Annotated in this window: 55 protein-coding genes, 1 tRNA gene and 1 riboswitch (1 of these 57 only partly in view); of the genes, 40 read left to right on the top strand and 16 right to left on the bottom strand. The window is 70.8% G+C overall.

Annotated features, from left to right (window positions below; translation table 11 throughout):
• The 12 genes from ABZX10_RS20865 to ABZX10_RS20810 form a co-directional block, all read left to right on the top strand.
• On the top strand, positions 1-442 hold the 3' end of the coding sequence (locus ABZX10_RS20865) for a CTP synthase (RefSeq protein ID WP_355544508.1). 1304 nt of this gene lie to the left of the window's left edge; the window shows 442 of its 1746 coding nt (coding positions 1305-1746); its start codon lies off the left edge, out of view; the stop codon is at positions 440-442.
• A complete protein-coding gene (locus ABZX10_RS20860; protein ID WP_355544551.1) occupies positions 435-1106 on the top strand; it encodes an NUDIX hydrolase in 672 nt (223 codons plus the stop codon). Before ABZX10_RS20865 ends, ABZX10_RS20860 begins: the two co-directional genes overlap by 8 nt.
• A gap of 2 nt (positions 1107-1108) precedes the next feature.
• The gene (xerD, locus tag ABZX10_RS20855) at positions 1109-2062 is read left to right on the top strand and encodes a site-specific tyrosine recombinase XerD (protein ID WP_355544505.1); all 954 of its coding nucleotides are present in this window, start codon (positions 1109-1111) and stop codon (positions 2060-2062) included.
• A gap of 484 nt (positions 2063-2546) precedes the next feature.
• The gene (locus ABZX10_RS20850; RefSeq protein WP_355544548.1) at positions 2547-3428 is read left to right on the top strand and encodes a ParA family protein; all 882 of its coding nucleotides are present in this window, start codon (positions 2547-2549) and stop codon (positions 3426-3428) included.
• Positions 3425-4366: a segregation/condensation protein A gene (locus ABZX10_RS20845; protein WP_355544502.1), complete on the top strand. Its 942-nt coding sequence runs from the start codon at positions 3425-3427 to the stop codon at positions 4364-4366. The genes ABZX10_RS20850 and ABZX10_RS20845 overlap by 4 nt, the downstream gene beginning before the upstream one ends.
• Positions 4363-5016: an SMC-Scp complex subunit ScpB gene (gene scpB, locus ABZX10_RS20840; RefSeq protein ID WP_355544499.1), complete on the top strand. Its 654-nt coding sequence runs from the start codon at positions 4363-4365 to the stop codon at positions 5014-5016. The genes ABZX10_RS20845 and scpB overlap by 4 nt, the downstream gene beginning before the upstream one ends.
• A 390-nt stretch (positions 5017-5406) precedes the next feature.
• A complete protein-coding gene (locus tag ABZX10_RS20835) occupies positions 5407-5586 on the top strand; it encodes a hypothetical protein (RefSeq protein WP_355544496.1) in 180 nt (59 codons plus the stop codon).
• Positions 5587-6079: 493 nt separating this feature from the next.
• The gene (locus ABZX10_RS20830; protein ID WP_355544493.1) at positions 6080-6658 is read left to right on the top strand and encodes a hypothetical protein; all 579 of its coding nucleotides are present in this window, start codon (positions 6080-6082) and stop codon (positions 6656-6658) included.
• A gap of 42 nt (positions 6659-6700) precedes the next feature.
• Positions 6701-7645 carry a pseudouridine synthase gene (locus ABZX10_RS20825; protein ID WP_355544490.1) on the top strand — a complete coding sequence of 315 codons (945 nt, stop codon included), beginning with the start codon at positions 6701-6703 and terminating at the stop codon, positions 7643-7645.
• Between the two features lie 14 nt (positions 7646-7659).
• Complete coding sequence (cmk, locus tag ABZX10_RS20820; protein WP_355544545.1) at positions 7660-8340, top strand: (d)CMP kinase; 681 nt, start codon at positions 7660-7662, stop codon at positions 8338-8340.
• Complete coding sequence (gene der, locus ABZX10_RS20815) at positions 8337-9779, top strand: ribosome biogenesis GTPase Der (protein ID WP_355544487.1); 1443 nt, start codon at positions 8337-8339, stop codon at positions 9777-9779. Before cmk ends, der begins: the two co-directional genes overlap by 4 nt.
• A gap of 1 nt (position 9780) precedes the next feature.
• Positions 9781-11121: an MFS transporter gene (locus ABZX10_RS20810; protein ID WP_355544485.1), complete on the top strand. Its 1341-nt coding sequence runs from the start codon at positions 9781-9783 to the stop codon at positions 11119-11121.
• A 326-nt stretch (positions 11122-11447) separates the two neighbouring features.
• Here the strand turns inward: ABZX10_RS20810 and ABZX10_RS20805 are convergent, their stop codons facing one another.
• From ABZX10_RS20805 to ABZX10_RS20795, 3 genes are read right to left on the bottom strand one after another with little or no spacing between them, the layout of a single operon-like run.
• Positions 11448-12572, bottom strand: a complete 1125-nt coding sequence (locus tag ABZX10_RS20805; RefSeq protein ID WP_355544482.1) for an MlaD family protein — start codon at positions 12570-12572, stop codon at positions 11448-11450.
• Positions 12573-12583: 11 nt separating this feature from the next.
• Positions 12584-13816 carry a glycosyltransferase 87 family protein gene (locus ABZX10_RS20800; protein ID WP_355544478.1) on the bottom strand — a complete coding sequence of 411 codons (1233 nt, stop codon included), beginning with the start codon at positions 13814-13816 and terminating at the stop codon, positions 12584-12586.
• 54 nt (positions 13817-13870) lie between these two features.
• Complete coding sequence (locus ABZX10_RS20795; protein WP_355544475.1) at positions 13871-14659, bottom strand: siderophore-interacting protein; 789 nt, start codon at positions 14657-14659, stop codon at positions 13871-13873.
• Between the two features lie 105 nt (positions 14660-14764).
• Between ABZX10_RS20795 and ABZX10_RS20790 the strand changes: the two genes are divergently transcribed.
• The 4 genes from ABZX10_RS20790 to ABZX10_RS20775 all read left to right on the top strand — a co-directional run bounded on the left by ABZX10_RS20790 (position 14765) and on the right by ABZX10_RS20775 (position 18287).
• Positions 14765-16135, top strand: a complete 1371-nt coding sequence (locus ABZX10_RS20790) for a DUF2252 domain-containing protein (RefSeq protein ID WP_355544472.1) — start codon at positions 14765-14767, stop codon at positions 16133-16135.
• Positions 16136-16203: 68 nt separating this feature from the next.
• Positions 16204-16770 (top strand): hypothetical protein, encoded by a 567-nt coding sequence (locus ABZX10_RS20785; protein WP_355544469.1) that lies wholly within the window; start codon positions 16204-16206, stop codon positions 16768-16770.
• Positions 16715-17518 (top strand): DUF1684 domain-containing protein, encoded by an 804-nt coding sequence (locus ABZX10_RS20780; RefSeq protein ID WP_355544466.1) that lies wholly within the window; start codon positions 16715-16717, stop codon positions 17516-17518. Before ABZX10_RS20785 ends, ABZX10_RS20780 begins: the two co-directional genes overlap by 56 nt.
• Before the next feature lie 34 nt (positions 17519-17552).
• Positions 17553-18287 (top strand): tyrosine-protein phosphatase, encoded by a 735-nt coding sequence (locus tag ABZX10_RS20775; RefSeq protein WP_355544463.1) that lies wholly within the window; start codon positions 17553-17555, stop codon positions 18285-18287.
• On the opposite strand, the gene ABZX10_RS20770 is transcribed toward ABZX10_RS20775, so the two are convergent.
• Positions 18284-18742, bottom strand: a complete 459-nt coding sequence (locus tag ABZX10_RS20770; RefSeq protein WP_355544460.1) for a hypothetical protein — start codon at positions 18740-18742, stop codon at positions 18284-18286. The two genes, ABZX10_RS20775 and ABZX10_RS20770, sit on opposite strands and share 4 nt — an antisense overlap.
• Positions 18743-18763: 21 nt before the next feature.
• Positions 18764-19837 (bottom strand): PQQ-dependent sugar dehydrogenase, encoded by a 1074-nt coding sequence (locus tag ABZX10_RS20765; protein WP_355544457.1) that lies wholly within the window; start codon positions 19835-19837, stop codon positions 18764-18766.
• Positions 19838-19954: 117 nt separating this feature from the next.
• Here ABZX10_RS20765 and ABZX10_RS20760 point away from each other — a divergent pair.
• The 8 genes from ABZX10_RS20760 to ABZX10_RS20725 all read left to right on the top strand — a co-directional run bounded on the left by ABZX10_RS20760 (position 19955) and on the right by ABZX10_RS20725 (position 25309).
• Positions 19955-20028, top strand: a tRNA-Pro gene (locus ABZX10_RS20760).
• A 200-nt stretch (positions 20029-20228) separates the two neighbouring features.
• On the top strand, positions 20229-20621 hold the full coding sequence (locus ABZX10_RS20755; protein ID WP_355544454.1) for a group I intron-associated PD-(D/E)XK endonuclease: 393 nt from the start codon (positions 20229-20231) through the stop codon (positions 20619-20621).
• Between the two features lie 187 nt (positions 20622-20808).
• Positions 20809-21063, top strand: a complete 255-nt coding sequence (locus ABZX10_RS20750) for a hypothetical protein (protein WP_355544451.1) — start codon at positions 20809-20811, stop codon at positions 21061-21063.
• 37 nt (positions 21064-21100) lie between these two features.
• The gene (locus ABZX10_RS20745; protein WP_355544448.1) at positions 21101-21697 is read left to right on the top strand and encodes a sugar O-acetyltransferase; all 597 of its coding nucleotides are present in this window, start codon (positions 21101-21103) and stop codon (positions 21695-21697) included.
• A 65-nt stretch (positions 21698-21762) separates the two neighbouring features.
• Positions 21763-23217: an amino acid permease gene (locus ABZX10_RS20740; RefSeq protein ID WP_355544445.1), complete on the top strand. Its 1455-nt coding sequence runs from the start codon at positions 21763-21765 to the stop codon at positions 23215-23217.
• Complete coding sequence (locus ABZX10_RS20735; protein ID WP_355544442.1) at positions 23214-24116, top strand: universal stress protein; 903 nt, start codon at positions 23214-23216, stop codon at positions 24114-24116. Before ABZX10_RS20740 ends, ABZX10_RS20735 begins: the two co-directional genes overlap by 4 nt.
• Before the next feature lie 61 nt (positions 24117-24177).
• Positions 24178-24618, top strand: coding sequence for a nitroreductase/quinone reductase family protein (locus ABZX10_RS20730; protein WP_355544439.1), 441 nt, complete (start codon positions 24178-24180; stop codon positions 24616-24618).
• A gap of 73 nt (positions 24619-24691) precedes the next feature.
• Positions 24692-25309: a hypothetical protein gene (locus ABZX10_RS20725; RefSeq protein WP_355544436.1), complete on the top strand. Its 618-nt coding sequence runs from the start codon at positions 24692-24694 to the stop codon at positions 25307-25309.
• Here ABZX10_RS20725 and ABZX10_RS20720 read toward each other — a convergent pair whose 3' ends face one another.
• Positions 25310-25879 (bottom strand): maleylpyruvate isomerase N-terminal domain-containing protein, encoded by a 570-nt coding sequence (locus ABZX10_RS20720; protein ID WP_355544433.1) that lies wholly within the window; start codon positions 25877-25879, stop codon positions 25310-25312.
• 52 nt (positions 25880-25931) lie between these two features.
• Here ABZX10_RS20720 and ABZX10_RS20715 point away from each other — a divergent pair, with 52 nt between their 5' ends.
• Positions 25932-26765, top strand: coding sequence for an alpha/beta hydrolase (locus tag ABZX10_RS20715; RefSeq protein ID WP_355544430.1), 834 nt, complete (start codon positions 25932-25934; stop codon positions 26763-26765).
• Here ABZX10_RS20715 and ABZX10_RS20710 read toward each other — a convergent pair.
• Together ABZX10_RS20710 and ABZX10_RS20705 are read right to left on the bottom strand one after the other, a co-directional pair.
• Positions 26728-29661 carry an FAD-binding and (Fe-S)-binding domain-containing protein gene (locus tag ABZX10_RS20710; protein ID WP_355544427.1) on the bottom strand — a complete coding sequence of 978 codons (2934 nt, stop codon included), beginning with the start codon at positions 29659-29661 and terminating at the stop codon, positions 26728-26730. The genes ABZX10_RS20715 and ABZX10_RS20710 overlap by 38 nt on opposite strands.
• A gap of 16 nt (positions 29662-29677) precedes the next feature.
• A complete protein-coding gene (locus ABZX10_RS20705) occupies positions 29678-30139 on the bottom strand; it encodes an OsmC family protein (RefSeq protein WP_355544423.1) in 462 nt (153 codons plus the stop codon).
• Positions 30140-30214: 75 nt separating this feature from the next.
• Between ABZX10_RS20705 and ABZX10_RS20700 the strand changes: the two genes are divergently transcribed.
• The 11 genes from ABZX10_RS20700 to ABZX10_RS20650 all read left to right on the top strand — a co-directional run bounded on the left by ABZX10_RS20700 (position 30215) and on the right by ABZX10_RS20650 (position 42931).
• Positions 30215-31657, top strand: a complete 1443-nt coding sequence (locus tag ABZX10_RS20700; RefSeq protein ID WP_355544420.1) for a M28 family peptidase — start codon at positions 30215-30217, stop codon at positions 31655-31657.
• Positions 31658-31751: 94 nt separating this feature from the next.
• Positions 31752-34058: an accessory Sec system translocase SecA2 gene (gene secA2, locus ABZX10_RS20695; RefSeq protein WP_355544417.1), complete on the top strand. Its 2307-nt coding sequence runs from the start codon at positions 31752-31754 to the stop codon at positions 34056-34058.
• 7 nt (positions 34059-34065) lie between these two features.
• Positions 34066-34695, top strand: a complete 630-nt coding sequence (locus tag ABZX10_RS20690; protein WP_355544414.1) for a CDP-alcohol phosphatidyltransferase family protein — start codon at positions 34066-34068, stop codon at positions 34693-34695.
• 86 nt (positions 34696-34781) lie between these two features.
• A complete protein-coding gene (gene gcvH / locus ABZX10_RS20685) occupies positions 34782-35186 on the top strand; it encodes a glycine cleavage system protein GcvH (RefSeq protein WP_355544411.1) in 405 nt (134 codons plus the stop codon).
• Positions 35187-35354: 168 nt separating this feature from the next.
• Complete coding sequence (locus ABZX10_RS20680; RefSeq protein ID WP_355544408.1) at positions 35355-35795, top strand: FHA domain-containing protein; 441 nt, start codon at positions 35355-35357, stop codon at positions 35793-35795.
• Positions 35796-35836: 41 nt separating this feature from the next.
• Positions 35837-36532 (top strand): MerR family transcriptional regulator, encoded by a 696-nt coding sequence (locus tag ABZX10_RS20675; protein ID WP_068569816.1) that lies wholly within the window; start codon positions 35837-35839, stop codon positions 36530-36532.
• Positions 36533-36559: 27 nt separating this feature from the next.
• Positions 36560-37078 carry a bifunctional nuclease family protein gene (locus tag ABZX10_RS20670; RefSeq protein WP_068569815.1) on the top strand — a complete coding sequence of 173 codons (519 nt, stop codon included), beginning with the start codon at positions 36560-36562 and terminating at the stop codon, positions 37076-37078.
• A 243-nt stretch (positions 37079-37321) separates the two neighbouring features.
• Positions 37322-37885 (top strand): MerR family transcriptional regulator, encoded by a 564-nt coding sequence (locus ABZX10_RS20665; RefSeq protein WP_244881024.1) that lies wholly within the window; start codon positions 37322-37324, stop codon positions 37883-37885.
• A 54-nt stretch (positions 37886-37939) separates the two neighbouring features.
• Positions 37940-39136 (top strand): macrolide family glycosyltransferase, encoded by a 1197-nt coding sequence (locus tag ABZX10_RS20660; RefSeq protein WP_355544404.1) that lies wholly within the window; start codon positions 37940-37942, stop codon positions 39134-39136.
• Between the two features lie 48 nt (positions 39137-39184).
• Positions 39185-39294, top strand: a riboswitch (glycine riboswitch).
• A gap of 57 nt (positions 39295-39351) precedes the next feature.
• Positions 39352-42171 carry an aminomethyl-transferring glycine dehydrogenase gene (gene gcvP, locus ABZX10_RS20655; RefSeq protein WP_355544401.1) on the top strand — a complete coding sequence of 940 codons (2820 nt, stop codon included), beginning with the start codon at positions 39352-39354 and terminating at the stop codon, positions 42169-42171.
• Between the two features lie 163 nt (positions 42172-42334).
• On the top strand, positions 42335-42931 hold the full coding sequence (locus ABZX10_RS20650) for a hypothetical protein (RefSeq protein WP_355544398.1): 597 nt from the start codon (positions 42335-42337) through the stop codon (positions 42929-42931).
• A 187-nt stretch (positions 42932-43118) separates the two neighbouring features.
• Here the strand turns inward: ABZX10_RS20650 and ABZX10_RS20645 are convergent, their stop codons facing one another.
• From ABZX10_RS20645 to ABZX10_RS20635, 3 genes are all read right to left on the bottom strand, one after another.
• Positions 43119-43499, bottom strand: a complete 381-nt coding sequence (locus ABZX10_RS20645; RefSeq protein ID WP_355544395.1) for a DUF2510 domain-containing protein — start codon at positions 43497-43499, stop codon at positions 43119-43121.
• A 192-nt stretch (positions 43500-43691) separates the two neighbouring features.
• On the bottom strand, positions 43692-43904 hold the full coding sequence (locus ABZX10_RS20640; protein ID WP_355544392.1) for an antitoxin: 213 nt from the start codon (positions 43902-43904) through the stop codon (positions 43692-43694).
• A 186-nt stretch (positions 43905-44090) separates the two neighbouring features.
• Positions 44091-45194 (bottom strand): substrate-binding domain-containing protein, encoded by a 1104-nt coding sequence (locus tag ABZX10_RS20635; protein WP_355544389.1) that lies wholly within the window; start codon positions 45192-45194, stop codon positions 44091-44093.
• Positions 45195-45391: 197 nt separating this feature from the next.
• Between ABZX10_RS20635 and ABZX10_RS20630 the strand changes: the two genes are divergently transcribed.
• From ABZX10_RS20630 to ABZX10_RS20615, 4 genes are read left to right on the top strand one after another with little or no spacing between them, the layout of a single operon-like run.
• On the top strand, positions 45392-46396 hold the full coding sequence (locus ABZX10_RS20630; RefSeq protein WP_355544386.1) for an ABC transporter substrate-binding protein: 1005 nt from the start codon (positions 45392-45394) through the stop codon (positions 46394-46396).
• Positions 46393-47292 carry an ABC transporter permease gene (locus ABZX10_RS20625; protein ID WP_355544383.1) on the top strand — a complete coding sequence of 300 codons (900 nt, stop codon included), beginning with the start codon at positions 46393-46395 and terminating at the stop codon, positions 47290-47292. Before ABZX10_RS20630 ends, ABZX10_RS20625 begins: the two co-directional genes overlap by 4 nt.
• Positions 47289-48026 carry an ABC transporter ATP-binding protein gene (locus ABZX10_RS20620; RefSeq protein ID WP_355544380.1) on the top strand — a complete coding sequence of 246 codons (738 nt, stop codon included), beginning with the start codon at positions 47289-47291 and terminating at the stop codon, positions 48024-48026. The genes ABZX10_RS20625 and ABZX10_RS20620 overlap by 4 nt, the downstream gene beginning before the upstream one ends.
• The gene (locus ABZX10_RS20615) at positions 48023-49135 is read left to right on the top strand and encodes an LLM class flavin-dependent oxidoreductase (protein ID WP_355544377.1); all 1113 of its coding nucleotides are present in this window, start codon (positions 48023-48025) and stop codon (positions 49133-49135) included. The genes ABZX10_RS20620 and ABZX10_RS20615 overlap by 4 nt, the downstream gene beginning before the upstream one ends.
• Here ABZX10_RS20615 and ABZX10_RS20610 read toward each other — a convergent pair.
• From ABZX10_RS20610 to ABZX10_RS20590, 5 genes are read right to left on the bottom strand one after another with little or no spacing between them, the layout of a single operon-like run.
• A complete protein-coding gene (locus ABZX10_RS20610) occupies positions 49103-49894 on the bottom strand; it encodes a fused MFS/spermidine synthase (protein WP_355544374.1) in 792 nt (263 codons plus the stop codon). The genes ABZX10_RS20615 and ABZX10_RS20610 overlap by 33 nt on opposite strands.
• A 32-nt stretch (positions 49895-49926) precedes the next feature.
• On the bottom strand, positions 49927-52086 hold the full coding sequence (locus tag ABZX10_RS20605; protein ID WP_355544371.1) for a malate synthase G: 2160 nt from the start codon (positions 52084-52086) through the stop codon (positions 49927-49929).
• A 41-nt stretch (positions 52087-52127) separates the two neighbouring features.
• Complete coding sequence (locus tag ABZX10_RS20600; protein ID WP_355544368.1) at positions 52128-53867, bottom strand: ATP-binding cassette domain-containing protein; 1740 nt, start codon at positions 53865-53867, stop codon at positions 52128-52130.
• A 7-nt stretch (positions 53868-53874) separates the two neighbouring features.
• Positions 53875-55059, bottom strand: a complete 1185-nt coding sequence (locus tag ABZX10_RS20595; protein WP_355544365.1) for a type III polyketide synthase — start codon at positions 55057-55059, stop codon at positions 53875-53877.
• Positions 55060-55103: 44 nt separating this feature from the next.
• A complete protein-coding gene (locus tag ABZX10_RS20590; RefSeq protein ID WP_355544540.1) occupies positions 55104-56534 on the bottom strand; it encodes a fatty acid desaturase in 1431 nt (476 codons plus the stop codon).
• Positions 56535-56649: the final 115 nt, after the last annotated feature.

Genomic DNA, 56649 nt, shown 5'->3' with positions numbered 1-56649 from the left:
GGAGCAGGCCGTCGCCGGCGAGGCGGACCTCGGCGGCACCATGCGGCTCGGTGCCTACCCGGCCTCGCTCGAGCGCGGCTCGATCGTGGCTCAGGCATACGGTTCGACCGAGGTCTCGGAGCGGCACCGGCACCGCTTCGAGGTCAACAACGCCTACCGGGACAAGGTCGCCGAGTCGGGCCTGACGTTCTCGGGCGTCTCGCCCGACGGGCACCTCGTCGAGTTCGTCGAATACCCCAAGGACGTGCACCCGTTCCTCGTGGGCACGCAGGCGCATCCGGAGCTGAAGTCGCGTCCGACCAGGCCGCACCCGCTGTTCGCGGCCTTCGTCGGTGCGGCGCTGAAGTACCGGTCCGAGCTCGAACTGCCGGTCGGCGTCCGCGCCGCCGCGGAAGAGGTACCGTCGAAGGATGACAGTTCCGACGGCCGAGCAGATGACTGAGCAGCTCGAATCGCTCGGTACCGGGCAGGCGCACGACTTCCGGGCGCTCAGCAGCGACACCGTCTACGAGGGGCCGATCTTCGCGGTCCGTCGGGACGAGGTGACGATGCCGGGCGGGGGCACGGCCATGCGTGACGTCGTCGAGCACGACGGTGCCGTGGCGGTCGTCGCGATGAACGACGACGGCGCGATCGCCATGGTGAACCAGTACCGCCACCCGATGGGGCGGCGGCTGCTGGAGATCCCCGCAGGCCTGCTCGATCACACGGGCGAGGAGGAGCCGGTGTGCGCCGCGCAGCGCGAGCTCGCGGAGGAGACGGGACTCGGCGCGCGCGACTGGCACGTCCTCGTCGACCTGGCCCCGTCGCCCGGCTTCACCGACGAGATGGTGCGCGTCTACTTGGCCACGGACCTGCGGTACTGCGAGATGGCCGAGCAGGAGGACGAGGAGCTCGACATGACGGTCGAGTGGATCGCCATGCCCGACGCCGTTCGGATGGTGCTCTCCGGCGAGATCGTCAACTCCACGTCGGTGAGTGCGATCCTGGCCGCCACCATGGTCACCGACGACGACACGCCGCTGCGCTGCTCCGACGCTCCCTGGCCCGGGCGTCCGACGGCCCTCGCCGCCCGCAAGGGCCGGCCCGTGGAGGGCGGGGCGTAGGGGTGGCGGACGCGCGGCTCGCCGGTCCACTCGATGACCAGCTGCGCGCGTACGTCGACCATCTCACGGTCGAACGCGGTGCCGCCGCGAACACGCTCAGCAGCTACCGCCGGGATCTCGCGCGGTACCGCGAGTACCTGAGCGGCTTGTCCGTGGGGGATCTCGGGGAGGTGACCGAGGCACAGGTCAGCGGGTTCCTCGTGGCGCTGCGCACCGGTTCCGAGGACCATCCGCCGCTGGCCGCGAGCTCGGCCGCCCGGTCGCTCATCGCCGTGCGAGGGCTGCACCGATTCGCGGCGGCGGAGGGATTCTGTCCTGCTGACGTGGCGCGGGAAGTCCGGCCGCCCGCGCCCGCGAAGCGGCTGCCCAAGGCGCTCCCGGTGGAGCAGGTGATCGCGCTACTCGAAGCCGCGGGCGGAGACGCCGAGTCCGATACGCCGTCGCGGTTACGGGATCGGGCGATGCTGGAGCTGCTGTACTCGTGCGGGGCGCGGATCTCCGAGGTCACGGCTCTGGACGTCGACGACATCGACGCGGAGTCCCGGTCCGTGGTGCTGCTCGGCAAGGGCGGAAAGCAGCGGGTGGTGCCGATCGGCCGGCCTGCCCTCGCGGCGCTGGACGCGTACCTGGTCCGGGGGCGGCCGTCGCTGGTGAAGCGGTCGAATCCGGCGCTCTTCCTCAACGTGCGGGGCGGGCGCCTGTCGCGGCAGTCGGCGTGGCAGGTGTTGGCCGCGGCCGCTGAGCGGGCGGGCATCGACACAACGACCACGCACGTCTCCCCGCACACGCTGCGCCACTCGTTCGCGACGCATCTGCTCGAAGGCGGCGCCGATGTGCGCGTGGTGCAGGAGCTTTTGGGCCACGCCTCGGTGACGACGACACAGGTGTACACGCTGGTGACGGTGCAGGCGCTGCGCGAGGTGTACGCGTCCGCACATCCGCGGGCGCTCGGCTGAACGCCGGTGCGGCTCGGGGCGGGTGCGGGCCGGCGGGTGCGAGGCGGGATCGGTCGCGGAGTGATGCGCCCGACGCATACCCTCTGACCTGCATCGATGCGTTGGGGGTTATGCGTTGATGGCATACCCGACGGTGGCGTTCAACGTTCGCGCACTGTTCGAGCAGCTGAGCGGGCGGGCAGAACGGGTGCGAGAACCCATCCGCACCCGTTGCGCGCGGCCGCACCCGGCACGCCGGGTGCGACTGGGCATTCCGGGTGCGGGAAGCCATCCGCACCCGTTGTGCGCGGCTTCGCAGCCCGGCTGCGGCGCACCGTCGAACCCGGGGAACGGGACGTTCGACCCGGCCGGACGGACGCAGCTGTGACAGTGACCCGCGTGCCGATGCGGCATCTGTTTCGGGCAGCGCACTAGGGTGGTGGGGAAGCAAGAAGGAGGTGGGCCAGTGGCGTCAGCGCCGGACGCGGAGAACCCGGGCCTGGACCTGGGTGAGCTGGAGCATCACCACGCACTGAAGCTCACGGCCGAGGAGGGGCTGGACGCCACCGGTCGGCCCAGCGTCGAATTTCCGGAGCCCACGCCCAAGGCCACGCACGGCCCCGCGCGCGTCATCGCGGTGTGCAACCAGAAGGGTGGCGTCGGCAAGACCACGACCACGATCAACCTCGGCGCCTCGCTGGCCTCCTACGGGCGACGGGTACTGCTCGTCGACCTCGACCCGCAGGGGGCGTTGTCCGCGGGGCTCGGCGTCGCGCACCACGAGCTCGAGCTCACGGTGCACAACCTGCTCATGGAGTCGCGCGTCTCCGCCGACGACGTGCTGCTGCGCACCCGGGTCGACGGGCTCGATCTGCTCCCGTCGAACATCGACCTGTCGGCGGCGGAGATCCAGCTGGTCAACGAGGTAGGACGCGAGCAGACCCTGGGGCGCGCGCTGTACCCCGTGCTGGACCGCTACGACTACATCCTCATCGACTGCCAGCCCTCGCTGGGCCTCCTCACGGTGAACGCCCTGGCCTGCGCGAACCAGGTGCTCATCCCGATGGAGTGCGAGTACTTCGCGCTGCGCGGCCTCGCGCTGCTCACCGACACGGTGGACAAGGTCAAGGATCGTCTCAATCCGCGGCTCGACCTCGCGGGGATCGTGGTGACGATGTTCGACGCCCGGACCCTGCACTCGCGCGATGTGATGGCCCGCGTCGTCGAGGTGTTCGGCGACGCCGTCTACCACTCGGTGATCTCGCGCACGGTCCGCTTCCCGGAGACCTCCGTCGCGGGGGAGCCGATCACGTCCTGGGCGCCGAAGTCGTCCGGCGCCAACGCCTACCGCGCCCTCGCGCGCGAGGTGATCGCGCAGGAGAAGTGAGCCCCACCGACACGCACCCGCTCGACGCGGAGCCGATCGAGGCCGCCGTGGAACCGGTCGCGCCCGACGACCCCGGACCCGGTCCCGACGGCGCGCCCCCCGTAGGCGGGCAGGTCGGGGAGCCGGAGGCACCGTCGGGCTTCACGGTGAAGCTCGCGAACTTCGAGGGACCGTTCGACCTGCTGCTGCAGCTGATCGGCGGGCATCGCCTGGACGTCACCGAGGTGGCGCTGCACGTGGTCACGGACGAGTTCATCGCGTACACCAAGCAGCTCGGTGCGCAGGCGGATCTGGACCAGACCACGGAGTTCCTCGTCGTCGCGGCGACGCTGCTCGACCTGAAGGCCGCGCGATTACTGCCTGCGGGCGAGGTCGAGGACGCGGAGGACCTCGCCCTCCTCGAGGCCCGCGACCTGCTGTTCGCGCGGCTGCTGCAGTACCGCGCCTACAAGCAGGTCGCCGAGCTGATGGCCCAGCTGGAGGCGAAGGCGAACCGTCGGTACCCCCGGGCCGTGGGCCTCGAGCCCCGGTTCGAGGAGCTCGTGCCGCCCGTCCGGCTGGGCGTCACCCCGGAGCAGTTCGCCCTGGTCGCGGCGTCGGCGTTCACGCCCAAGGTGAAGCCGACGGTGGGCCTCGGGCACCTGCACGTGCCGAAGGTGTCGGTCCCCGAGCAGGCCAAGCTCATCGCGGCGCGGCTGCGGGAACGACCGGACCACTGGTCGGGCTTCGCGGAGCTCGTCGCCGACTGCGACTCGGACATCGCCGTCATCGCCCGGTTCCTCGCGCTGCTCGAGCTGTACCGAGAGCGGGCGGTGCTGTTCGACCAGCCCGAGGCCCTCGGCGACCTCAAGGTCCGCTGGTCCGGCGAGAACGATGGCACGGTGGTGGGCGGGACCCGCGACGAGTACGACGACATCCCCGCGGAGGAGGACGAATGAGCGAGCAGGCGGAGGATTTCGCCCTGGCCCTGGGCATGGAGCCCGATGAGTTGCGATCGGCGCTCGAAGCGCTCCTGCTGGTGGTGGACGCGCCGGCGACCGCGGAACAGCTGGGTGCCGCCCTGGAGGAGCCGGAGGAGCGGATCACCGCCGACCTACGCGTGTGGGCCGGCGAGCTCGCCGAGCGCCGTTCCGGGATGGAACTGCGCGAGTCCGCCGAGGGGTGGCGCCTCTACAGCCGGGCGGAGTACGCGCCCTACGTCGAGCGCCTGCTGCTCGACGGGGTGCGGTCCAAGCTCACCCGCGCCGCGCTCGAGACCCTCGCGGTGATCGCCTACAAACAGCCCGTGACCCGCTCGCAGGTCGGCGCGGTGCGCGGCGTCAACGTCGACGGCGTCATGCGCACGCTCGCGGCCCGCGGCCTCATCGCCGAGGCCGGGGCGATCGCCGGCGCCACCACCTACGCGACGACCGAGATGTTCCTCGAGCGGCTCGGCCTGGCCTCCCTCGACGAGCTGCCCCCGCTCGCGCCGCTGCTCCCCGAGGTCGATGTGATCGAGGACCTCAGCGCCCACCTCGATGAGGAGCCTCGCTTCGCCAAGCTCGGCCGCGCCCGTGCCGCGGACATTGGCTTCGACCCCGACGCCTGACCCAGCACCGTACTTCTACGCGGAAACCGCAACAACCTCGTGTGTGTTCGTCCCGGTTTCCGGGTACAGGTGCAGTTCCGGGGTCGACGGTGCCGGGCCCGCCCAGCCGCGTCTGCGGAGTTGCGCGCGAGCTGCGCCACGAACGCCGCCCGCGCCGGCGCGCTCGTCAGCATGGTGGCGCTGACCAGGATCAGGATCCAGCCCTGGTCGGTGATCCGGTTCCAGCGCGCAATGTCGCGTTTGTGCTGGTCCGAGGCGCGGTGGTAGTCGCCCTCGTACTCGATCGCGATCCGATGCTCGGCGGATCCGAGGTCGGTGTGGATCGAAGTCCCGGGTACCGGGCACTGCGGCGCGAACATCACGAGGCCCGACCGGTGCACGATGAGGCGGGTGAACGTCTCCCACGGTGACTGTGCGCCGGGCACGACCTCGGCGAGCGCACGCCGCACCGCCGCGGCGTTGTGCAGGCCCGGGTGGTCACGGATGTACGCCCGGATCTCGGCCACCGTGGTCGCCGCGATACCGAACTCGTTCGGGCGGATGCACTGTTCGATCGCCGCGATCGCCTGATCGCGGTATTCGTGCCTGCCGAGGTCGAACGCGGTGCGCACCGCGGAGGTGGCGCGCCTGCCCAGCAGAAGGTGCACATCGTCGGTGGGCAGCGCTCCGGTGCGGATGATCACGCCGCTGCGGCTCCGCTGTCTCGGTAGCCACAGCTCGGGCGGCTGGCCCCCGGCGTATTCGATCCCGTGCAGGCCCGCCGCGGTCCATCCCGTGAACACCGCCTCCGGATACACGAGTTCGAGCGCATCGAGTCGATCGCGCAGGCATACCTCGTCTGCGCCCGACTGGCGGACGCCATGAATGACCTGCGTGAACAGCCGTCGCGCGCAGTACTCCGACTGCTCCTGCAGGAGCTCCCGCGTTCTTCTCTGCATACTCATTGGACGCACCAGCGGTCCGGTCGGATCCCCGGCGCCGACTTGTACGCGAAGACCGTGGCCGAGTCCAGCGTGGATGTCGCGGTTTTCGGGTACTAGTAGGGCGCGGTTAGGGTCTGGGCATGCCTGACATGTCCGTGGTGCTCAAGGAGGCGTTCCCCCTCGGTTCCCTCGGCCCGACGGTGCGCCGCTGGTGGCCGCTCGTCCTCACCGCGCTCGTGGCCGTGTTCACCGTCTGGGCGGCGACGGTGCCGTGGTTCGGGCTCACCGTCGGCCGGGTGGGTGTGCCGGTCGGCTTCACGGGCACCGGACGGACCGTGGGCACCGGCGACCACGGCATCGGCGCGAGTACCGACGGCGTGATTCCGTGGGGATACGCCACGGCCGGGCTCGCTGTGGTCGCGCTGATCCCGGTGGTCGTCGCGTCGGTGCGGCCGACCTTCGCCGCCCGCGGCCGCGCGATCGCGAGCGGCCTGTTCGGGCTCGCCGCTGTGCTGTCGATCCTGCTGTGGATCTTCCCCTCGATGATGACGAGCGGTCTCGACGACCTGACCGGCGGGAAGGAGGGTGGCGACCCGCTGTTCTTCCCACCGAGGGCCGGCCTGGTGTGGACCATCGTGCTCACCTCCGTGGCTGCGACGGTGCTGTTCATGGGGCGCCGCAACCGCCCGCTGAGCGAGGCGCGCGCCGCGCCGCGCTGACGAATACCGATTTCGGCCGCGACCTGCGATCATGGAGGGATCATGAACAGACCCGCTCGCCGTGATGGCACACCGGACAGAAACCGATCCAGCGCACCGAAACAGGGTGCCAGGAAGCCCCAGAAGCAGGCCGGCCGCCAGGGTGGCGTCCCCCGCCTTTCCAACGCGAAACCCGCACGCACGCAGAACGTCCCCGTGCCCGACCCGGAGGGCTACGCACCGTCGGACCACGGGACCGCGCCCGCGGCCCCGGGTGAGCAGATCCGGCTGCAGAAGGTGCTCGCGCAGGCCGGCGTCGCGTCGCGGCGCGTGGCCGAGGACATGATCGCCGACGGCCGCGTCGAGGTCGACGGCGAGATCGTCGTCGAGCAGGGGCGTCGAGTCGACCCGAACGTCGCGGTGGTCCGTGTCGACGGGGTGCGCGTGCTGGTGAACGAGAACCTCGTGCACCTCGTGCTCAACAAGCCCCGCGGCTGGCAGTCGACGATGAGCGACGACATGGGCCGACCCTGTGTGGGCGACATCGTCGCCGAGCGCGTCGCCGCCGGGCAGCGACTGTTCCACGTCGGCCGGCTCGACGCCGACACGGAGGGCCTGCTGCTGGTCACCAACGACGGAGAGCTGGCGCACCGCCTCATGCACCCGTCGTACGAGGTGCCGAAGACCTATCTCGCGTGGGTGCACGGCGAGGTGCCGCGCAGCCTCGGGAACAAGCTGCGCAGCGGCATCGAGCTCGAGGACGGCCCCGTGAAGGCGGACAAGTTCTCGGTGCTCGAGGCGTCCGAGGGCCGGTCGATGGTGCGCATCGTGCTGCACGAGGGCCGCAAGCACATCGTCCGGCGGCTTCTCGCGGAGGTGGGGCACCCGGTCGAGCGGCTCGTCCGCACGCACGTGGGGTCGGTCGCGCTCGGCGACCAGCGCCCGGGTTCGCTGCGCGTACTCGGCCGCGACGACGTGGGCGCGCTCTACAAGGCGGTGGGACTGTGACGCTCGTGATCGCCATGGACGGCCCGTCCGGGACGGGTAAGTCGACGGTGGCCCGCCGCATCGCCGAGAACCTCGGTGCGCGGTACCTGGACACCGGCGCTATGTACCGCGCCGCGACCGTATGGGCCCTGGACCAGGAGCTCGATCTGGCGGATCCGGCGGCCATCGCCGCCGGCACCGCCGACCTGCCCCTCGCGATGGGCTGCGACCCGCTGTCCGAGCAGGTCGAGCTCGACGAGATCTCGGTGACCCGCCGGATCCGTGAGGACGACGTGACCGCGGCGGTGTCCGCCGTCTCCGCCGTCCCCGAGGTGCGGGAGCAGCTGGTGGACTATCAGCGCGCGATCGCGGCCGACGACGAGACGCCGATCGTGGTGGAGGGCCGGGACATCGGCACCGTCGTCTTCCCCGACGCGCCGGTCAAGATCTACCTGACCGCGTCCGCGGAGGCGCGTGCGCAGCGCCGCCACGCGCAGAACCTGGAGCTGGGCCTGCCCAGTGACTACGAGGCGGTGCTCGCCTCGGTGCAGCGCCGCGACGGTCTGGACTCGACGCGGAAGGTCTCGCCCCTGCGGCCGGCCGACGACGCGATCGAGTTGGACTCGTCCGACATGAACCTGGAGGAGACCGTCGCCGCGGTGGCCGAGTTGGCCGAGCGCGCGCTCTCGTCCCGCAATGAGGAGGTCACGCGATGAGTGACAACGAGTTCGACTACGCCGGTTCCGATGCTGCGGACGGCACCTGGGACGACGAGGGCGACTTCGCCGACTACGAGGGTGATTTCGCCGATCTCGAGGCGGAGGCCGCCGAGGCCGCGGCGAAGCTGCCGACGGTCGCGATCGTGGGCCGCCCGAACGTCGGCAAGTCGACGCTGGTGAACCGGATCCTGGGCCGCCGCGAGGCGGTCGTCGAGGACATCCCCGGCGTGACCCGCGACCGGATCAGCTACGAGGCCAACTGGGCCGGCCGCCGGTTCCTGGTGCAGGACACCGGCGGGTGGGAGCCCGACGCCAAGGGGATGCAGCAGTCGATCGCCCAGCAGGCCGAGGTCGCCATGCGCACCGCCGACGCGGTCGTCGTGGTGGTGGACGCCACCGTCGGCGCCACGGCGACCGACGAGGCCGTCGCCCGCGTGCTGCGCCGCTCGAAGACGCCGGTCATCCTCGCCGCGAACAAGGTCGACGATCAGCGCACCGAGGCCGAGGCCGCGTCCCTGTGGTCGCTGGGGCTCGGTGAGCCGCACACGATCTCCGCGGCGCACGGCCGCGGCACGGGTGACCTGCTCGACGTGATCCTGGAGGCCCTGCCCGAGACGCCCCGCGAGGGCACCGGCGGCACCGGACCGCGCCGCATCGCGTTGATCGGCAAGCCGAACGTGGGCAAGAGCTCGCTGCTCAACAAGCTCACGGGCGAGAACCGTTCGGTCGTCGACAACGTCGCGGGCACCACCGTCGACCCCGTGGACTCGCTCGTCGAGCTCGGCGGCAAGACCTGGAAGTTCATCGACACCGCCGGCCTGCGCAAGAAGGTCAACCAGGCCAGCGGCCACGAGTTCTACGCGTCGCTGCGCACGAAGGGTGCGATCGAAGCCGCCGAGGTCGCGATCGTGCTCATCGACGCCTCGCAGCCGATCACCGAGCAGGACCTGCGGGTGCTGTCGATGGTGATCGAGTCCGGCCGCGCGCTGGTGATCGCCTACAACAAGTGGGATCTCGTCGACGAGGACCGGCGCTACCAGCTGGAGAAGGAGATCGACCGGGAGCTCGTGCAGATCCCGTGGGCGCTGCGCGTGAACATCTCCGCGCAGACCGGCCGCGCTCTGCAGAAGCTGGTCCCGGCGATCGAGACCTCGCTGGAGTCGTGGGACAAGCGCATCCCGACGGGCCGCCTGAACAACTGGCTGCGCGAGGTCATGGCCGCGACCCCGCCGCCCCTGCGCGGCGGCAAGCTGCCGAAGGTGCTGTTCGCCACGCAGGCCGCCACCCGCCCGCCGACCTTCGTGCTGTTCAGCTCGGGCTTCCTCGAGGCGGGCTACCGGCGCTTCCTGGAGCGGAAGCTGCGGGAGGAGTTCGGATTCGAGGGTTCGCCCGTGCGAGTGAACGTCCGGGTCCGCGAGAAGCGCGCGCGGAAGTAGCGTGAGCTCTCCGGCCGCCGGTGCGGCGGGTCCGACGGTGCCCGGCGTCGTCCCGCGCCGCCAGGTCGTGGCGTGGTGCACCTGGGACTGGGGGAGCGCCGCGTTCAACGCGGTGATGACCACCTTCATCTTCACCGTGTACCTCACCGGCGCCGTCGGGAAGGATCTGCCGGGGTCGATCAGCGCGACCAGTTGGTTGTCGTGGGCGATGGCCGCGGCGGGCCTGGTCGTGGCGGTGCTCGCGCCCGTGCTCGGCGGTCGGTCGGATGCCGCCGGACGGCGGAGGTTCTCGCTCGCGGTGTGGAGCGCCGTCGTCACCGTGTGCACCGCGGGCTGCTTCTTCGTGCGCGACGAGTACCAGTACCTCTGGCTCGGCCTGCTGCTGCTGGCCGTCGGCACCGTCGCCTTCGAGCTGGCGAACGTGCCCTACTACGCGATGCTGCGGCAGGTCTCGACACCCGAGACCATCGGGCGCGTGTCCGGAATCGGCTGGGCCTGCGGGTACTTCGGCGGCATCGTGTTGCTGCTGCTGTGCAACTTCGGCTTCATCGCCGGCGACGGCCCGACGCGGGGGTTCCTCGACGTTCCCACCGAGGGCGGGCTGAACATCCGGCTGGTGGCGGTGTTCGCGGCGGTCTGGTTCGGCGGGTGCGCCCTGCCGGTGCTGTTCGCCGTCCCCGAGCTCCCGCCCGACGGGACGGCGCACCGTCGGGGGATCGTGGGCGCGTACCGCGAGCTGTTCGCGACCATCGGATCGCTGTGGCGCGAGGACCGCAACGTCGTGTGGTTCCTGGTCTCGTCGGCGGTGTTCCGCGACGGTCTCGCGGCGACCTTCACCTTCGGCGCGGTGCTGGCGCATTCCGTGTACGGCATGAGCGAGTCGACGGTGCTGCTGTTCGGGGTGGCGGCGAACGTCGTGGCCGCGCTGGGTGCGGTGATCGCCGGGCGGTTCGACGATCGGATCGGCCCGAAGCCGGTGATCGTGACGTGCCTCGTGGGGATGCTGGTCGCGGGGACGGTGCTGCTGTTCGTCCGCGGCGAGGCGATGTTCTGGGTCTTCGGCCTGATGCTCACGGTGTTCGTGGGCCCCGCGCAGTCGTCCGCCCGGTCGATGCTGGCGCGGATGACGGTGCCCGGGCGGGAGGGGCAGATGTTCGGCCTCTACCAGACCACCGGGCGCGCCGCGTCGTTCCTCGGTCCGGCGCTTTTCGGCCTGTTCGTGTGGGCGTTCGGCACCGACCGCGCCGGCATCGGCGGCATCATCGTGGTGTTGGCGCTGGGGCTGCTGCTGTTGGCCCGGGTGCGGCCGGCCCGAGATCGCGCGCTGGCGGGGGCGAGTTAGGCGAGGTCATGCGTGGCCGGCGAGGCGCAGCAGCGCAACGCCTTTCGATCGACTCTCGGATTCCGTCCGGTTTGGACAAGCCAGTCAGCGGCGCACCGCGTGACGAGGGTGGCGTCAGGTGGGGGACTCGGCGTCGCGTGGGGGACGGTTGAACCCACACGAGAAGCGCGGCGTCCGATGAGGGAGCGAACGTCAGAGCCGCGGGGTGGTGTCGCGCGGGGGACGGTGGTGTCGCGTGGGGGACGACGTGGCCCGTCGTCGCCGCACCGGTCGGCGTCAGCCGTCGGCCGACGGGAGGGTCGGTGGCGGGCGGCGGTGCGACCTGGTCAGCGCGGCGCGGCCGCCGAGGTCGAGGGCGTGGCGGGCTTCGCCGGCGCTGCGGGTGTGGCCGATCCGGGCTTGGCGGCCGCGGGCGGGACGTCGGTGCCGGGAGGGAGCACTGCGGCGATGGCCGGGTAGTCCACGGACAGGCGCAGATTGAGCACGGGGCCGTTCGGGGTGTTCGGCATCGCCTTGCGGACGTTGTCCATGAGCTGCGAGAGCTGGATGCCCACGCCGGTGGCGCTGCCGCCCGGGAACGCCGCGAGGATCGGCTGCATCAGGCTGACCAGCATCGGCGAGGCGGTCTCGAGGCCCTCGATGGCGTCGGGGGTGAGGATGGCCTCGAGCGCGGCGCTGAAGCCGTACTGCTTGTTGTTGATCTGGTCGAGCATCGCGATGACGCGCTTCGAGTCGCCGTTGTGCAGGGGCTTGAAGTCGAGCGCCGAGCGGAACGCGGGGATCATCGCGCCGATGGCGGGGTCCGCGGCCTTGATCGCCGCGACCACGGTGGGGAAGGTCGTCGCGGTCGAGAGCCGCTGCGTGTCCTGCATCGCCTGCGCCACGCTTCCGAGCGCTGTGAGGAGCGGCAGCATCGCCTTCGAGGAGGCGTCGACGTTCGTCAGGACCTGGCTCATCCGCGGCCGCAGCGCGTCGTTGTTGACGTCGCCGATCGTGGTGATCATGTTCGAGACGGTGCTGTCCTTGATCTGCCTGGTCGGGGCCAGCTCGGCGCCGTCACGCAGGGCCCCGCCGCCGTCGTGCGGGGTGAGGATCACTTCGGAGACGCCGAACAGGTTGCCGGCCGAGAACGCCGCCTCGACGTTGTTGGTCAGGCTGCGGCCCTGCGGCCCGTCGAGCCGCAGGGTGACGCCCTGCTGGGCGTTGCCGAGCGCGGTGACGGAGGTGACGGTGCCGACCTCGACGCCCTGGATGCGGACCTTCGCGCCCTCGGTGATTCCGGCGGCCACCGTCGGCGTGCGGAGGGTGAAGGTGAACACGTCCTGCGGGCGGAGTGCTTGCACGCCCCACGCCGCGAGCGCGAGGAGAGCGATGCACGCCGTGAACGCGACGCCACGTCGCCGCAGCTGGGCGGAGGACGGGGAGAAGCCCGGCACCGGATTGAGATCCACGAATAGACAAATTATCCGGTGTTGTCTGAAATCCCCGCTCCACGAGGTGCATTTGTGCTGACTGTCACCTGTGTGCCGCCGGTGTGACGGCGCACACCCCACGCGCCGGCGGCGAGGACGGCGACGGTGAACAGCACGTACGAACTGCCGATGATCTGCTGCCACCACGCCCACGCCAACTCGCGGTCGGCGCGGCTCGGCAGCAGCCAGTGCGGGCCGACGTAGAACAGCACCGTCGCGAACGCGACCGTCCGCCCGAACGCGGGCCTGCGCGCACCGTCGGCGAGGGCGAGGAAGCCGAGGAGCAGTGCCGGTGCCACCCAGACCCAGTGGTGCGACCAGCTCACCGGCGAGATCAGTAGCACCGCGGCGGCGTTGACCATCAGGGCGACCGGGAGTGCGCCGTCGGCGAGCAGTCGGCGCATCCATACGGCGGCCAGCGCCACGGCGACCAGCGACAGTGCCAGCCACAGCGCGGTCGAGATCCCCTTGTCGAATCCGAGGCGGAACACCAGGCCCTTGATCGACTGGTTGCCGGCGAAGTACGGCGGTCCGATCCGGCTCGTCTCCTTGAGGGTGTGGAACCAGTACTGGCGCGACTCGTCGGGCATCACGGCCCACGCCAGCGCGACCGAACCGGCGGCGCCGGCGATGCTGGTCGCGAGGGCGCGCCAGTCGCGGTGCAGCAGGAACAGGAGCAGGAAGCCGGCCGGGGTCAGCTTGATGGAGATCGCGATGCCGATCAGCAGTCCACGCGGCCAGCGCGGGTTCCGGGCCAGCACGTCGGCGGCGATCGCCGCCATGAGCAGCGCGTTGACCTGACCGAAGCCGAGGGTCTGCCGGACGGGTTCCAGGTATTCGGCGAGCGCCGTGCCGGCGAGCACGATCGCGAGCCGGGTGCCCCGGTCCATCGCTGGCCGCGCTCGGGCGAGGACCAGCCACAGCGTGAGCGCGATCGCGCCCAGCGACAGCGCGAACATCACCGCCCCGGCGGCTCCCGCCGGGAGCATCGCGAGCGGGGCGAAGGCGATCGCGGCGAGCGGCGGGTAGGTGAACGGGAGCGCGATGTCGCCGATGGGCGGCAGCTGCCCGTACAGTGCGCCGCCGTCCAGCCAGGTGCGCGCGCCGAGCCGGTAGACGAGCAGGTCGAGGAACCCGTGCCAGGTGTTCAGTGCCAATCCGACGACCGTCGCGATCACGAGGAGGACCGCAGCTGCGGCGACCCGGCGACGCGGGGTGGACATCGCGGATGACAGATGATGCATCGGGCTCGGCACCGAGCCAGGGTAGCCCGCGGATCAGTCGATCTGGCCGATGGGCTGGCGCTTCTCCGCCTGGAAGGCGTCCTCCGCGCGGCCGCGGGCCCAGTAGCCCGAGATGGAGATCCGCTCGCGCGGCACCTCCAGCTCGCGGAGGACCTTGCGGATCGCCTTGATCGACTCGCGCTCGCCGTGTGCGAAGACCTGCGCGCTCGTCCGGTCCGCCGGCCAGTCGGCGACCGCGATCTGCCGCGCCAGGAACTCGGTATCGGCCACGTCCGGATTGACCGCCCAGCGCACGCCCACGCCCGCGGGCGCGCGCAGATCGACGCGGTCGTCGTCGGTCTCGACCTCGATGATCGCCGCGCCGCGGGCGTCGCCGGGCAGGGCCTCCAGCGCGGCGGCGATCGCCGGCACGGCCGACAGGTCGCCGGTGAGCAGGTGCCAGCCGGCACCGTGGTCGGGGGAGTAGGCGCCACCGGGGCCCATCAGGCGCATCGTGTCGCCGGGCTGCGCGCGCTGCGCCCACGGCCCGGCCAATCCCTCGTCGCCGTGCACCACGAAGTCGATCGCGATCCGGCGCGTGGCGCGGTCGAAGGCGCGGACGGTGTACGTGCGAGTGGAGTCGCCGAACTGGATCTTGACGTAGGAGTCGGTGGCGGCCAGGCCGGGCAGGTCCGGGTCGCCGAAGGTCGCGAGGGACTCGCCCGCCGCGGTCACGCGGACGAGGTGGCGCCCGACGGGTTCGGTGTGCACGACCGTCAGCTCGTGGACGGGGCGCTGGCGGCGGGCGGGTGCGGTGCGGTTATCGGTTTCAGCATTAGTCACGCCTCCACCGTACGCCTCGATTCTTAGGGTGTCCTAATTCGATGGTGCGTCGGACGGCGCGGACGACACTGTCGAAGGTGCGCCGCGCGACTACGATCGTTGACCATGACGGCACGTGCAGCGAGTGGCAAGGATCTGCGCAAGACGGTCTCCCGGGCGTCGCAGGCGGCGTTCACCCCGGACGGTCGGGATCCGGTCACGATCATCCGCGAGCAGAACAGCACGCGGATCCAGGAACTGGTCCCGGTGCGGATCGCGCGGATGCTGCACTCGCCCTTCGCCTTCTACCGCGGCGGCGCCGCGCTCATGGCGCACGACCTCTCCGATCAGCCGAACACCGGGGTCACGGTGATGAGCTGCGGCGATGCGCACATCGCCAACTTCGGCCTGTTCGCCTCGCCGGAGCGGAGGCAACTGTTCGACGTCAACGACTTCGACGAGGCGGGCAACGCGCCGTGGGAGTGGGACGTCAAACGCCTCGCGGCCAGCGTCATGATCTCGGCGCGCGACAACGGGCAGACCGAGGCGCAGGGACACGACGCCGTCGTGGGCGCCGTCGGTGTCTACCGCGCGACGCTCGCCCGGATGACGGCGATGACCGCGCTCGACCGCTACTACGCGTCGGTCGACGTCGACGGGCTCACCGCCCAGGCGGCGGGCGACAAGCCCCTCAAGGAACTCATCGAACAGACGGCGAAGAAGGCCCGCAAGCGCACCTCCGCCCGCATGGTGGAGAAGATCACGGCCACCCGGGAGGACGGCGAGCCGCACATCGTCGCCGACCCGCCCACACTGGTCCCCGCTCCGGCCAAGCTCGTCGAGGGCTTCGACGGCGTGTTCGGCCGCTACCTCGACACCCTGCGCCCCGACGCGGCCGCCCTACTCGGCCAGTTCCGGGTGCTCGACTGGGCGCTGCGGGTGGTCGGCGTGGGCAGTGTCGGCACCCGCTGCTTCATCGTGCTCCTCGGCCGGGACACGCCGGACGGCACCACCGAGAGCCTGTTCCTCCAGGTCAAGGAAGCCGCCCAGTCGGTCCTGCAGACCTACGGAAAGCTCGGCCCCGCGGTGATGCCGCCCCGGGCACCGTCGAGCGGGGCCCAGGCCTGGCGCGTCGTCGCCGGGCAGCAGACGCTGCAGGCGCAGTCCGACTCCTTCCTCGGCTACACGCCGACGATCAGCGGCTACGACTTCTACTGGCGCCAGTTCCGGGACATGAAGGGCTCGATCGCGCCGGAGCTGCTCACCGTCGACCAGTTCGCGCAGTACGGCCGGGCGTGCGCGGTGGTGCTCGCCCGGGCGCACGCGCAGTCGTCCGGCGCGGCGGCCGCCTCGGCCTACCTCGGCAAGTCCACGGAGTTCGACGAGGCGATCGCGCGGTTCGCAGGCGCCTACGCCGATCAGAACGAGAAGGACTACGCCGCAGTCAAGGCCGCGGTGAAGGCGGGCGTCCTGCCGTGCGCCGACGAGGGGGTTTGACACTCTTAGCGCGACTTTGACGGCGCCGGACCTTCCGCCCGTGTCGCGGCCCGCGTAGACCGGTAGTCGTGACTCTGATGGAGGTTCTGCCCTCACTCGCCCGCGCCGGCGTCGCCCGGTCCTTCGACCCCACGATTTGGCCGGACGGCACCGCCATGGACGGCGACGAGGTGCTCATCGCCGGCACCCCGGCGTCCCTGCTGGCGGGCGGCGGACCGTCTGGCCTCCCCGTGGTGGTCGTGCGGATCGCGCGCCTGGTGCGCTCGGGCCCCGTCGTCCTGTGCGAGGTCGACGGTGCCGTTCCCGCGCACGCCGAGCTCGCCGATGTCGCGTGGCCGGGGGCCCGGCTCGCCGGGGCGCGAATGCGCCAGCTGCTGGTCCGCGGGTGCGACGGTGCCCGGCTCGCCGCCCGCGTCGAGGTGCCGGTCGACGTGCCGGTCGATGCGCTGATCGCGCTCGCGCTGCGGATGCCGCGCGGAGTCAGGACGCCAGATCTTCGCGCAGGGTGCGTGCAATGCGATGGGGACGTCGGACTCGAGGGTTGGACCGGGGGGAAGTTCAACGATCCGAGGGGCAATGATGACCGCCGCTACCGCGACACCGGAGTACACCGAGGCCTGGAACGATTGGCATGAGCAGCGCGAGCGCGAGCTCGCGGCGCCGAACGGCTGGCTGTCGATCACACGGCTCGAACGACTCGGCTCGGAACCGGAGCGGTTCGACGGGATTCCGGGCCGGTGGCACCACGACGGGGTTGCCGCGTACGTGACCGCGGAGCCCGGCGACGACATCGCGGTCGACGGCACCCGGCGCTTCGAGTCGGGCCCCGTCGCCGCCGGTGAGCTCGTCGCCGCCGGCGACGTCGAGATCGAGGTGGTGCACCGCGGCCACGGGTACCTGATCCGCGTGCACGACCCGAGCGCCTCGACGGTGCGCGACTTCCGCGGGGTGCCCGCGTTCGCGCCGGACCCCGCATGGGTACTGACCGGCCGGTTCGAGCCCTACGCCGCGCCGCGGTCGATCACCGTCGGGGCGGTCGCCGAGGGGCTCGAACACGTCTACCTCGCCCCGGGCGAGATCGTGCTCGATCACGATGGGGCCGAGCACCGCCTGATCGCCTTCAACGGCAAGGCCGGCGGACTGCAGGTGCTGTTCACCGACGAGACCTCGGGAGTGTCGACCTACGCCGCGAACCGCAGCGTGTCGGTCCCGCTGGATGCCGCCGCACTCGTCGAGGGCGGACCCGTGACCGTCGATCTCAATCGCGCGGTGAACCTGCCGTGCGCGTTCATCGACTTCGCGACCTGCCCGCTGCCGCCCGCCGGGAACCGGCTGCCCTTCGCGGTGACGGCGGGGGAGAAGGTCCCCTACGAGCGGCGCTGACCGACCGCCCCGGGCGGTCGATTACGCTCGGTGCGTGGACAATTTCCGCGATGTGGCAGGGCCGGACGGATACGCGGCCGAGGGTGGGCGCATGCGGCGCGGGGTGCTCTACCGCTCCAACGCCCTCGACGCGGAATCGATCGACGCCGCGCGGCTCGCGGCCGCGGGCCTGACCGGCGTGTTCGACCTGCGGATGACGGTCGAGGTCACGCCCAAGCCCGATGTGGTGCCCGACGGTGCGCGGTACGTCCGGTTCAACGTGATCGGCGACGAGGTCGCGCTCGGCGCCCTGGACCCGACGTCGCTCAAGGACGCCGACGGTGCCCGGGGCATGCTGACCGACGTCTACCGGATGTTCGTCACCGAGGACAACGCGCGCGCCCAGTTCGCCGGCCTGGTGCGGGCGATCGCGGATGAGCCCGGCGCGCAGGTCTTCCACTGCAGCGCGGGCAAGGACCGGACGGGGTGGGCCGCGGCGATCGCGCAGCGCCTGGTCGGGGTGTCCGCGGACGATGTGATGGCCGATTACCTGCTCACCAACGAGTACTCGGCGGCGACGATCGACAAGATCGCGGCGGGCGCCACCGCCGAGCGCGGCGCGGCGATCGGCGAGGCCGCCCGGGTGCTGGCCGGTGTGTTCCCCGAGGCCCTCGAGGCGGCCTTCGCCGAGGCGGACGCGCGGTACGGCGGTTTCGACGGCTACGTTCGTGACGGCCTGGGCCTGGACGACGGCGTGGTCGAGCGGCTGCGCGCGAAGCTGGTGGCTTAACCCGCCTTCGTGCCGTGGGTCGAGAACCGTCCGTCGTCCTGTTTGAAGCCGACGGAGTCGATCGAGCATTCGAGGCCGCCGTCGCGGATCGACGTGCAGGACGCGCCGTGCACCGACAGGCGTGCACCCTCGGGCAACATGCGGGGGCGGTCCTGCGAGGTGATTTTCTCGAGGTAGCGCCAGCCGCGGGCGGTGATCTCGATGGCCTCGGGCCGCACGCTGCGCCCCTTGACCGTGATCCGCGTGCCTGCGGGGGCGGAGATTCCGCACCGCACGGTGGTGGGATCGGCGGAGACGGAGCACATGCGCTTGCCGCCGTCGTAGCGGTAGACGAAGGCGTAGTCGCCGCCGTCGGTGCGATACCGATCCGCGTCGATGGCGGGTTCCGCGAGCGCGGGCGTCGCGACGGCGACGGACCCCACCACGGCCGCCAGCATCAGTAGTCCACGCCTCATACGGTCGACTGTAGCGCGGATTCAGGGTGTTCCGCCGCCGGTCAGGCGGACGATCCGGTCGTCGCCGGGCCGCGGGCTGCCGCGACCGTCGGTGTTATTGGTGAGGATCCAGGTCGATCCGTCGGGTGCGCGCACCACGTCGCGGATCCTCCCGAACTCGCCCCGGTGCTGTTCGGTCGAGGTACCGGGCGCGGACAGCGGTACCGTCCGGACGCGCTGGCCCCGGAGGTTGGCGACGAGGACATCGTTCCCGATGATCGCGATGCCGCTCGGACTCGCGTCCCGCGGCGACCACTGCTGCAGCGGGTCGACGAAGCCCTCGCGCCGGGCGATCCCCTCGACGACCGGCCACCCGTAGTTGCCGCCGGGCCGGATGAGATTGAGCTCGTCCCAGGTGTTCTGGCCGAACTCACCGGCGTACAGCGCACCGTCGGGCGCCCACGCCAGGCCCTGGGCGTTGCGGTGGCCGTAGCTGTAGACGAGCGAGCCGGGGAACGGGTTGTCCGGGGGCGCGGCACCGTCGGGCGTCATCCGCAGGAGCTTGCCGCCGAACGCACGGAGGTTCTGCGCGTCGTCGCGCCGTCCGGCGTCGCCGACGGTGGCGTAGAGCATCCCGTCCGGCCCGAACGCGATGCGACCGCCGTTGTGGACCGAGGCCGCGGGCAGGCCCGTGAGGATCGTGCGGGCCGCACCCAGGGTGTACGCGCCCGGGGCGCCCTGCAGCGGCATGCGGACGATCCGGTTGTCGTCGGCGCTGGTGAAGTAGGCGAAGAGGTCCCCGTCGCGGACTGCGATCCCGAGCAGTCCGCCCTCGCCGCGCGCCACCACCCCGTCGACCCGGCCCACCTCACGCGGCTTGCCGCCGACGATCTCGACGATCCGGGCCCGGTCGCGTTCGCTGACCAGGGTCGCGCCGCCGACGAAGGCGATCGACCACGGGGCGTCGAGTCCCATCGCGATGGTGTTCCCGGGGGCCGCACCGACGCGCGGGCTCGGCTCGGGGCCCTTCGACGGTGCGCCGCCGCACCCCGCGAGCGCCAGCGTGGCCACGAGGATCGCGACTGCGACGCCGTGGGGCCGGGGTGTGGTGCGCATGGCGTCCAGAGTAGGGCGAAAGGTCCGATTCCGTGGGCGACGGACGCGGCCCGTGCTGGCGATTTCTTGTCCGAGTGACGCATGGGGTAGTCTCTGACAGCACGCAAGAGCGGGCCACGGGCTGTGGCGCAGCTTGGTAGCGCACCTGACTGGGGGTCAGGTGGTCGCAGGTTCAAATCCTGTCAGCCCGACATAGAAGAACCCCTTCCGACCAGTTCGGAAGGGGTTTCTTGCGCCTCGGGGTAGTAGTTTATCCAGTGTCGGATCAACTCCTTCGCCTAGAACTTGCCGACTACCGACCAGCGTGCTGCCTGGCTAGCGGACGCCCTCCCCGAACATCACGGACGAGGACTGGCGCAGATCGTTCTCAAAAACTGATCTCGGGCGAATCATGCCCGGGTCGCTGGCTCGTGCGGGATCGATGCTCGCAGCGGCTTGGTTCACCTTACGTGGGCACGAAGTGTCCTGGCCGCTTGAACCGAGTCGGTACGATCTGCTGGTATGTCGCGATGAACGAGTTGTTCGAGTGCAGGTGAAAACCACTGTGTCGCAGGTGCGTGGTACGTGGAAGGTCTACCTTTCGACGTGTCGTCAAGGCCGTCTGCCTTACCGTGCGGATGAGATCGACGAATTCTTCATCATCGACGGTGAGTTCGGCTGTTTCCGCATTCCTATCGGTGCAGTCGAAGGACTCCAAGCGATCCATCTGTCGGCCTACGCGGACTATCGAGTAGAAGGTTTTGACGGGGCTGCAATCGCGCCTGCTGGTGGTGTGCTCGGATAATTCGTGGCCCAGTTGGTTGGCGGTCGTCGCGGCCCGACCTCCATGGTTGGTCGCCGTGGTGCGGCTGTCATAGGTTCCGGACATCGCACTACGAGGGCTACACCCTGCGAGACCCTCTCAGCCGATCTTGTGGTGCCGATGCTCCTGCTTCCGCGGTTTGCCTCGCTCCTGATGATCAAGGTGAGGCATGACGGGATACGTTCTGGTACTACCGAACTCGTCGCTCGTGTCGCGCCTCATCACGAACATGCACGGGGTCGACGCCGGCGGTGTCCGGCGGCTCGGCGAGGATCTGGCGGAACGGCTCGGCACCGTCGGGACCGAGGAACCGATACCGTACCTGCCCATGACCGACGAGTACTACGACCACTCGATCGCCCTGCACCGGCACGTCTCGCCGGGCCTGACCGGTGGTGCGGCCCACCGTCGGCGGCGGGCATGATGATCGGCCGGAGTACGGCGACGACGAGGGGAGTCCGGTGCGCGAGAAAGGTCTGATCCCCCGGGGCACGGCCGCGTCGCGGGCGGTCACCGCACGGACGCAGGTGGTCATGGAGCTCACCTCGGAGCTCAATCACCTCCGGCACGGCGACCTCGAGGCGCGGCAGGAACTGCTCAGCCGGATACTCGGGCGTCCCGCGCCCGCGACGCTCACCCTGTACCCGCCGTTCTACTGCGACCACGGGCTCGGACTGGAGTTCGGCGAGCGCGTCTTCGTGAACCAGAACTGCTCGTTCTACGACATCGGCGGCATCCGCATCGGCGACCGCACGATGATCGGCCCCGGGGTCACGCTGGCGACGGCGGGGCACCCCGTCGACCCGACCGGGCGGTTCGACGGGATCACGACCGCACCTATCGACATCGGGCCGAACGTCTGGATCGGCGCGAACGCGACGGTGGTGCCGGGGGTGCGGATCGGTGAGGGATCCGTCGTCGCTGCGGGCGCGCTCGTGACGAGGGACGTTCCGGCCAACTGCGTGGTCAGCAGCGCCGGCCACATCGAACGCCGGACATCGGCGCCCGTGGATCATCCTCCTCAGCAGGACGGGCACCGTCGGGAACGAGGGAGGTGATTCCGTCCTGAAGGGTGCGCGTCCGGGAGTAGCTTGTTGTACACCCGACGACGCGAGGTAGCGCCTTGACGACCATCCCTCAGCAACTCCTGCGGCGCAAGCCGATCGGACCGGATGCGGGTGACTCACCGCTGGTCCGGACGATCGGGCTCTTCCCGCTCATGGCGATCGGCATCAGCTGCACGATCGGCACCGGCATCTTCTTCATCATGTCCGAGGCCGTGCCCCTGGCGGGCCCCGCGGTGGTCTGGTCCTTCGTGATCGCCGGCGCCGTCGCGGGCCTGACGGCGCTCTGTTATGCGGAACTCGCCGGCGCGGTGCCGGTGTCGGGATCCACCTATTCGTACGCCTTCGTGACGATGGGCGAGGGCACGGCGATGCTCGTCGCCGCCTGCCTGTTGCTGGAGTACGCCGTCTCCGCGGGGGCGGTCGCCGTCGGTTGGTCGCAGTACCTGAACGAGCTGCTGGGCAACCTGTTCTCCGTGCACCTGCCGCACGCGCTGGTCAACGCGCCGGAGGAGGGCGGCGTCGTCAACCTGCCCGCGGTGATCCTCATCGCGCTGTGCGCGCTGCTCCTGGTCCGCGGCACCAAGGAGTCCGTGGTCACGAACGCGATCATGGTGTGCATCAAGCTCGCCGTGCTGCTGTTCTTCATCGCGGTCGGCATCGCCGGATGGAACTCCGACCATTTCGCGGACTTCGCGCCCTACGGGATCAGTGGCATCGCGGCCGGGGCCGGGGTCATCTTCTTCTCCTTCATCGGTCTCGACGCCGTGTCCACCGCCGGCGAGGAGGCGAAGAACCCGAAGCGCAACCTGCCGCTGGCGATCCTGCTCGCGCTGCTCGTCGTCATCACCCTCTACGTCGGCGTCGCCGTGGTCGCGATCGGGGCTCAGCCGGCCGATCAGTTCGCGGGTCAGGAGGCGGGGCTGTCCGCGATCCTCGCGAAGGTGGTCGGGGCGTCCTGGCCCTCGACGGTGCTCGCCATCGGCGCGGTGATCTCGATCTTCAGTGTCACGCTCGTGACGCTGTACGGCCAGACGCGCATCCTGTTCGCGATGTCGCGCGACGGCATGATTCCGAAGGCGTTCGGCAGGGTCAACGAGCGCACGCGCACGCCCGTGCACAACACGCTGATCGTGGCGGCCGTCGTCGCCGTACTCGCCGGCGTGATCCCCATCAACTTCCTCGCCGAGATGACCAGTATCGGCACCCTGGCGGCGTTCCTCGTGGTCTCCGTCGGCCTCATCATCCTGCGCCGGCGAGAGCCCGATCTGGAGCGCGGCTTCACCGTGCCGCTCTACCCGCTCACGCCGATCCTGTCGATCGCGGGGTGCATCTGGATCATCACCCAGCTGCGCCCGATCACCATCGTGGTATTCGTGGTCTGGGCCGCCCTCTTCCTCGGCTTCTACTTCCTCTACGGCAGGAAACGGTCGATCCTGGAGCCGGGCAACGCCGAGCCCGTTCCCGACGTTCCGCTCACGACGGCCATCCGCATCGAGAAGGACGAGCCGTGAGTCTCCTGGTCGGCGTCGACACCGGGCGTCGCTCCGCGTCCGCGCTCGCGCTCGCGGCGCAGCTCGCGAACTCCCTCGACACCGACCTGATCGTGGCGACCGTCGTCGCATCCGCGTGGCCGCCCCTGCGCGGCAACGTCGATCACGAGTGGCGCGAGCACAACCGCGAGGCCGCGAACATCGTGCTCGAACACGCCGCCCGCGTGCTCGGCGACCGCGTGCAGGCCCGGTACCTCGTGCACGAGGCGGCTTCGTCGCGCCGAGGGCTGCTCGAGCTCGCCGAGTCGGAGCGGCCCGCATGCCTCGTACTGGGATCGGCCGGACGGGGCGAGCCCGGCCGGATCGCCCTCGGCGGGGTCTCCGAGGCCCTGTTGCGCGTGAGCGCCGTCCCGGTCGCGATCGCGCCGGTCGGCTACCGGCCGGGTCCGGCGGCGTCTGTCACCCGCCTGACCGCGGCGTACGGAGGATCGGCTGCGGCCCGGGACCTCGTGCTCGCCGCGGCGCCCGTGGCCGCCCGGGCGGGCGGCAGCCTCCGCCTCGCCTCGTTCGCCGTCCGTCCGGACTCCGAGATCGGCATCCTCTCGGGCGCGGGCGGCGCGGCGGAGGACCCGGTCCTGCGCGAGTGGGCCACACGCATCCGTGCGCACGCCTCCGAGATCCTGGGCGAGATCGACGACCTCACGGCGCGTCCCGCGATGGAGGAGGTCGCCATCGGCATCGGCGAGTCGTGGGCGGCGGCGATCGACGACGTCGGGTGGCGCGACGGGGACCTGCTCATGGTCGGTTCGAGCGGTCTCGGCCCGATCGCCAGGGTCTTCCTCGGCTCGCACGGAATGAAGATCGTGCGGAACGCCGCAGTGCCCGTGATCGTCGTGCCGGAGGGCGTGTCGTGGTCGTGACCGGACGGCCGCGGCGCCGCCCTCCCGGGCGCCGGTCGACCTTGCCCGGCACAATGACCGCATGAGTCTTTCCGACAAGGTCACCGAGATGGGCGCATGGGGTCTGGAGAACGGGCACCGCGCGCTGCTCGCCGTCACCGGCGGGCGCTTCCCGAAGCGCGTACTGGGCATGCAGACGCTGGAGCTGCACACGATCGGCCGTAGGTCCGGGCAGCGTCGTTCGACGATGCTCACGGCTCCGATCTACGGGCCGGACCGGGTCGTGGTCGTGGCGTCCAAGGGCGGTCACTCCGATAACCCCGACTGGTTCAAGAACCTCGCCGCGAACCCGGACGTCGAGATCACCGTGGACGAGGTGACCAGGCCGTGGACGGCGAAGGCGGCCACCGCGGAGGAGAAAGCGGCGCTGTGGCCGCAGATCGTCAAGGCCTACAGCGGTTACGAGGGCTATCAGAAGCGCACCGACCGCGACATTCCCGTCGTGATCTGCACCCCGCGCTGAGGTGATCGCTCGCGGCGACCGGCGCCGGACGAGCGGTATTGATCATTGCAAAGCCGGATGCTACCGTCCGCATATGACTGATGTGAATCGCAGTTTCAAGACCGTGACGATCGCTGGCGCGGCGGGCCTCGCCCTCGCGCTCACGGTGAGTGGGACCGCCGGCACGGTGCTCGCTCCTGCGGCGTCGGCGGCGCCGGGCTGTGCGGCGAGCACCGCGCCGCTCGTCACCGTGCCCTCCCGCGCGGCGACGGAGCCGATCGTTCAGCTGCCCAAGCCCGCCGGGTGGGAGCGCTTCGACACCGCCGGCCGCGACGTTCGGCTCGCCCTCGTCAACCGTTCGCTCATCGCTGATGAGTTCGCGCCCGTTGCCGTGGTCACCGTGGACAAGAGTGACAGCGCGAACGCGAAGGCGGCGGTCGACCGCGAGGTCGGGGCGATCCGGTCCTCCTTCGGCACGAAGTCGGTACGTACCGGCACGGTCTGCGGTTTCCCCAGTGCCACCGTCGATTACGACTTCACCAGCAGTGCGGAGCCGAAGCCGCACCCCGCGACCCTCGTCGCGGTCGGCGTCCCCTCGAGCGGGGGTGTGCGCACCGTGACCCTGACGCTGATGACCTCGCGCGGCGACGCACCCGCGTACCGTGCCGGACGGAGCACCATGGTGTCCGGCCTGCAGATCCAGGCGCGCTGATCAGGCGCCGAAGTCCGGGGTCCGGCCGATGAAGGCCATAAGCGCGGTCACCTCGTCGGTGCCGTCCGGCACCGGGATCGGTGCGCCGAACTGCCCCGACTGCTGGAGCATCGGGCCCATCGCCTCGAGGCCCCCGTGCAGGGTCTTCGCGAATGCGGGGTCCAGGTCGGGCGTGATCCCGTTGGAGCGGGCCAGATCCCACGTGTGCATGAACACGTCGGCGGTGTAGAACTGGTCGATCAGCCCGTCGACCGGCCTGTCGCCGAACATCTGCGTGGACACGATCCGCGCGGCGTCCGGTGCGTCGAGCAGGGCCTGCACGGCCGCCGCCAGCTGACCGAAGGCCGCGGCGGGCTCCGCTGCGTCGGACGGCGCGCCGGGCAGCTCCACCCCGGTCATCGCGAGGAAGCCGGGAAGCCACTCGACGAGGTGGCCCACGACCTCACGCGCCGTCCACTCGGGGACGGGCGTCTGCGCATCCCAGTCGGTGGTCGCGTCGGCGACGCCGGCGAAGGTCGCAGCCACGGCGCGGTGCCGTTCGGCGGGGGACAGGGTGCTGAGTTCGGTCATGGCGTCACTGTCGCACGCCCCACCGACACGCGCGTGGCCTAGCGTGAGATCCGTGACCGAACATCTGAGCATCCCCACCGCCGCGGGCTCCTTCGACGCCATCGCCGCCGGGCCCGAGGACGGCCGGCCCGTGCTCCTGCTGCACGGATTCCCCGAGGCGTCGATCGAATGGCGTTATCAGGTGGCGGTGTTGGGGGAGCGCGGATTCCGCGCCGTCGCGCCCGACCAGCGGGGCTACTCGCCGGACGTGCGGCCCGAGCGTCCCGCGGAGTACGGCATCACCTCGCTCATCGACGATGTCGTCGCGATCGCCGACGCGCTGGGTTGGGTGCGGTTCGATCTGGTGGGCCACGACTGGGGCGGCGCCGTCGCCTGGTGGACCGCCGCCGAGCATCCGGACCGGTTGCGGTCGCTCTCCGTCGTCTCCACGCCACACCCGGCCGCGCTGGCGGCCGCCATGCGGACCGACGAGGACCAGGCGAACCGATCGCGGTACATGACCGAGTGGCGCAGCACGCCCGTGACGGAGAAGGCCATGCTCGCCGACGATGCCCGCGCGCTGCGGCAGGTCTTCGGGCGCGACGTGCCCCGCGACGCCGTCGACGAGTACGTGCAGCGCCTGCAGGAACCGGGCGCGATGACGGCCGCGCTCAACTGGTACCGGGCCGGGCGCCCACCCGCGGCGATCGGCACCGTCGAGACGCCGACGCTCTACGTCTGGTCCACCGAGGACGCGGCGTTCGGCGATGTGGCCGCCTTCGGGACGCGCGAGCACTGCACCGGCCCGTACCGGTTCGAGATGCTCGAGGACGTCTCGCACTGGGTGCCCGAGCAAGCGCCCGAGGCGATCACGACGCTGATCCTCGAACACCTCGACGCGACGTGACCGCGGGCGGGCCCGGATCGAGCAGTTCCGCGAGGTGCGCGCCCGGCCCCGACAGCCCGAGCTGCTCGACCTGCATGGCGCAGGAGAAGCCGTCGGTGACAACGGCGGCACCGTCGGGCGCGGCGCGCAGAGCCGGCGCGAGGGCCTGCTCCGCCACCTGCATGCTGACGGCGAAATGCTCGCGCTCGAACCCGAAGTTGCCTGCGACGCCGCAGCATCCGGTCGCGTCGCGCGGCACGATGCCCGCGGCGGCGAGCACCCGGCGATGGGCACCGGCGCCGAAGACGGCGTACTCGTGGCAGTGCGCCTGCAGCACCACCTCATCCGGCAGCGGCGCCGCGGGCGCGGGGCGCCAGCCGGTGGCCAGCATCGCGTCGGCGTAGGAGGCGACGGTGTGTATCCGCGCGGCGACCCGGCGGGCGCGGTCGGTGGGCACGAGCTCCGGCAGGTCCTTGCGCAGTGCCGCAGCGCAACTCGGCTCGACGACGACGATCGGGTCGTCGGTACCGTCGTCGAGCGTGTCCGCCGCGCGGGTGAGAAGACCGCGCGCCGTGTCCAATTGGCCGGTGGAGATCCAGGTCAGCCCGCAGCACGCGCCGGCCGTGCAGTCCACGCGTCGGCCTGCATCCGCGAGCACGCGGGCGGTGGCTCCTGCGGCCTCGGGACGCAGGCCCCGGGTGAAGGTGTCGGCGAACAGGACCACGCGCGGACCGTCGGGCGGTACGGGCCGGGCGGAGAGCGCGTCACGCACCGCGCGCCGCCACTCCCGGCGGGAGGCGAACCGCGGCAACGTCCGGTCCGGGGCGACGCCGCCGAGGCTGCGCGCGACCCGCGCGAGGGGCGTGCGCAGCGCCGCGTTCACCACGGGTGCGACGAATCCGGTCGTATTCAGCCACAACGGAAGCCGACCCATCGAGTAGTGCGAGAGCGGCCGGAGCCGGCCCTCGTAGTAGTGGGAGAGGAACTCCGACTTGTAGGTCGCCATGTCGACGCCGGTCGGGCAGTCGGTCGAACACGCCTTGCAGGACAGGCACAGGTCCAGGGCCTCGCGCGCCTCCTCCGACCGCCAGCCCCGGTCGACCGACGGTGCGCCGCGCACCATCTCCTGCAACACCCGCGCGCGTCCGCGGGTGGAGTCGGTCTCGTCGCCGGTGGCCCGGTAGCTGGGGCACATCACCCCGCCCGCGTCCGAGCGGCACTTGCCGACGCCGATACATCTCTGCAGGCTCGCCGCCCAAGGGTCGGACAGGGCGAACCGGGTGGACCAGGCGCGATCCGGCACGCCCGCTAACGCGAGATCCGCGTCGATCGGTGCCGGATCGGTGATCGACGAGGGATTGAGCAGGCCGGTGGGGTCGAAGATCCGGCGGAACGCGGTGAACGCGGCGAGCATCGCCGGCGAGTACATGACCGGGAGGAACTCGGACCGGGCGCGACCGTCGCCGTGCTCGCCGGACAGCGAACCACCGTGCCGCACCACGAGTTCCGCGGCCGCCGCGGTGAACCGCCGGAACACCGACCGGCCGTGCTCCGAACGCAGGTCGTAGGTGATCCGGATGTGCATGCACCCCGCGCCGAAGTGCCCGTACATCACGCCGTCGAGGCCGTGCTCGGCGAGCAGGTCGCGGAAGTCGGCGAGGTAGTCGGCGAGCCGCTCCGGGGCCACCGCCGAGTCCTCCCACCCCGGCCACGACTCCTGCCCGGTCGCCAGGCGCGAGGACAGCCCGGCGCCCTCCTCCCGGACCCGCCAGAGCGACGCCCGCTCGGCCGGGTCCGGCACCGTGCGGCCGTCCACCAGCCGCCCGGCGGCGCGCAGCTCGGCGAGCAGCTCCTGCGCCCGCTCGGCGACGGTGCCCGGGTCGTCGCCGTCGAGATCCACGTACAGCCAGGCGGCGCCCTCGGGTAGGGCCGCCACGGAATCGGCGCCGCGGCGGGCGCGCATCGTCGTGACGATGGCGTCGTCGACGCCCTCCACGGCGGCGGGGGAGAAGGTGAGGATCGTCTCGATGTCGCGTGCCGCCTCGACGACGTCCCGGTAGCCCAGGCACACCAGCAGCGCGCTCGCCGGGCGCGGCACGAGGCGGACCCGGGCGCGGACGACGATCGCACAGGTGCCCTCCGAGCCGACCAGGGCGCGGGCGACGTCGAACCCGCGCTCCGGCAGCAGGTGGTCGAGGTGGTACCCGGACACCTGGCGCGGGATCGTGCTCAGCTCCAGCCGGAACCGAGCGAGGTTCTCGGCGGCGAGGGCCCGGAGGCGTTCGTTCAGCTGCTCGGCGCGCGTCGCGGCGCGCGCGTCGGTCGGGTCGGTCGCGCGCAGTCCGCCCGGGCCGGCCGTGAGCCGCGCACCGTCGGCGGTGACCAGGTCGAGCTCGAGTACGTGATCGGACATCCGGCCGTACCGAACCGAGTGATTGCCGCAGGCGTCGTTGCCGGCCGCGCCGCCCACCGTCGCCCGGGTCCGCGACGAGGGGTCCGGGGCGAAGGTCATCGCGCCCCCGGTCCGCTCCTCGACGGTGCGGGTCAGGACGGAGAGCACCACACCGGGATCGACGTCGGCGATGCCCGAGGCCCTGTCGATCGAGTGGACGCGCGTCATGTGTCGGGAGAAGTCGAGCACGAGACCCGGGCCGATCGCGTTGCCCGCCATCGATGTTCCGCCGCCCCGCCCGATGACCGGGACTCGGAGCTCCGCGCACGCGCGGACCGCGGCGACCACGTCGTCGACGGTGCGCGGGAACGCGACCGCCACGGGCTCGACCCGGTAGTTGGACGCGTCGTACGCGTACTGCGCGCGGCGCAGCGCGGAGGTCTCGACGGCGATTCCCGACCCGGCGAGGCGGTGGGCGAGCTCCGCTCCGGCGGAGGCGGTGGCGGTGGATCGTGTCGCGGGCATACCCGGGACGGTATCGCTAGGTGGTCACGATCTCCGGGGAGTGCGTCACGGGGCAGTTCAGGCTGGCGGCGATGTAGCACTGCTCGCCCGCCTCGTGGTGCAGCGCGAGCGCCAGGTCCGCGTCGGCGCCGGGCGCCAGCACTACGCGCGGGGCGAGCCGGATCTCGGTGAACCGGCCCCCGGCGCCGGAGGTTTCGACCATCGTGCCGACAGCGGTATCGGTGTAGTCGACGATCGTGACGCCGCGCAGCGCGCACAGCGCGAGGTAGGAGAGCATGTGACAGTTCGCGGCCGCCGCCACAAGCAGTTGCTCCGGGTTCCAGAGTGTGGGATCGCCGAGGAAGTGCGGGTCGGCGGACGCGGCGATCGACGTCGTCGCCGCGGAGCTGAGCAGGTGCTCGCGCGGATAGGTGCGGTAGTCGGCGGTGCCGCCCGGCGCCGACCATTCGACCTCCACCGGATAAGTGTGCGTGTTCACGCCGCAATCCTCCTCCCATGTGTGTCTAATGGGTTCATGTTGCAGAGGCGAAGGAAATCCACCACTGTCCGGGTCGTGTCCGCACTGGCCGCCGTGAGTCTCGTGGCCGCCGGGTGCGGCACCTCCGGCGACGATGCCGCGTCGTCCGGCGCGCCGGGCGCGTCGTCGTCCGCGGCGGGAGCCCAGAGCTCCGCCCGGCCCGCCCCCGCGGGCACCGCCGACGACGCCGGTGCCACGGAGAAGGCCAAGGCGCTCGCGGACGCCGTGACCCTCGACGGTGCGGTCAAGCACCTGGAGGCCTTCCAGGACATCGCGAACCGCAACGGCGGCAACCGCGCGCTGGGCACGCCGGGGTACGAGCAGAGCGTCGAGTACGTGGAGAAGGTGCTCCGGGACGCGGGCTACAGCCCGGTCCGGCAGGAGTTCACCCAGGCCAGCTGGAACGCCACCAAGGTCGAGCTCCAGTCCGCGGGAGCTCCGGTCAAGGCGGCGGCCCTGCAGTACTCGGGCGCCACCGACGGCACCCTCACCGCGAAGGCCGTCGTCACCGGCAACCTCGGCTGCACCGCGGAGGACCTGCAGAAGGTCACGCCCGGCTCCATCGCGGTGGTGCAGCGCGGAAAATGCCAGTTCGGCGAGAAGTACAAGGCCGCCGCGGCGAAGGGCGCGAAGGCGCTCGTGATCACCAACAACGCCGACGGGGACTGGAAGGGCGGCACGCTGGGCCTGGACGACGGCGCCTCCATCCCCGTCGTGGGGGTCGCGCAGAACGCGGCGATCACCGACGGGCAGGACCTCGTCCTCACCGTCGACGCGAAGACCGAGAAGGCCAGGACCTGGAACGTCCTGGCGGAGACCGCGAAGGGCGACGCGGACAACGTCCAGATGGTCGGCGCGCACCTCGACGGCGTCCCCGAGGGCCCCGGCATCAACGACAACGGCTCGGGCTCGGCCGCCGTGCTCGAGACGGCGGTCAGGCTCGGGGTGAACGCCGACGTCAAGAACAGGGTCCGGTTCGCCCTGTGGGGTGCGGAGGAGGAGGGTCTCGTCGGCTCGGAGCACTACGTGACCTCGCTGAGCCCGGAGGAGTCCTCGAAGATCAAGCGCTACCTCAACTTCGACATGCTCGGCTCGCCCAACGGCGGCTACTTCACCTTCGACGGTGACGGTTCTTCCAAGCTCGAGGGCGGTGCGGGCCCGGCCGGCTCCGGCGTCATCGAGCAGGTCTTCCGGAACTACTTCGCGTGGCGGAACATCCACGTCGAGGCCTCGGCCTTCGACGGCCGCTCGGACTACGGCCCCTTCAAGGAGGTCGGTATCGCGTCCGGCGGCATGGACACCGGCGCAGACGGGAAGAAGACCGAGGACCAGCAGCGGCAGTGGGGCGGCACCGTCGGGGACATCTACGACCCGAACTATCACAGCGCCCGCGACACACTGCAGAACGTGAACCGCGACATGTACCGCGTGTCCCTCGGATCGGTGGCGTTCTCCACCGCGTACTTCGCGGCGCTCTGAGACCGCGCTGGTCTCGGGGGAGCACGGGGGCGGACCCCCGTGGGGCCGGTAGTCTCGACTGCGCAAGCGGTCGAGCGTCGAGTGCGGAGGTCACGTGGGCAGGTTCAGCAGCAAGGTGTGGAAGGTGCTCGGCGCGCAGAGCACGCGGAACCAGTCCCGGTCCGTCGCGCTGATCGAGCGGTCCGCGGACTTCGACGAGTGGGCGCAGGGCCTGTCGGACGAGGAGTTCCCGGACGCCGCCCTCGCGCTGGACGTCTACAACGAGAAGTCCGAGGACCGCGCGAAGTTCATCGCGATCGCGCGGGAGGGCGCCGACCGGGCCCTGGGCCTGCGGCCCTTCGACGTCCAGCTGCAGGGCGCCGACCGGCTCCTCGAGGGTGACGTGGTCGAGATGGCGACCGGCGAGGGCAAGACCCTCGCCGGCGCCGTCGCTGCCGCGGGGATGGCACTCGCCGGCCGCAGCGTCCACGTCATCTCCCCGAACGACTACCTCGCCCGGCGCGACGCGGAGTGGATGAAACCCTTCTTCGACCTGCTCGACGTCACGGTCGGTTACGTGGCCGAATCGTCGACCCGGGCCGAGCGCCGCGAGGCCTATGCCCGGGACGTCGTCTACGGCTCGGTCAACGAGATCGGGTTCGACGTGCTGCGCGATCAGCTCGCGACCCGCGCCGAGGACCTCCTCTCGCCGAAGCCGGACGTGGCCATCGTCGACGAGGCGGACTCCGTGCTCGTGGACGAGGCCCTCATCCCGCTGGTCCTGGCGGGTTCGGTCAAGGGCGATGTGCCGCAGGCCGCGATCATGGAGGTCGTGGCGCGGCTGCGTCAGGGCAAGCACTACGAGATCGACTCGGACGGCAAGTCCGCCTTCCTCACCGAGGAGGGTGCCGAGCTGGTCGAGGCGGAACTCGGCGGAATCGACCTCTACTCCGACGCGCACGTGGCGTCGACGCTGCCGCAGGTGAACATCGCGCTGCACGCGTACTCCCTCGTCGAGCGGGACGTGCACTACATCGTGCGCGACGGCCAGGTGAAGCTCATCAACTCCTCCCGCGGTCGCGTCGCCGAGCTGCAGCGCTGGCCCGACGGCCTGCAGGCCGCGGTCGAGGCGAAGGAGGGGCTCTCGCAGACCGACTCCGGCGAGGTGATCGACACGATCACCGTCCAGGCGCTGCTGCAGCGCTACGCGCTGGTGTGCGGCATGACCGGTACCGCGATCGCCGCAGGCGAGCAACTGCGCCAGTTCTACGACCTGGGTGTCTCGCAGATCCCGCCGAACACGCCGAACGTCCGCGTCGATCAGCCGATGCGGGTCTTCGACAACAAGGGGAACAAGGTCGCGGCGATCGTCGACTACGTGCGCGAGGTCCATGAGACCGGCCAGCCGGTGCTCATCGGCACGCACGACGTGGCCGAGTCCGAGGAGCTCGCGCACATGCTCAAGATCTCGGGCGTGCTCGCGACGGTGCTCAACGCCAAGAACGACGCCGACGAGGCCCGGATCATCGCCGACGCCGGGACCAAGGGCGCCGTGACCGTCTCCACCCAGATGGCGGGCCGCGGCACCGACATCAAGCTCGGCGGCCACGACGCGGGCGACGAGAGCGCGGAACACGACGAGGTCGCGGAGCTGGGCGGGCTCGCCGTCGTCGGCACCGGCCTGCACGACACCGAGCGCCTGGACCAGCAGCTGCGCGGTCGTGCCGGCCGGCAGGGCGATCCGGGCACCTCCGTCATCTTCGCCTCCGTCGAGGACCCGATCGTCGAGCGGCACCTGCCGCTGAAGCGTCCGCCCGGCGGGGCCGACCCCGACACCGGCGAGTTCCCCCGGGGCAAGGCGGCCGACATGCTCGACTCGGCGCAGCGCGTCGCCGAGGGCGGCATGCTCGAGACCCACGCCAACACCTGGCGCTACAACCAGCTGGTCAACCAGCAGCGCGACCTGGTGATGGCCCGCCGGCACACGCTGCTGACCACGGACCGGCCGCTGGTCGATTTCGCCGAGCTCGAGCCGGAGCGGCTCGAGGAGCTGCGCGAGGCGGGCGTCTCCGAAGAGGTGCTCGAGCAGGCCGCCCGCGAGGCCTTCCTGTTCCACCTCGACCGCACGTGGGCCGAGCACCTGGCCTTCGTGTCCGAGGTGCAGACCACGATCCACCTGCGCGCACTGGGCCGGCAGTCGCCGCTCGACGAGTTCCACCGGCTCGTGATCGAGGAGTTCCGCAAGCTGCCCGACGACGCACTGGGCCGCGCTCGGGAGACGCTGCGGGAGGCCGAGATCACCGCCGACGGCATCGACCTCGTCGGCGCTGATCTGGATCGGAACACCCTCACCTGGACCTACATGGTCCACGACAATCCGTTCGCCACGAAGGGCATGGCGAACATGTTCGGGATGATCTGAGCCGCACGTGAACACGCCCGGAAGGACCGAATCCGGGGGCGAGGGCGCACCGTCGGACCGGGCGGGCGCGAGCAGCCCCCTCAACGTCCCGAACGCGCTGAGCGTGCTGCGCCTGCTGGGCGTGCCGCTGTTCCTGTGGCTGCTGCTGGTGCAGCACAGCGACGCCTGGGCGCTGGTGGTGCTCATGGTCTCGGGATTCACCGATTGGCTCGACGGCAAGCTGGCCCGGTTGCTCAACCAGCAGACGCGGCTCGGCGAACTGCTCGACCCCGCCGCCGACCGCCTGTACATGATCGCGATCCCCATCGCCTTCGGCGTGCGGGAGATCCTGCCCTGGTGGGTGATCGGGCTGGTGATCGGCCGGGAGGTGGTCCTTGCCGGAACGGTTCCGCTGCTGCGCAGTCGGGGGCTCACCGCGCTGCCGACGCTCTACCTGGGCAAGGCCGCCACCATGGCGCTGATGTACGCGCTGCCGATGCTGCTGGCCGGTACCTTCGACAACCGGCTCGGCGCGGTGATGCATCCGCTCGGTTGGGCGTTCCTGATCTGGGGGCTGGGCATGTACTGGTGGACCCTGGTGCTCTACTGGTGCCAGACGGTGCTGGTGGTGAAACGGCTGCCGCCCCAAGCCCGGTAGCCGGGGTGTGTTGCTCGATCCCACGCTCGCCCACTAAGTTGTAGACGCTGCGCAGCCCGCGCCGCCCTCGCGAAAGGATTCTCACGTTGAGCGCCAGCTTTCCCGGAGAACTGCTGTACACCCCCGATCACGAGTGGCTGTTGAAGAAGAGCGACACCGTGGTGCGGATCGGGATCACCGACTTCGCGCAGGATCAGCTGGGTGATGTGGTGTTCGTGCAGCTGCCGGAGGACGACGCCGAGGTCGCCTCGGGCGACTCGTTCGCGGAGGTGGAGTCGACCAAGAGCGTCTCCGACATCTACGCGCCGCTGGCCGGCACCGTCGTCGCGATCAACGGCGAGCTGGACTCCAGCCCCGACCTGATCAACTCGGATCCGTACGGCGAGGGCTGGATCGTCGAGATCGAGGCCGCGTCCCCCGAGGACCTCGAGACGGCGCTCGGTGAGCTGCTCGACGCGGACGCCTACAAGGCGCTCACGGCCGAGTCCTGACACACCCGCGGGACGGTTGTCCCGCGACCGACGTTTTTCCTTAGAGCGGCTTTAGAGCCGCTGAATCCGGCCGCCTTTCGGGCGCCGGGCGCGGTACCGTGGACGACAGGTCCACCAGGTTCCGTGCACGAGACAAACCTGTGCAGTAATCACTGACGAAGGAGCGATGTGAGCGAGAACGACCAGGGCAACGACTCGGCCCCCGTTGAGACCACTTCGGTGTTCCGCGCCGACATCATCCGCGAGATGGACGCCTCCGGCGGACCCGAGAGCGACGCGCCCGTCTCGGGCCTCGAGAACCTCCCGGCCGGCGCGGCACTGCTCGTGGTCAAGCGCGGCCCGAACGCGGGTTCCCGCTTCCTGCTGGACCAGGAGACCACCTCGGCCGGTCGCCACCCCGACAGCGACATCTTCCTGGACGACGTGACCGTGTCGCGCCGCCACGCGGAGTTCCGTTCCGTCGAGGGCGGCTTCACCGTCGTCGACGTGGGCAGCCTCAACGGCACGTACGTCAACCGCGAGCCGGTGGACGCCTCGCCCTTGGCGAACGGCGACGAGGTCCAGATCGGCAAGTTCCGTCTGGTGTTCTTCGTCCCGGCGGCCGGCTGAACTCTGTGACGGCACCACGTCAGGAAACCGCCCCGAGCGCGATGTCGATCGGGGCGGTCCTCGAACGTCTTCGTGACGAGTTCCCGGACGTGACCATCTCCAAGATCCGATTCCTCGAGTCGGAGGGGTTGGTCACACCGGACCGGTCCCCGTCGGGGTACCGGCGGTTCTCGCCGAAGGACTGCGAGCGGCTCAAGTACGTGCTCACCGCGCAGCGCGACTACTACCTTCCGCTGAAGATCATCAAGGAGCAGCTGGACGCGCACGATCGGGGCGAGGCCGTCGAGGGCCCCGCCCCGCGCGCACCCCGCGCGCTCGCGGCGGTGTCCTCCAAGACGGCGCCCGCCACCGACTTCTCCGCGCGGCGGCAGACCAGGATCAGCCGCGCCGATCTGCTCGCGCGGTCCGGCGCCGACGAGGCCTTCCTCCGCGAGCTGGAGCGCTCCGCGCTCCTCACCTCCGGCAAGGCGGGCTTCTTCGACGAGGACGCGGTCGCGCTCGTGCAGGCCGCCAAGGCGCTCGCCGAGTACGGACTCGAGGCGCGGCACCTGCGCGCGTTCAAGACCTCCGCCGACCGCGAGGCCGGCCTCATCGCACAGATCGCCAACCCGATCGCCCGGGGCGGCGACGCGGGGGCGGCGGAACGCGCCGCGGAGCTGGTGCGCGAGCTGGCCGCCCTGTCGGTGACGTTCCACACCCAATTGGTCAAGGCCGCGGTCAAGGACGCCGTTCGCTGACGACCGGTGCGCCGGTAAGCTGAAGGCATGATCGAGATGACCGTCGCGGGCATCCGGATGGACCCGCCGCAGAACGATCCGGTGCTGCTCCTGCGTGAGGTCTCCGGCCCCCGGTACCTGCCCATCTGGATCGGGCAGGGTGAGGCCACGGCGATCGCGATCAAGCTGCAGGGCGTCGAGCCGCGTCGCCCGCTGACGCACGACCTGATCGTCGACCTGCTCGAAACCCTGGGGCGCTCCGTCACCGAGGTGCGCATCACGGGCCTCCAGGAGGGCACGTTCTTCGCGGATCTCGTGCTCGACGGTGACCAGACGGTCTCCGCCCGGCCGTCGGACTCCGTCGCGATGGCGGTCCGCCTCGAGGTGCCGATCTTCGCCGAGGAGGAGGTGCTCGCCGAGGCGGGTCTGTTGCTGCCCGATGAGGAGACCGACTCGGAGACAGGCGAATCCGCGGAGGAGGCGCCCGCCGATGAGGAGGTCGAGGCGTTCAAGGAGTTCCTCGATTCGATCTCCGCCGACGACTTCAAGGCGCCCGGGGAATCCTGACCGGTTTGGTCACGATTCGGTCTCGACCTAAAGTTCAACTTGAGGTTGTGGGTGTGTCGCGTTGATTCGGCGCCCTCCGCGCCATAGCGTTCACGCCGAACACCGCGAAGGGCACCGAGGGAAGACACCGACGGCCCGCACGCGGCAGGCGTACTCTCAGGAGTGCGCACGGACCTCATGAGGGAGACGGCAGTGACCGATCAGGACGGCACCGGGCAGAACGCGCCGCAGGCGGATTCCGCTGTGGGCACCCAGGGCTCGCTGGACGACATCGCGCCCGGCCTGTTCCCGAACGACACGATCCCCGATGAGCTCCTCGGCTACCGCGGCCCCAGTGCCTGCCAGATCGCCGGTATCACCTACCGTCAGCTCGACTACTGGGCGCGCACCTCGCTGGTGGTGCCGTCCATCCGCAGCGCGGGCGGCTCGGGCACGCAGCGCCTGTACTCCTTCAAGGACGTCCTGGTCCTCAAGATCGTCAAGCGCCTCCTCGACACCGGTATCTCCCTGCAGAACATCCGCGTCGCCGTCGATCACCTCCGCCAGCGCGGCGTTGAGGACCTCGCGCGGATCACCCTCTTCTCCGACGGCACCACCGTTTACGAGTGCACGAGCGCCGAGGAGGTCGTCGACCTGCTGCAACACGGCCAGGGCGTCTTCGGCATCGCGGTCTCCGGCGCCATGCGCGAGCTCACCGGCACCATCGCCGACTTCCCGGGCGAGCGTGCCGACGGCGTGGCGGCCGAGGCGGCCCCCGAGGACGAGCTGGCCTCGCGCCGCCGCAACCGCGCCCGCGCCACCGGGTAGCGGACGGGGAAATACGTTCGACGCGCCACCGGCACGTCGCCTAGTTTGGGCGATATGGCTCATATCGCGATGTTCTCCATTCCCGCTCCGGGGCACGTACTCCCGGCGCTCGACGTGCTCGCCGAGCTCGTCCGACGGGGTCACCGCGTCACCTACGCGAACGATCCATCCATGGGGTCCGCCATCGAGGCCACTGGTGCGGAACTCAAGCCCTACCGGTCGGTCATCCCGGCCATCGGCGAAGCGGCCTCCGCGGAGAACGGCGACGCGTTCTCCGGTGACGTGATCGATCAGCTCACGGTGTTCACCGACGAGTACGAGAACCAGCTGCCCCAGTGGTTCGCCCTGTACGAGGACGACCGTCCCGATCTGATCGTCTACGACATCGCCGGTGCGATGGGCGTCGTCCTGGCCCGCGCGTGGGGGATCCCGACGCTCCAGATCTCACCGACCTACGTGGCGTGGGAGGGCTACGACGAGGACATGGCGGACTTCCACACGATGCTCCGGACCGACCCGCGCGGGATCGCGATGTTCGAGCGACAGGACGCGCTCCTCGCGCGCCACGGGATCGAGGAGGATTCGCTGCACTTCCTGGGACGTCCGGAACGCTCCCTCGTCCTGATCGCGCCCTCGATGCAGCCGAACGCCGACCGCGTGGATCGTCGCGTGTACACCTTCACCGGTCCCGCTCGACGGCTGCCGGACGTGCGGTTGGCACCGTCGGGCGGCGCGGACCGCCGGACGACGCTCCTGGTCTCCTTCGGCTCCGCCTTCACGGATCAGCCCGCCACGTACCGGGCGGCGTGCGATCTCGCGGCGCAGCGGCCCGAATGGCGGGTGATCCTGCAGGTCGGGGGCCGTACCGAGCCGTCGACGGTGACCGCCTCCGACGGGACCGTGCCGCCGAACGTCGAGGTGCACCCGTGGATCGACCAGGTCGCGGTGTTGCAGGAGACCGACGTCTTCCTCACCCACGCCGGGATGGGCGGGGCGAGCGAGGCGATGCTGACGGGCACGCCGGTCGTGACCGCGCCGCAGGCGGCCGACCAGTTCGAGAACGCGACGATGCTCGCCGCCGCGGGGATCGGAGTACCCGTGCCGGAGGAGCTGTCCGGCGGGTCGCTGGGCGAGGCGTGCGAGGCTGCGCTGGCCCTGTCGCCCCGCGCCCGGGAACTCGCGCACGAACTCGCTGAGCTGGGCGGATTGACCCGCGCGGTCGAGGTGGTCGAGTCCCGCCTGCAGGGGTGAGTCACCGTACGGGCGTCTTGCTGAATGGGTTAGAATCGGCGTGCGCCGCAACACCGCGTGGGAGAGCCCAGCGGGCACCGTCGAGTACGGGGTCCACGGGCGCCGAAGGAGCAGCACCTCTCCGTCAATCTCTCAGGCACCAGGACCACGCGGGTTGGGCGCCTCTGGAGCCGCCGGCGACTGAGGGAGAGGGCACACCGCCCCGGAGGTCCCCAGTGTCCGACAGCAACTTCCCCGCGCGCCACATCGGTCCCGACGCGGGCGAACTCGACCAGATCCTGCGCGTCATCGGTGTCGACAGCCTCGACGACCTGGCCCGCGCCGCGGTCCCGTCGGCCATCCTCGACCCGCAGGGCGACAACGGCCTCGGCGCCCTGCCCGCCGCGATCGACGAGCATGAGGCGCTGGCGGAGCTGCGCGCCCTCGCGGACCGCAACACCGTGGACCGCACCATGATCGGCCTCGGCTACTACGACACGCTGACCCCGCCGGTGCTGCTGCGCAACATCATCGAGAACCCGGCCTGGTACACCGCCTACACGCCGTACCAGCCCGAGATCAGCCAGGGCCGCCTCGAGGCCCTCCTCAACTTCCAGACCATGGTCTCCGACCTCACCGGCATGGAGATCGCCAACAGTTCCATGCTCGACGAGGCGACGGCCGCCGCCGAGGCCATGACGCTGCTGCGCCGCGCCGGCAAGTCCAAGAGCCCGCGTCTCGTCGTCGACCGCGACGTCTTCCCGCAGACCCTCGCGGTGATCGAGACCCGCGCCGAGCCGCTGGGCATCGAGGTGGTGTCGGCGGACCTCGCGGCCGGCCTGCCCGACGGCGAGTTCTTCGGCGTCATCCTGCAGACCCCCGGTGCCTCGGGGCGCATCCCGGACGTCAAGTCCGTGATCGACGCCGCCCACGAGCGCGGCGCGCTCGTCGCCGTCGGTGCCGACCTGCTGGCCATGACCCTGCTGACGCCGCCCGGTGAGCAGGGCGCCGATGCCTGCTTCGGCACCACGCAGCGCTTCGGCGTGCCGCTCGGCTTCGGCGGCCCACACGCCGGCTACCTCGCGGTCCACGAGAAGCACGCCCGCCAGATCCCCGGCCGGCTCGTCGGCGTCTCCGTCGACGCCGACGGCAACCTCGCCTACCGCCTGGCCCTGCAGACCCGTGAGCAGCACATCCGCCGCGAGAAGGCCACGTCCAACATCTGTACCGCGCAGGTGCTGCTCGCCGTCCTCGCCGCGATGTACGCGTCGTACCACGGCCCCGAGGGGCTCAAGGCCATCGCGCTCCGCGTGCACGCCCGGGCCTCGGCGCTGGCCGCAGCGCTGGGCTCCGCCGTCGTTCATGACGCGTTCTTCGACACGGTGCTCGTGAACGTTCCCGGCCGCGCGGACGACGTGCTCGCCGCCGCCAAGGCCGCCGGTTACAACCTGTGGCGCGTCGACGACGACCACGTCTCCGTCGCCTTCGATGAGACCAGCACCTCGGCCGACGTGGCCGCCGTGATCGCGGCCTTCGACGCGCAGCCGGTCGACGCGGCACCGTCGGACATCGAGAACCGGACGTCGGAGTACCTCACGCACCCGGCGTTCCACGCCTACCGCACCGAGACCGCCATGCTGCGCTACCTGCGCAAGCTGGCCGACAAGGACATCGCGCTGGACCGCTCGATGATCCCGCTGGGCTCGTGCACCATGAAGCTCAACGCCACCGCCGAGATGGAGTCCATCACCTGGCCGGAGTTCTCCCGGCTGCACCCGTTCGCGCCCGCCGCGGACACCGAGGGCATCCGCGCGCTCATCAGCCAGCTCGAGGAGTGGCTCGTCGCGATCACCGGCTACGACAGGGTCTCACTGCAGCCGAATGCCGGCTCGCAGGGCGAGTACGCGGGGCTGCTGGCGATCCGCAACTACCACCTCTCGCGCGGGGATTCGCATCGGACGGTGTGCTTGATCCCGTCGTCCGCGCACGGCACCAACGCGGCGTCGGCCGTGATGGCGGGGCTGCGCGTGGTGGTGGTCGCGTCGCGCGACACGGGCGATGTGGACACCGCGGACCTCAAGGAGAAGATCGCCAAGCACGCCGACGAGCTGGCCGCGATCATGATCACCTACCCGTCCACGCACGGCGTGTACGAGCACGAGGTGCGGGAGATCTGCGCGGCGGTGCACGAGGCCGGCGGTCAGGTCTACGTCGACGGTGCCAACATGAACGCGCTGGTCGGGCTGGCCCGGCCAGGCAAGTTCGGTGGTGACGTCTCGCACCTGAACCTGCACAAGACCTTCTGCATCCCGCACGGCGGCGGCGGCCCCGGCGTCGGCCCGATCGGTGTCCGCAGCCACCTCGCGCCCTTCCTGCCCGGGCACCCGCTGGAGCCCTCGCTGGGCGACGGCCCGACGATCTCCGCCGCGCCCTTCGGCAGCGCCTCGATCCTCCCGATCACCTGGGCCTACATCCGGATGATGGGCGCCGAGGGCCTGCGGAACGCGACGCTGACCGCGATCGCCTCGGCGAACTACATCGCCGCGCGCCTGAACGACTCGTTCCCCGTGCTGTACACGGGCGAGAACGGCCGGGTGGCGCACGAGTGCATCCTCGACGTGCGGGGCATCACGAAGGAGACCGGCGTCTCCATCGACGACGTGGCCAAGCGCCTCGCGGACTACGGCTTCCATGCCCCGACGATGAGCTTCCCGGTCGCGGGGACATTGATGGTCGAGCCCACGGAGAGCGAGTCGCTCGGCGAGATCGACGAGTTCTGCGATGCGATGATCGCCATCCGCGCGGAGATCTCGCGGGTCGCATCGGGGGAGTGGCCGGTGGACGACAACCCGCTGCGCGGCGCCCCGCACACCGCGGAGTGCCTCGTGACCGAGTGGGACCACCCGTACTCGCGCGAGACCGCCGTGTACCCGCAGGGCCTGCCGTCCGGTGGCGCGCGCGCCAAGGTGTGGCCGTCCGTGCGCCGCATCGACGGCGTCTACGGCGACCGCAACCTGGTCTGCTCCTGCCCGCCGATCGAGGCGTTCGCGGAGTAGGTTCGGGTCGCGCGGTTCGGCGCGACCCGAACGAAGGGGCGACGATTCTCGCCCTCTCCGATTCCGTCCATCTCGGACACGGTGTCCGGCGTGGACGGAATCCGAGACGTCGCTCGCGGACGCAACACCCTCGGAAGGTGTTTGTTGATCTAAACTCGCGATCATGGATCGGTCGGAATGGTGGGCCTCCTACCTCGCCGGGACGCTGGTCGTCATCGTCCCGGCGCTGCTCGTGTGCGGCGTCTTCGCCAGGTGGACGCGAGGCGAGCGCCTCCAGCTGAAACCTCACGACATCGCTCTGGGATACGGAATCGGCTTCGTCGTCAGCCTCGTGGTGGTGTTCACCGCCGATCCGCAGTCGCCGTTCGGTCATGCGGTATGCAACATGCTGGTCGTCGTGGTCGGTTCGGGGATCATGCTGCCGCTGAGCTACTTTCGTACGCGTCGGTGGCGGCGCGACGATGCCGCAGGCCGCCGCGCGGCGCGCGCCGCGATCCCCGCGCGGGCACGCGCGCACTTCGCGAGCCCTGCCTTCCAGGACCAGCTGTCGGGCATCACCGAGGGACACGCGCCTGTGCCGGAGACGGCGTCGGACGTCATCGTCTTCTGGGTCTTCCGCGCACTCGACTCCGGCGACTACGTGGATTCGGCGCGGCTCATCCACTGCGCCACCGCGATCAAGGGCTGGCGCATGGCCACTCCGATGGTCCGCTTGTCCACGGTGGAACTCCTCGCGCCGCGGACGAGCCTGAAATCCTGATCGAGTCGTCGTTCCGTTCATCCTCGCAGGGCATCTCGGAGACATCGGCATTGCGACCTTCTTCACCGACGGGGCCGAACATCCCAATGGAAGGTACTCGACTCCCGATGTGGTCGGTCTCCCACGGAATCCGTGGGAAACCGACCGCACTCGTGGTCGGAGGACTGGGCTTACCGGGCGACCGGGCTCAGGGCAGCTTCTCGAAGACCATCGTGGCCTGTATCCGGTCACCGCCGGCGAAGCCCTTGCTGCCGGACGACGATGTGGTGATGGTGTGCAGGCGGTAACCGAGTGCCGCCTGACGATTGATCGCGCCCTCCAGCTCTGTCAGGTTGCCGGACCCGGTACCCAGGAACTTCTCCTTGAGCACCACCTGCAGCACGACATAGCTCATGCCGTTCTGCGCCGGGCGGGGCTGCGCGCCCGCGTTCGCCTCGGCTTCGATCCTGCTCACCATCCCGCTGAGCCCGCGCTGTTGCGGGGGCTGCCGGGTCTGATCGGTCCACCGTTGACCGTCCCACCACCGCTGGGTGCCCGCACCGTCGTCGTACCAACCGGGATTCGTCATGCCGCCGAGCGTAGGCACGGTGCCGCTACCGGCCCGGCCAACCATCGGGAATCATCTGAACGGATGACAGTGAGAACACTCGCTCACGGTCTGCCCGGACGTCGATGGCCGAACGTCACGGCACGCACGCAGCAGCGCCCGCCCCGAGATCGGGACGGGCGCTCGGTTCCGCGGGGCTCAGCCAGGGGCGAATCAGCCCTGCGGCGGAGTGCCGGGCGCGGGCTCACCGCCGGCGTGCGGAGCGTTCCCGCCGGCGACGTCCTTGATCTTGTTCGTGGCCATGTCGATCTGGGCGTCGTGGCCGGCGAACTTGCCCTTCGCCGCGCTGCCCGCCTTGTCGATCACCTTGCCGACCTGATCGGGGTTCTTGCCGAGGAGTTCCTTGATCTTGTCGAGAAGCGCCATGATGCAACCTTCCGATGGATTCTTCCGCGGACCGTCCTCGCCGCCTGCTTCACCGCGACGCCCTGCGCCTGTGTCCTCGTCCACCGTAGCGACATCGGTCGTCCTGCGGAGTGGTGGTGCGGCCGGATTGGCCCCCGCCGGGCGAAATACGGCGGTGATTCCGTTTTCGACCGATCCAGTCGGCCGTTATTTGCGGTTCAGGGCGTCGGCGAGGGCGATCGTCGCGGCGTTCGACGCGGACGCGAGGGGCTCGACGGTGCCGAACGCGACAGCAGTGGTCTTCGGCGGGGTGGGCTGCCCCGGCACGCGGAAGCCCGCCTCCGCCAGGGGCTTCGCGTGATCGCCCTCGGTCAGGTAGGCGACGAAGTCCGCGGCCGCGCGGTCGTGCGCGTCGGTGGTGTCCTCGCGGTCGAGCACCGCGGCCGGGAAGGTGGCCGATGCCGTCGGGCCGGCCGGGTACACGGCGACGGGCACGCCCTCGCCCCGGCCGCGGGCGAAGGCGGCGAGCTGCTGCTCCGTGACGGGCACGGCACGGATCCCGTCGCCGGGCTTGGTCAGTGCCTCGAGCGCGGCGACGGCGCCGGTCGACTTCGGGGCGTCCGCCGCCCACCGCGACAGCGACCCGGTCACCACCGGGCTCTTGGCGGCATCGTCGGACAGCGCGGCGCCACCCGTACGGGCCACCGCCGCGGCCACGGACTGCGCCGCGAGGTAGGTGCCGTCCGAATCCGCCTCGGTCGGCAGCGCGACTCGCAGGTCGCGCTGCTTGCCGGGCAGGTCGAGCCAGCGCACGTCGGCGAAGGTGGGGCGCGCCGACTCCCGCACCGCGAGCACCACCGGTGACGACGCGATCGACGTCGGCTGCCCCGACACCTCAGCCGGCTTGGCCGCCGCGAGGCGGGCCGTCCAGACGGTGCTCTCCGGTATCCACACCGACGGTGCCGCCCCCAGCTTCGGGTCCCACGTGCCGGACAGCGCCGCGAGGGCGACCGGAGAGTCGATCCCGGCGACGTCGATCTTCGCGCAGTAGTCGGCCGAGACCGTCCCGGAGGCGTTGAAGGCGTCGGCGACGCGTCGCAGTGATTCGACCAGTGCGGGCGCGGCGGCGACGTGCACCGCCAGATCGCCGCGCACACAGGTGGACGCGGCGTTGCGCCCCTCCTGCTCGGAGCGCCCGGAGAGCCAGACCATGGCCGCGGCGATCACGCCCACGACGACGACCGCGACGACCGCCGCGATCAGCCAGCGCGCGATGCCGCGAGAATTCGTTCCGGAACGGTGTGAACCCATCGAGAAAAACCTACCCGAACGTGCCGCGGGAATTCCTTCGGCTCACATTGAGCGCAGACTTTACACGCCTGACCAGCCGGAACAATGGATCCGGCGCGTCGGCGCACGCTCTGATTTCCCTGATCGCGGTGCGCGTGGCTTCAATGCGAAGAAGTCGGCTGCACCTCGGTGGCCGCCTAGTGAGGGGTAGTTCGAAAATGCGAATCAGGCGATTGCGTCGGGTCGGCGCAGTGGTGGTGACGGCGTTCACGGTCGGCGTCGCGATGTCCGGTTGCTCGTCTCATGATGCCCCGGCCGGCGACTCGGGTGGTGGCGGCGTCACACTGGTGATCGGCGACCAGGTGAAGTCGACGCAGACGCTGCTGGAGTCCTCGGGGCAGCTCAAAGACCTGCCGTACAAGGTCACCTGGGCGTCCTTCGAGGCCGGGCCGCCGCTGCTCGAGGCGGCCGCTGCAGGGAAGGTCGACATCGGCGCGACGGGCGACGTGCCGGCCGTCTTCGCACAGTCCGCGGGGTCGCCGCTGAAGATCGTCACCACCACCGCGACGACCAGACCCAACGACTTCCTCCTCGTCCCCGAGGGATCGCCGATCCAGCGGGTGGAGGACCTGCGCGGCAAGAAGGTCGCCTTCACCAAGGGATCGAGCTCCAACGGACTGGTGCTGGCGGCGCTGAGCGGGGCGGGCCTGAAGCCGTCCGACATCACGGAGACCTACCTCACGCCGAACGAGGGGCTCGCGGCGTTCACCTCGGGACAGGTCGACGCCTGGGCGGTGTGGAACCCGTACGCCGCGATCGCGCAGCAGAAGGGCAAGCCACGGGTGCTGGTGAACGGCGGCGGGGGACTGACCACCCAGCAGGGCTACTACCTGGCCTCGAGCGCGGCGCTCGCGGACGGCGCGAAGGAGAAGGCCATCGCCGACCTCGTGTCGCGCATCGCGAAGGCACAACGCTGGTCGCAGAGCCACCGGGACGAGTGGGTGCCGATCTTCAGCAAGCTGACGACGCTGCCCGAGCCGATCGCCCGCGCGACCTTCGACGCCTCGTCGGGGAACCTGGTGCCGATCGACGCCGCCGTCATCGCCAAGCAGCAGAAGCTGTTGGACCTGTTCGCCGACGCGAAGGTGATCCCCAACCACCCGCGGGCCGCGGACTACTTCGACGCCCGCTTCAACGACCGGATCGGGGAGGGCGCGAAGTGACCAGCATCGTCGAGAACCGGGCGGTCGCATCGCCGGCGCCGACCATCGACTCCCGGCCCTCTGCACCGGGTCGCCCGGCACCGGGCACCCCGGCTTCGTCCGCGGGTTCCCGCGCGGCGACGACCGCACGCCGGCGGCGCCGGGTGGACCCGAGCGGTCTGCTGCGGCTGGTGTCACCGCTGGTCCTGCTCGTGGCCTGGCAGGCGCTCTCCGCTGCGGGCGTGATCCCGCAGGACAAGCTGTCACCGCCCTCGCAGGTGATCGGCGCGGCCCGCGAGACCTGGGCCAACGGCACCCTGCCCGCGGCCCTCCCCGTGTCCATCGAGCGCGTGGCGTACGGTCTCGTGCTCGGCGTGATCGCCGCCGTGGCGCTGGGGCTGCTCGTCGGCTTCTTCGCGGTGGCCGACCTCGCCTTCGATCCTCCGCTGCAGATGCTGCGGACGGTGCCCTTTCTCGGCTTGATCCCGCTGTTCGTCGTGTGGTTCGGCATCGGGGAGACGCCGAAGGTGCTGCTCATCGCTCTCGGCGTGATGTTCCCGCTGTACCTCAACCTGGTTTCGGGGATCCGGGGGGTCGATCCGAAACTCATCGAGGCGGGGCGCTCCCTCGGCCTGTCGCGGCTCGGGCTGGCCCGGTCGGTGGTCCTCCCCGGGGCGCTGCCCAGCGCGCTGACCGGGTTCCGACTGTCGCTGTCCGTCGCGTGGCTGTCGCTGATCGTGGCGGAGCAGATCAATGCGGACGCCGGGCTCGGCTACCTCGTGATGAACGCGCGGACCTACCTCCGCAACGACATCATCGTGCTCGGCCTGGTCATCTACGCCTTCCTGGGCCTGGCCACCGACTGGGTGGTGCGCGGCCTCGAGTCCTACCTGCTGCGCTGGCGGGTGGCCCGATGAGCGCCCCGTCGACGCGGTCCGTGGTGGACGCCCGCGGCATCGGCCGATCGTTCGGCGAGGTCGAGGTGCTCCACGGCATCGACCTGCGGCTGGAGGCCGGGGAGATCGTGGCCCTGGTGGGCCGCTCGGGTTCCGGGAAGTCGACGCTGCTGCGCGTGATCGCGGGGCTCGACGACGGCTTCACCGGTGATCTGGACGTGCACGGCTCGCGCGCCGTCTCCTTCCAGGAGCCCCGGCTGCTGCCCTGGCGGTCGGTCCGCAAGAACGTCACCCTCAACCTGAAGCGGCCCGACGCCGACGGCCTGGGGGTGCGGGCGCTCGCCGAGGTGGGGCTCGGGCACCGCCTGGACGCGTGGCCGCTCACCCTGTCCGGCGGGGAGGCGCAGCGCGCCTCGCTGGCCCGGGCGCTGGTCCGCGAGCCCGACCTCCTGCTCCTCGACGAGCCCTTCGGGGCCCTCGATGCGCTGACCAGGCTGGAGGCCCACGCGCTCCTCACGTCTCTGTGGCGCGAGCACGGCTTCGCCGCGCTGCTCGTCACGCACGACGTCGAGGAGGCGGTGCTTCTGGCCGATCGGATCCTCGTGCTCGAGGACGGCCGCATCGCCCAGGACATCGCTGTGCCCGTCGCCCGGCCGCGAGAGCGCGGCGACGCCCGCATCGTCGAACTGCGCGAACGAATCCTCGGGCACCTCGGGGTGGGTGCCGACGTCCCGGAGAAGGAGACCGCACGATGAACGACCCGCACTTCCACTGGTACCTGCCCACCTCCGGCGACGGCCGCGACGTGATCGGCGCCGCCGAGCGCAGGGGACACGCGTCGGCGGCCCGCGACGCCGACCTGGGCTACCTCGCGCTCGTGGCCAGATCCGTCGAGCGGCTCGGCTTCGAGGCCGTGCTCACACCGACGGGCACCTGGTGCCCCGACGCGTGGATCACCACCGCCGCGCTGATCCCCGAGACCGAGCGGCTGAAGTTCCTGGTCGCCTTCCGGCCGGGCCTCGTCACTCCGACCCTGGCGGCGCAGCAGGCCGCGACCTTCGCACAACTCTCGGGCGGGCGGCTCGCGCTCAACGTGGTGACCGGCGGCGACCAGACCGAGCAGGAGCGCTACGGGGACCGCCTCACCAAGGTGGAGCGGTACGCCCGGACGACCGAGTTCCTGCAGATCGTGCGCGGCGCCCTCACCGGCGTGCCCTTCGACTTCGCCGGCGACTACTACGACGTGAGCGGCGCCGTGGTCGGGAACCCGCCGGCCCAGGCCCCGCCGCTGTTCTTCGGCGGCGCGAGCGAGGCGGCCCGGGAGACCGCCGCCCGCACGGTGGACACCTACCTCACCTGGACGGAGCCGCCCGCGAAGGTCGCCGAGCTGGTCGAGGACGTGCGGGCCCGCGCCGCGCGCCACGGCCGCGAGCTGACCTTCGGCATCCGGGCGCACGTGATCGCACGGGACACGCACGAGGAGGCGTGGTCGGAGGCGCGCAAGCTCGTCAGCCGGATGGACCCGAGGTTCATCGAGCTCGCCCGGGGATACCTGGCGCAGGCGGATTCGGAGGGGCAGCGCCGTCAGGCGGCGCTGAGCGCCGACATCAACAACCTCGAGGTGTACCCGGGGTTGTGGGCGGGGTACGGCCTGGTCCGGGGCGGCGCGGGCACCGCGCTCGTCGGCAGCCACGCCGAGGTCGCCGACCTCATCGAGCAGTACCGGGCGGTCGGGATCGACCACTTCGTGCTGTCCGGGCAGCCCCACCTCGAGGAGGCCTACTGGTTCGGCGAGGGCGTGCTGCCCCGCTTCGCGCGGGCGTCCGGGCCGTCAGCCGAACACGCCGCGGGGCGGCGCGGGTGACTCCCGGGCGGTCGCGGCGGTCAGCGGTTTCGCCCCACCCGTGAACCGCGCCACCTCCGTGCCCGTCACGAGGGTTCCCGGGAACGGATCGCCCGCGAGCCTGCGGCCGAGTCCGTCGGGTACCGCGCCCGCGACCAGGACCAGGTTGCCGAAGCGGCGACCCTTGAGCACCGCGGGCTCGGCCGCGACCGCCACCTCGCCGAAGGTCCCCGCCACCGTCGCGGCCACGGACCGGGCGAAGGGGAGGGGCGGACCGTCGGCGATGTTGATCGCGACGGTGCCCCCGGGCGCGAGTAGGGGCGTCAGGGACGCGAAGAACTCCGTGGTGGTGAGCGCTGCCGGGGTCCGGGCTCCGGCGAAGACGTCCAGGACCAGCAGGTCGACGGTGCCGAGCATGCCCGGCGGCAGCACGGTCGCGGCCTGCGCGGCGTCGGCGCACCGGACCTTGATCTGCTCGCGCTTGGGCAGGGGCGCAGCGGCGCGGACGGCGTCGATCAGCGCGCGGTCGTACTCGAGTACCTGTTGGCGCGATCCAGGCCGGGTCGCGGCGATGTAGCGGGGGAGCGTGAAACCGCCGCCGCCCAGGTGCACGGCGGTGATCGGCTCGCCGGCCGGACGCACCAGGTCTGCGACGTGCCCGATCCGGCGGACGTACTCGAAGACGAGGTTCGTCGGGTCGCCGGTGTCGATGTAGCTCTGCGGGGTCCCGTCGACGAGCACGGTGAACGCGCCGGGCCGGTCGCGATCGGCTTCGATCACGACCGGCCCGGTCACGGCAGCGGGCTCGGCGCTCAGCTGTTCGCGGCCTTGAACTCGCGACGGCGCGCGTGCAGGATCGGCTCGGTGTAGCCGTTCGGCTGCGTGCCGCCGAGCAGGATCAGGTCCTTCGCGGCCTGGAAGGCGATGTTGGTGTCGAAGTCCGGCGCCAGCGGGCGGTAATCGGGATCGCCGGCGTTCTGCTGGTCGACGACCGGCGCCATGCGCTCGAGCGCCTCGATCACCTCGGCCTCGGTCACCACGCCGTGCCGCAGCCAGTTGGCGAGCAGCTGCGAGCTGATGCGCAGCGTCGCGCGGTCCTCCATGAGGGCCACGTCGTGGATGTCCGGCACCTTGGAGCAGCCGACGCCCGCGTCGATCCAGCGAACGACGTAGCCCAGGATGGACTGGGCGCTCTCGTCGAGCTCCTCGCGCATCTCCTCGGCCGACCAGTTCGGGTTCTTGGCGAGCGGGATGGTGAGGATGTCGTCCACCGACGCCGGGTCGCGCTTGGCGATCTCGTTCTGCACCTCGAAGACGTCCACCAGGTGGTAGTGCAGCGCGTGCAGGGTCGCCGCGGTGGGCGAGGGCACCCACGCGGTGGTGGCGCCGGCCTTCGGCTGCGCGATCTTCTGCTCGAGCATCGCGGCCATCAGGTCGGGCATGGCCCACATGCCCTTGCCGATCTGAGCCCGGTGCTGCAGGCCGGCGTGCAGGCCGATGTCGACATTGCTGTCCTCATAGGCCTTGATCCAGGTCTGCTGCTTCATCTCGCCCTTGCGGACCACCGGGCCCGCGAGCAGCGAGGTGTGGATCTCGTCGCCGGTGCGGTCGAGGAAGCCCGTGTTGATGAACACGACGCGGTCGTTCGCGGCGGCGATCGCGGCCTTGAGGTTCACCGTGGTCCGGCGCTCCTCGTCCATGATCCCGACCTTGAGGGTCCGCGCGGGCAGGCCCAGGATCTGCTCGACGCGCGCGAAGATCTCCGTGGCGAAGGCCACCTCCTCGGGGCCGTGCATCTTGGGCTTGACGATGTACACCGAGCCGGTGCGCGAGTTGCGGATCTCGCCGGACAGGCCGTGGATCGCGATGAGCGAGGTGACGATGCCGTCGAGGATGCCCTCGCCGATCTCCTCGCCGTCCAGCAGGATCGCGTCGGTGGTCATGAGGTGGCCGACGTTGCGCACGAACAGCAGCGAGCGGCCGTGCAGCACCAGCTCGGAGCCGTCGGCGGCGGTGTACGTGCGGTCCGGGTTCAGGGTGCGGGTGAAGGTCTTGCCGCCCTTGCTGACCTCCTCGGCGAGATCGCCCTTGTTCAGGCCCAGCCAGTTGCGGTACCCGACCACCTTGTCGTCCGCGTCGACCGCCGCGACGGAGTCCTCGAAGTCCATGATCGTGGTGACCGCGGACTCGACGAGGACGTCCTTGATGCCAGCCGGATCGGTCTGCCCGATCGGCGACGACGCGTCGATCTGGATCTCCAGGTGCAGGCCGTTGTGGCGCAGCAGCACGCCGGTGGGCGCCGCAGCGTCGCCGGTGTAGCCGGCGAACACCGTCGGGTCCGCGAGCGCGAGGTCGCCGCCGTTGAGGACCAGGGCACCGTCGGCGACGGAGAGCGACGAGACCGCGGTCCAGGAGCCGGACTCGAGCGGCACGGCCCGGTCGAGGAAGTCCTTCGCGAAGGCGATGACCTTGTCGCCGCGGACCTTGTTGTAGCCCTTCGTCTTCTCCGCGCCGTCGGCCTCGGAGATCGCGTCGGTGCCGTACAGCGCGTCGTACAGCGAGCCCCACCGGGCGTTCGCGGCGTTGATCGCGAAGCGCGCGTTGAGGATCGGCACCACGAGCTGCGGGCCGGCGGTCGAGGTGATCTCGGTGTCCACGTCGGCCGTGGTGATCTCGCGGTCCTCGGGGACCGGCACGAGGTAGCCGATGTCGCTGAGGAACTGCTTGTAGGCGGGGAAATCGACCTCGCCGGGGTTGGCGGCGTGGAACCCGTCGATCTTCGCCTGCAGCTCGTCGCGCTTGGCGAGCAGCGCCCGGTTCTTCGGGACCAGGTCGCCGATGACCTGCGCCGCACCGTCCCAGAAAGCGGCCTGGTCGACGCCCGTGCCCGGAAGCGCCTCGTTGTTGATGAAATCGTAGAGAACCGTTGCGACCTCGAGGCCGGCGACGGATGTCCGGGCGGTGTCAACCATGAAGTACTTCAACCCCTTCGTAGCACGTGACTAAGTGCCCATCAGGTTACTCCGCGCGAGGACGCCGCCGACTCCGGGACCACCTGGCCGAAGTCCAGTTTGACCAGCTGGTCGGCCCGATCGAAGTAGCGGTCGTCGTGGGTGATCACGACCACCGTCTTCCCCCGTGCCCTCAGGTCGCCGATGATCCGGTCGTAGAACACCGCGCGGAATCGGGGGTCCTGATCCGCGGCCCATTCGTCGAACAGGTACACGGGCCGGTCCTCGAGCAGCGCGGTCAGGAGGGCGAGGCGCTTGCGCTGCCCCGTCGACAGCGCGAGCGTCGAGAGCTTGCCGTCCTGCACGGTAACCGCGTGCGCCAGTTCCAGGTCGTGCAGCAGGCCGCGGACGCGGTCGTCCAGATCGTCGGCGGCGAGGCCGAGGTAGTCGTCGAACAGGTGGAAATCGGAGAACACGGCGGTGGTGTGCTGCCGGAACCACTCGGTGTTGTGCGGACCGACCACCTCGCCGCCGATCCGGATCTCGCCGATCCGCGGCGCGTACAGCCCCGACAGCAGCTTCGCCAGCGTGGATTTGCCGCTGCCGTTGCCGCCGACCACGAAGGTCACCTCGCCGGGCCGCAGCGTGAGGTCGATGGGGCCGAGGCGGAAGCCGTGCGGGACGCCGGGACCTCCGGGAGGCGGCGGCATTCCGGGGCCGGGGTGCGGCGGCGGGCCACCGGGGCCGCCCGGTCCGGGCCGGCCCGGAGGGCCGTGACCGGGAGGGGGCTCGGGCAGGTACTCGTAGCCCACGCCCCGCAGTTCGACGGTGCCGTCCGACAGCGGGCGGTCGTCGTACGGGAGGGCCGACTCGTCGCGCGCGGTCTCCAGGGACAGGTCGAGACCGCGGATCTTGGCCAGCGCCACATCGCCGCGGAGCAGATCGGGGATGCGGTGCATGAGGCTCTGCATCGGCATCGACAGGAAGGTCGTGACCAGCACGTAGCCGATCATCGTCTCCCGCGGCAGCTCGAGCGCCCGGGCGAGCACGAACAGGATGAGCACCATCGTGCCCAGTTGCAGCACCTGACCGAGCGCCTGGCCGCCGGCGAAGCGCGTGCCGGCGGCGACGTGCTTGCCGCGCAGGTCCTCGGCGGTGCCCAGCAGCTTCCGGTCGAGGAAATCGGCGCGGCGGCCGCGGTGCAGCTTGAGCTCCTTGATCCCGTGCGTGACCTCCTGGAACGAGCCGATCAGGGCATCGTCGAGCTCGCGGGCCCGGCGGTAGGTCTCCCGGACCTTGCGCAGCACCGTCTCGACGCACGCGATGCCGATGAGCGTGCCCGCGACGGAGACGGCGAACAGGGTGCCCGACACGGTGGCCAGGTAGGTGAGCGCGCCGATGATCGTCGCGAGGTCGATGCACAGCCCGGGGATGCCGGACACGGCCATCGACAGGGAACGCACGTCCTCGGTGAGCGTCGCCAGCAGGCGGTGATCGCCGAGCCGCTCGATGTGCTCGAGCGGCGCCGCGAGCACGCGCTGCGAGAGCCGCGCCCGCAGCCGGTAGACGGCGGCCTGGGCCAGGTGCAGCAGGATCAGCTGCGAGGCGACGCCCGCGACCACCACGACGACGGCGGTCACCACGAACCGGGTGACCGTCACCGTCGGCATCGGTCCCGGTGCGACCAGACCGTTGATGAGCGTCAGCAGGTACGCGTTGGCCGCGCCGGCGACGAGGCCCGCGGCCACCGCCGCGGCGATCGCCGCCGGGGAGATCGAGACGAGGAACTTCAGGAGCTTCACGGCGCGCTCATTCGCCGGTGGTCACGACGTCGAACAGGAACCCCTCCACGGTCACGCCCGGCGCGAACGAGAAGGCCATGCCGGTCGACGGTGCGCCGTCGGCGTCGTCGGAGAGCACCTGCGCCAGCAGGCGCTCCAGGACGAACAACAGCGAGACGCTGAGCATGTTCCCGTGTCCGGCGAGCACGTCCCAGCTCAGGCGCGAGGCCTCGTCGGGCAGGCCGAGGGCGGTCGAGGCGGACTCGATGATCTTCGGTCCGCCCGGGTGGATCGCCCAGTGCGCGACGGCGTCCCGGTCGAGGCCGTTGCGCTGCAGCACCCCGTCGACCACCGGGGCGACACCGTCGACGATGTACTGGGGCAGGGACTCCGCCAGTTCGCAGGTGATGCCGTCCGCGTTGACCCCGAGCACGATCCCGTCCTCGGCACCGTCGAGCAGGTGGCTGAAGGTATCGCGCACGACGATCTTCCCGGCGGGCAGCGGATGCCCGACCTCGCTCGCGCCGATCAGGGCGGCGCCGCAGCCGTCGGCGAAGAGGCTGGAGATCACCACGTCGTTGGGGTCGCCGGAGAAGACGGCGTTGACCGAGCTGAGCTCGAGGCAGATCATCAGTGACTTGCGGTCGGGGTGCGCGCGGACGTAGTCGGTGGAGACGCGCAGCGCGTTCATCGCCGCGGCGCAGCCCATGAAGTTGATGACCACGCGGCTCGTACCCGGGGACAGGCCGAGCGCGCGGATCACGGCGACGTCGACGCCGGGGGCGAGGAAGCCGGTGCTGGTGACGAACACCAGCTGGCCGACGTCCGCCGGGTCGACGGTGCCGAGGGCGCGGCGGGCCGTGTCGATCGCGAGCGGCGCGGCGTGCTCGAAGAACAGGTCCATCCGCTCGCGGATCGTGTCGGGGCGGGTGCTGAACGCGGCGAACTCCTCGGTGAGCGGGTCGATCGCGAGGTGGCGCTCGGTGACCCGCGTCTTCGCGTACACGCGGCGGATGCGCTCCGCCTGCCGCGGGTCGTCGAACCGGGACGCGACGCGGTCCGCGGACTCGGCCTGGGCGTACGCCTGCGCGGGAGAGCCCGTCGCGAGGGACTCGATCACCGCGACCGAGGTGGGCGGCGCCGGCGGGGCGCCGCGCCAGAGGGTGGTACCGGGTAGTTCCGGGGCGGCGATGCGCTGTTCCTGCGTGTTCATGGTGATCTCCTTGAGCTGGAAGATGTGGGGCGGCGGGAGCCGGATCAGACGGTGCCGATACCGGTGAAGCCCGCGACGACGTACGAACCCGAGGTCTTGAGGGCCTGCGGCGAGAAGTGCTCGCGGAAGAAGCCGTGGCCCTGCTCCTGGGCGGGGCGCGACTTCTGGCCCAGGAAGGTCTTGACCTGGTCGGGCAGGCGGTCGAAGAGGAAGCTGCGGCGGGGGAGCCACTCGACACCGAACTTCGCGGCCTCCTCGGCCATGAGTTCCTCGGTCGCGATGTTCGCGTAGCCGCTCCGCTGGTAGGGCAGCACGTGATGGACGCGGTGGCTGGAGAGCCCGGCCGAGAGGAAGCAGTCCACGTACCGATTGCCGGAGATCTTCAGGTCGTAGGCCTGGTTGAGCTGGTTGACCGCCCAGTCCTCGGTCTCGACCTCGGGCAGGTCGTCGACGTCGGTCTCGAAGTCGTGGCTCGCGACCACCAGGAAGGTGCTCACCCACAGCACGGCCACGAACTGCGCGACCCACGCCCAGATGTCGCCCAGGAACAGGAACAGCAGGAACTCGCCGATGAGCAGTGCGCGCATCGCGAAGGCGCCGATGAAGTGCGGCAGTGCGCCGCGCAGCGAGCCGTACATGTCGGCCACGCCGACCTGCCGGGTGAGCTTGACGATCTCGAAGAGCCGCATCGTCATACCCGTGGCGGTGTGGCCGAACTTGTGCAGCGTGTGGATCGGGATCCGGTACCAGCGCGGGATGTCCATCATCATGGTGAACACGTTCTTCTTGATGTCCACCTCGCTCTGCGTGTGCGGGTGGTGCAGCAGAGCGTGCCCGTCGGCCGTGACGAAGGACAGCGCGACGTAGTTGATGTCGAAGGCGTTGACCAGGACCTTCGTCGCACCCTTCTGCGCGCGGTGGATCGCGTAGTGGCCGAACCCGGCGAGCGAGCTCCGCAGCATCACCATGAGCAGCACGAACAGCCAGATCGGCATCCAGGACGGAACGCTGAGCCGGGCCGCGATGACGGCCACGTAGGCGACGGCCAGGACCGCGGCGGTGATGTTGAACCAGCGGTCCATGCGCTCCACGCGCGCCTTCATCGCCGGGTCCCGCAGGCGCGCCTTCACGGCGTGCAGCAGATCCTTCGGATCGTCGAACCGGTACCGCGGCGTGTCGCGCCAGCTGTCGAAGCCGTCCTTGAACAGGAATGCGGGGGCGTTGTTCTTCGGGTGTACGTCCACGACCTCGGCGTCGCGATCGAGCGCGAACCGCTGCAGCATCTTCTCGATCTTCTCGGGATTGGCGTGATACGACCCGATGATCGACGTGATGTCGCGATTCTTGGAACGGCCGATGAAGAATTCCCCGCCGGGATGCTTGTTGATCCATTCCGTGAGGTCGTACGCGCGGCCCTTGTACACCCACACGTTCGACAGCTGCGGGCCGCCGCCGGGGCCCGGCTCGCGGCCCAGATCGCGCGGGCCGGGATCGCCCGCGCCGGGCTGGAAGTCGCGGCCGCGCGGGCCCGCCGGGCGGCGGCGCAGGTCCCGACGGCGCGTCGGGGCCCGATCAGCGCGACCCCGGCCG

This window comes from Tsukamurella sp. NPDC003166 (assembly GCF_040611135.1).
GTDB lineage: Bacteria > Actinomycetota > Actinomycetes > Mycobacteriales > Mycobacteriaceae > Tsukamurella.
This window is presented reverse-complemented; position numbering and strand designations above follow the sequence as displayed.

What these genes read in the sequence shown, in the direction of transcription:
- ABZX10_RS20860 (WP_355544551.1), top strand. Translation starts at nt 435, where the DNA reads ATGACTGAGCAGCTCGAATCGCTCGGTACCGGGCAGGCGCACGACTTC.
- scpB (WP_355544499.1), top strand. Translation starts at nt 4,363, where the DNA reads ATGAGCGAGCAGGCGGAGGATTTCGCCCTGGCCCTGGGCATGGAGCCC.
- ABZX10_RS20830 (WP_355544493.1), top strand. Translation starts at nt 6,080, where the DNA reads ATGCCTGACATGTCCGTGGTGCTCAAGGAGGCGTTCCCCCTCGGTTCC.
- ABZX10_RS20825 (WP_355544490.1), top strand. Translation starts at nt 6,701, where the DNA reads ATGAACAGACCCGCTCGCCGTGATGGCACACCGGACAGAAACCGATCC.
- cmk (WP_355544545.1), top strand. Translation starts at nt 7,660, where the DNA reads ATGGACGGCCCGTCCGGGACGGGTAAGTCGACGGTGGCCCGCCGCATC.
- der (WP_355544487.1), top strand. Translation starts at nt 8,337, where the DNA reads ATGAGTGACAACGAGTTCGACTACGCCGGTTCCGATGCTGCGGACGGC.
- ABZX10_RS20800 (WP_355544478.1), bottom strand. Translation starts at nt 13,816, where the DNA reads ATGTCCACCCCGCGTCGCCGGGTCGCCGCAGCTGCGGTCCTCCTCGTG.
- ABZX10_RS20790 (WP_355544472.1), top strand. Translation starts at nt 14,765, where the DNA reads ATGACGGCACGTGCAGCGAGTGGCAAGGATCTGCGCAAGACGGTCTCC.
- ABZX10_RS20780 (WP_355544466.1), top strand. Translation starts at nt 16,715, where the DNA reads ATGACCGCCGCTACCGCGACACCGGAGTACACCGAGGCCTGGAACGAT.
- ABZX10_RS20770 (WP_355544460.1), bottom strand. Translation starts at nt 18,742, where the DNA reads ATGAGGCGTGGACTACTGATGCTGGCGGCCGTGGTGGGGTCCGTCGCC.
- ABZX10_RS20765 (WP_355544457.1), bottom strand. Translation starts at nt 19,837, where the DNA reads ATGCGCACCACACCCCGGCCCCACGGCGTCGCAGTCGCGATCCTCGTG.
- ABZX10_RS20755 (WP_355544454.1), top strand. Translation starts at nt 20,229, where the DNA reads ATGCCCGGGTCGCTGGCTCGTGCGGGATCGATGCTCGCAGCGGCTTGG.
- ABZX10_RS20750 (WP_355544451.1), top strand. Translation starts at nt 20,809, where the DNA reads ATGACGGGATACGTTCTGGTACTACCGAACTCGTCGCTCGTGTCGCGC.
- ABZX10_RS20730 (WP_355544439.1), top strand. Translation starts at nt 24,178, where the DNA reads ATGAGTCTTTCCGACAAGGTCACCGAGATGGGCGCATGGGGTCTGGAG.
- ABZX10_RS20725 (WP_355544436.1), top strand. Translation starts at nt 24,692, where the DNA reads ATGACTGATGTGAATCGCAGTTTCAAGACCGTGACGATCGCTGGCGCG.
- ABZX10_RS20720 (WP_355544433.1), bottom strand. Translation starts at nt 25,879, where the DNA reads ATGACCGAACTCAGCACCCTGTCCCCCGCCGAACGGCACCGCGCCGTG.
- ABZX10_RS20710 (WP_355544427.1), bottom strand. Translation starts at nt 29,661, where the DNA reads ATGCCCGCGACACGATCCACCGCCACCGCCTCCGCCGGAGCGGAGCTC.
- ABZX10_RS20675 (WP_068569816.1), top strand. Translation starts at nt 35,837, where the DNA reads ATGTCGATCGGGGCGGTCCTCGAACGTCTTCGTGACGAGTTCCCGGAC.
- ABZX10_RS20670 (WP_068569815.1), top strand. Translation starts at nt 36,560, where the DNA reads ATGATCGAGATGACCGTCGCGGGCATCCGGATGGACCCGCCGCAGAAC.
- ABZX10_RS20660 (WP_355544404.1), top strand. Translation starts at nt 37,940, where the DNA reads ATGGCTCATATCGCGATGTTCTCCATTCCCGCTCCGGGGCACGTACTC.
- ABZX10_RS20650 (WP_355544398.1), top strand. Translation starts at nt 42,335, where the DNA reads ATGGATCGGTCGGAATGGTGGGCCTCCTACCTCGCCGGGACGCTGGTC.
- ABZX10_RS20645 (WP_355544395.1), bottom strand. Translation starts at nt 43,499, where the DNA reads ATGACGAATCCCGGTTGGTACGACGACGGTGCGGGCACCCAGCGGTGG.
- ABZX10_RS20640 (WP_355544392.1), bottom strand. Translation starts at nt 43,904, where the DNA reads ATGGCGCTTCTCGACAAGATCAAGGAACTCCTCGGCAAGAACCCCGAT.
- ABZX10_RS20635 (WP_355544389.1), bottom strand. Translation starts at nt 45,194, where the DNA reads ATGGGTTCACACCGTTCCGGAACGAATTCTCGCGGCATCGCGCGCTGG.
- ABZX10_RS20630 (WP_355544386.1), top strand. Translation starts at nt 45,392, where the DNA reads ATGCGAATCAGGCGATTGCGTCGGGTCGGCGCAGTGGTGGTGACGGCG.
- ABZX10_RS20620 (WP_355544380.1), top strand. Translation starts at nt 47,289, where the DNA reads ATGAGCGCCCCGTCGACGCGGTCCGTGGTGGACGCCCGCGGCATCGGC.
- ABZX10_RS20615 (WP_355544377.1), top strand. Translation starts at nt 48,023, where the DNA reads ATGAACGACCCGCACTTCCACTGGTACCTGCCCACCTCCGGCGACGGC.
- ABZX10_RS20605 (WP_355544371.1), bottom strand. Translation starts at nt 52,086, where the DNA reads ATGGTTGACACCGCCCGGACATCCGTCGCCGGCCTCGAGGTCGCAACG.
- ABZX10_RS20595 (WP_355544365.1), bottom strand. Translation starts at nt 55,059, where the DNA reads ATGAACACGCAGGAACAGCGCATCGCCGCCCCGGAACTACCCGGTACC.